Annotated in this window: 45 protein-coding genes, 2 tRNA genes and 1 pseudogene (1 of these 48 running past the window's edge); 22 read left to right on the forward strand and 26 right to left on the reverse strand. The window is 44.3% G+C overall.

What is annotated here, in order from left to right; translation table 11 throughout:
* From F6J99_RS01565 to F6J99_RS01580, 4 genes are all read right to left on the reverse strand, one after another.
* On the reverse strand, window positions 1–741 hold a 741-nt coding region (locus F6J99_RS01565), incomplete at its 3' end, for a POTRA domain-containing protein (RefSeq protein WP_293111420.1).
* Window positions 742–2,229: 1,488 nt separating this feature from the next.
* On the reverse strand, window positions 2,230–3,411 hold the full coding sequence (locus F6J99_RS01570) for a DUF4912 domain-containing protein (RefSeq protein WP_293111421.1): 1,182 nt from the start codon (window positions 3,409–3,411) through the stop codon (window positions 2,230–2,232).
* Between the two features lie 1,056 nt (window positions 3,412–4,467).
* On the reverse strand, window positions 4,468–4,614 hold the full coding sequence (locus F6J99_RS01575; protein WP_293111422.1) for a hypothetical protein: 147 nt from the start codon (window positions 4,612–4,614) through the stop codon (window positions 4,468–4,470).
* A 117-nt stretch (window positions 4,615–4,731) separates the two neighbouring features.
* Window positions 4,732–7,119, reverse strand: a complete 2,388-nt coding sequence (locus F6J99_RS01580) for an IMS domain-containing protein (RefSeq protein ID WP_293111423.1) — start codon at window positions 7,117–7,119, stop codon at window positions 4,732–4,734.
* A gap of 396 nt (window positions 7,120–7,515) precedes the next feature.
* On the opposite strand from F6J99_RS01580, the gene pdhA reads away from it, so the two are divergent.
* Window positions 7,516–8,544, forward strand: coding sequence for a pyruvate dehydrogenase (acetyl-transferring) E1 component subunit alpha (pdhA, locus tag F6J99_RS01585; RefSeq protein ID WP_293111424.1), 1,029 nt, complete (start codon window positions 7,516–7,518; stop codon window positions 8,542–8,544).
* Window positions 8,545–8,579: 35 nt separating this feature from the next.
* Here pdhA and F6J99_RS01590 read toward each other — a convergent pair whose 3' ends face one another.
* Together F6J99_RS01590 and F6J99_RS01595 are read right to left on the reverse strand one after the other, a co-directional pair.
* Complete coding sequence (locus F6J99_RS01590) at window positions 8,580–9,824, reverse strand: ATP phosphoribosyltransferase regulatory subunit (RefSeq protein ID WP_293111425.1); 1,245 nt, start codon at window positions 9,822–9,824, stop codon at window positions 8,580–8,582.
* Window positions 9,824–10,792, reverse strand: a complete 969-nt coding sequence (locus F6J99_RS01595; RefSeq protein ID WP_293111426.1) for a DnaJ domain-containing protein — start codon at window positions 10,790–10,792, stop codon at window positions 9,824–9,826. Before F6J99_RS01595 ends, F6J99_RS01590 begins: the two co-directional genes overlap by 1 nt.
* An 85-nt stretch (window positions 10,793–10,877) precedes the next feature.
* Here F6J99_RS01595 and F6J99_RS01600 point away from each other — a divergent pair, with 85 nt between their 5' ends.
* The gene (locus F6J99_RS01600) at window positions 10,878–11,096 is read left to right on the forward strand and encodes a hypothetical protein (protein ID WP_293111427.1); all 219 of its coding nucleotides are present in this window, start codon (window positions 10,878–10,880) and stop codon (window positions 11,094–11,096) included.
* 147 nt (window positions 11,097–11,243) lie between these two features.
* Here the strand turns inward: F6J99_RS01600 and groL are convergent, their stop codons facing one another.
* Window positions 11,244–12,875 (reverse strand): chaperonin GroEL, encoded by a 1,632-nt coding sequence (gene groL / locus F6J99_RS01605; RefSeq protein ID WP_070393619.1) that lies wholly within the window; start codon window positions 12,873–12,875, stop codon window positions 11,244–11,246.
* 112 nt (window positions 12,876–12,987) lie between these two features.
* Window positions 12,988–13,299: a co-chaperone GroES gene (groES, locus tag F6J99_RS01610; protein ID WP_008180318.1), complete on the reverse strand. Its 312-nt coding sequence runs from the start codon at window positions 13,297–13,299 to the stop codon at window positions 12,988–12,990.
* 370 nt (window positions 13,300–13,669) lie between these two features.
* Between groES and F6J99_RS01615 the strand changes: the two genes are divergently transcribed.
* From F6J99_RS01615 to F6J99_RS01625, 3 genes are all read left to right on the forward strand, one after another.
* Window positions 13,670–14,203: a ferredoxin gene (locus F6J99_RS01615; RefSeq protein WP_293111428.1), complete on the forward strand. Its 534-nt coding sequence runs from the start codon at window positions 13,670–13,672 to the stop codon at window positions 14,201–14,203.
* A gap of 248 nt (window positions 14,204–14,451) precedes the next feature.
* Complete coding sequence (locus F6J99_RS01620) at window positions 14,452–15,099, forward strand: response regulator transcription factor (RefSeq protein WP_070393620.1); 648 nt, start codon at window positions 14,452–14,454, stop codon at window positions 15,097–15,099.
* Between the two features lie 73 nt (window positions 15,100–15,172).
* A complete protein-coding gene (locus tag F6J99_RS01625) occupies window positions 15,173–16,453 on the forward strand; it encodes an aspartate aminotransferase family protein (RefSeq protein ID WP_293111429.1) in 1,281 nt (426 codons plus the stop codon).
* 10 nt (window positions 16,454–16,463) lie between these two features.
* On the opposite strand, the gene xseA is transcribed toward F6J99_RS01625, so the two are convergent.
* On the reverse strand, window positions 16,464–17,699 hold the full coding sequence (xseA, locus tag F6J99_RS01630) for an exodeoxyribonuclease VII large subunit (RefSeq protein WP_293111430.1): 1,236 nt from the start codon (window positions 17,697–17,699) through the stop codon (window positions 16,464–16,466).
* Between the two features lie 499 nt (window positions 17,700–18,198).
* Here xseA and recA point away from each other — a divergent pair, with 499 nt between their 5' ends.
* Complete coding sequence (recA, locus tag F6J99_RS01635) at window positions 18,199–19,284, forward strand: recombinase RecA (protein ID WP_293111431.1); 1,086 nt, start codon at window positions 18,199–18,201, stop codon at window positions 19,282–19,284.
* Window positions 19,271–19,462: a hypothetical protein gene (locus F6J99_RS01640; protein ID WP_293111432.1), complete on the forward strand. Its 192-nt coding sequence runs from the start codon at window positions 19,271–19,273 to the stop codon at window positions 19,460–19,462. The genes recA and F6J99_RS01640 overlap by 14 nt, the downstream gene beginning before the upstream one ends.
* A 102-nt stretch (window positions 19,463–19,564) precedes the next feature.
* Here F6J99_RS01640 and F6J99_RS01645 read toward each other — a convergent pair whose 3' ends face one another.
* Both F6J99_RS01645 and F6J99_RS01650 read right to left on the reverse strand, forming a co-directional pair.
* Entirely contained in the window at window positions 19,565–20,200 is a 636-nt protein-coding gene (locus F6J99_RS01645; RefSeq protein WP_293111433.1) for an FHA domain-containing protein, read from the reverse strand.
* Between the two features lie 219 nt (window positions 20,201–20,419).
* Window positions 20,420–20,719, reverse strand: coding sequence for a DUF3493 domain-containing protein (locus F6J99_RS01650; RefSeq protein ID WP_293111434.1), 300 nt, complete (start codon window positions 20,717–20,719; stop codon window positions 20,420–20,422).
* A gap of 72 nt (window positions 20,720–20,791) precedes the next feature.
* Here F6J99_RS01650 and F6J99_RS01655 point away from each other — a divergent pair.
* From F6J99_RS01655 to F6J99_RS01670, 4 genes are all read left to right on the forward strand, one after another.
* Window positions 20,792–20,863: transfer RNA gene (locus F6J99_RS01655), tRNA-Thr, on the forward strand.
* A gap of 418 nt (window positions 20,864–21,281) precedes the next feature.
* A complete protein-coding gene (locus F6J99_RS01660) occupies window positions 21,282–21,398 on the forward strand; it encodes a photosystem II reaction center protein I (protein WP_075900681.1) in 117 nt (38 codons plus the stop codon).
* Between the two features lie 538 nt (window positions 21,399–21,936).
* The gene (locus tag F6J99_RS01665; RefSeq protein ID WP_293111435.1) at window positions 21,937–24,801 is read left to right on the forward strand and encodes a DUF3769 domain-containing protein; all 2,865 of its coding nucleotides are present in this window, start codon (window positions 21,937–21,939) and stop codon (window positions 24,799–24,801) included.
* 142 nt (window positions 24,802–24,943) lie between these two features.
* Window positions 24,944–27,004, forward strand: a complete 2,061-nt coding sequence (locus F6J99_RS01670; protein WP_293111436.1) for an AAA-like domain-containing protein — start codon at window positions 24,944–24,946, stop codon at window positions 27,002–27,004.
* Here the strand turns inward: F6J99_RS01670 and F6J99_RS01675 are convergent.
* The gene (locus F6J99_RS01675) at window positions 26,985–27,113 is read right to left on the reverse strand and encodes a hypothetical protein (RefSeq protein WP_293111437.1); all 129 of its coding nucleotides are present in this window, start codon (window positions 27,111–27,113) and stop codon (window positions 26,985–26,987) included. The genes F6J99_RS01670 and F6J99_RS01675 overlap by 20 nt on opposite strands.
* A 111-nt stretch (window positions 27,114–27,224) precedes the next feature.
* Between F6J99_RS01675 and F6J99_RS01680 the strand changes: the two genes are divergently transcribed.
* The 3 genes from F6J99_RS01680 to F6J99_RS01690 all read left to right on the forward strand — a co-directional run bounded on the left by F6J99_RS01680 (window position 27,225) and on the right by F6J99_RS01690 (window position 34,598).
* Window positions 27,225–30,839 carry an AAA-like domain-containing protein gene (locus F6J99_RS01680; RefSeq protein WP_293111438.1) on the forward strand — a complete coding sequence of 1,205 codons (3,615 nt, stop codon included), beginning with the start codon at window positions 27,225–27,227 and terminating at the stop codon, window positions 30,837–30,839.
* Window positions 30,840–30,905: 66 nt separating this feature from the next.
* Window positions 30,906–31,403, forward strand: a complete 498-nt coding sequence (locus F6J99_RS01685) for a hypothetical protein (protein ID WP_293111439.1) — start codon at window positions 30,906–30,908, stop codon at window positions 31,401–31,403.
* A gap of 429 nt (window positions 31,404–31,832) precedes the next feature.
* Complete coding sequence (locus F6J99_RS01690; RefSeq protein ID WP_293111440.1) at window positions 31,833–34,598, forward strand: hypothetical protein; 2,766 nt, start codon at window positions 31,833–31,835, stop codon at window positions 34,596–34,598.
* Window positions 34,599–34,920: 322 nt separating this feature from the next.
* Here the strand turns inward: F6J99_RS01690 and F6J99_RS01695 are convergent, their stop codons facing one another.
* On the reverse strand, window positions 34,921–35,055 hold the full coding sequence (locus tag F6J99_RS01695) for a hypothetical protein (RefSeq protein WP_293111441.1): 135 nt from the start codon (window positions 35,053–35,055) through the stop codon (window positions 34,921–34,923).
* Between the two features lie 139 nt (window positions 35,056–35,194).
* Between F6J99_RS01695 and F6J99_RS01700 the strand changes: the two genes are divergently transcribed.
* Window positions 35,195–35,389 carry a hypothetical protein gene (locus F6J99_RS01700; protein ID WP_293089542.1) on the forward strand — a complete coding sequence of 65 codons (195 nt, stop codon included), beginning with the start codon at window positions 35,195–35,197 and terminating at the stop codon, window positions 35,387–35,389.
* On the opposite strand, the gene F6J99_RS01705 is transcribed toward F6J99_RS01700, so the two are convergent.
* Together F6J99_RS01705 and F6J99_RS01710 are read right to left on the reverse strand one after the other, a co-directional pair.
* Complete coding sequence (locus F6J99_RS01705) at window positions 35,321–35,479, reverse strand: hypothetical protein (RefSeq protein WP_293111442.1); 159 nt, start codon at window positions 35,477–35,479, stop codon at window positions 35,321–35,323. The two genes, F6J99_RS01700 and F6J99_RS01705, sit on opposite strands and share 69 nt — an antisense overlap.
* 1,147 nt (window positions 35,480–36,626) lie before the next feature.
* Complete coding sequence (locus F6J99_RS01710) at window positions 36,627–37,973, reverse strand: hypothetical protein (RefSeq protein WP_293111443.1); 1,347 nt, start codon at window positions 37,971–37,973, stop codon at window positions 36,627–36,629.
* 94 nt (window positions 37,974–38,067) lie between these two features.
* Here F6J99_RS01710 and F6J99_RS01715 point away from each other — a divergent pair, with 94 nt between their 5' ends.
* Complete coding sequence (locus tag F6J99_RS01715; protein ID WP_293111444.1) at window positions 38,068–38,241, forward strand: hypothetical protein; 174 nt, start codon at window positions 38,068–38,070, stop codon at window positions 38,239–38,241.
* A 21-nt stretch (window positions 38,242–38,262) separates the two neighbouring features.
* On the opposite strand, the gene F6J99_RS01720 is transcribed toward F6J99_RS01715, so the two are convergent.
* Window positions 38,263–38,913, reverse strand: coding sequence for a response regulator transcription factor (locus F6J99_RS01720; RefSeq protein WP_293111445.1), 651 nt, complete (start codon window positions 38,911–38,913; stop codon window positions 38,263–38,265).
* A 221-nt stretch (window positions 38,914–39,134) separates the two neighbouring features.
* Window positions 39,135–39,323 carry a hypothetical protein gene (locus F6J99_RS01725; protein WP_293111446.1) on the reverse strand — a complete coding sequence of 63 codons (189 nt, stop codon included), beginning with the start codon at window positions 39,321–39,323 and terminating at the stop codon, window positions 39,135–39,137.
* 643 nt (window positions 39,324–39,966) lie between these two features.
* Here F6J99_RS01725 and F6J99_RS01730 point away from each other — a divergent pair.
* On the forward strand, window positions 39,967–40,092 hold the full coding sequence (locus F6J99_RS01730) for a hypothetical protein (protein ID WP_293111447.1): 126 nt from the start codon (window positions 39,967–39,969) through the stop codon (window positions 40,090–40,092).
* A 237-nt stretch (window positions 40,093–40,329) separates the two neighbouring features.
* Here the strand turns inward: F6J99_RS01730 and F6J99_RS01735 are convergent, their stop codons facing one another.
* From F6J99_RS01735 to F6J99_RS01745, 3 genes are all read right to left on the reverse strand, one after another.
* The gene (locus tag F6J99_RS01735) at window positions 40,330–42,468 is read right to left on the reverse strand and encodes a response regulator (RefSeq protein WP_293111448.1); all 2,139 of its coding nucleotides are present in this window, start codon (window positions 42,466–42,468) and stop codon (window positions 40,330–40,332) included.
* 9 nt (window positions 42,469–42,477) lie between these two features.
* Complete coding sequence (locus tag F6J99_RS01740) at window positions 42,478–42,942, reverse strand: response regulator (RefSeq protein WP_365972413.1); 465 nt, start codon at window positions 42,940–42,942, stop codon at window positions 42,478–42,480.
* Window positions 42,943–43,168: 226 nt separating this feature from the next.
* Window positions 43,169–47,740, reverse strand: coding sequence for a PAS domain S-box protein (locus F6J99_RS01745; protein ID WP_293111449.1), 4,572 nt, complete (start codon window positions 47,738–47,740; stop codon window positions 43,169–43,171).
* A gap of 426 nt (window positions 47,741–48,166) precedes the next feature.
* Between F6J99_RS01745 and F6J99_RS01750 the strand changes: the two are divergent.
* Window positions 48,167–48,520: pseudogene (locus tag F6J99_RS01750) on the forward strand (molybdenum cofactor biosynthesis protein MoaE); the annotation flags it as partial.
* Between the two features lie 314 nt (window positions 48,521–48,834).
* Here the strand turns inward: F6J99_RS01750 and F6J99_RS01755 are convergent.
* On the reverse strand, window positions 48,835–49,392 hold the full coding sequence (locus tag F6J99_RS01755; protein WP_293111450.1) for a (2Fe-2S) ferredoxin domain-containing protein: 558 nt from the start codon (window positions 49,390–49,392) through the stop codon (window positions 48,835–48,837).
* 314 nt (window positions 49,393–49,706) lie between these two features.
* On the opposite strand from F6J99_RS01755, the gene F6J99_RS01760 reads away from it, so the two are divergent.
* Entirely contained in the window at window positions 49,707–50,261 is a 555-nt protein-coding gene (locus tag F6J99_RS01760; protein ID WP_293111451.1) for a Dps family protein, read from the forward strand.
* 167 nt (window positions 50,262–50,428) lie between these two features.
* On the opposite strand, the gene F6J99_RS01765 is transcribed toward F6J99_RS01760, so the two are convergent.
* A tRNA-Ser gene (locus tag F6J99_RS01765) sits at window positions 50,429–50,513 on the reverse strand.
* 81 nt (window positions 50,514–50,594) lie between these two features.
* Complete coding sequence (locus tag F6J99_RS01770; protein ID WP_070390652.1) at window positions 50,595–51,512, reverse strand: TIGR04168 family protein; 918 nt, start codon at window positions 51,510–51,512, stop codon at window positions 50,595–50,597.
* A 480-nt stretch (window positions 51,513–51,992) separates the two neighbouring features.
* Here F6J99_RS01770 and F6J99_RS01775 point away from each other — a divergent pair, with 480 nt between their 5' ends.
* Window positions 51,993–53,894, forward strand: a complete 1,902-nt coding sequence (locus tag F6J99_RS01775) for a protein kinase (protein WP_293111452.1) — start codon at window positions 51,993–51,995, stop codon at window positions 53,892–53,894.
* Window positions 53,895–53,999: 105 nt separating this feature from the next.
* On the opposite strand, the gene F6J99_RS45380 is transcribed toward F6J99_RS01775, so the two are convergent.
* On the reverse strand, window positions 54,000–54,326 hold the full coding sequence (locus tag F6J99_RS45380; RefSeq protein WP_365972417.1) for a hypothetical protein: 327 nt from the start codon (window positions 54,324–54,326) through the stop codon (window positions 54,000–54,002).
* 101 nt (window positions 54,327–54,427) lie between these two features.
* Entirely contained in the window at window positions 54,428–54,748 is a 321-nt protein-coding gene (gene trxA, locus F6J99_RS01785; RefSeq protein WP_293111453.1) for a thioredoxin, read from the reverse strand.
* A 208-nt stretch (window positions 54,749–54,956) separates the two neighbouring features.
* On the opposite strand from trxA, the gene F6J99_RS01790 reads away from it, so the two are divergent.
* Entirely contained in the window at window positions 54,957–55,322 is a 366-nt protein-coding gene (locus F6J99_RS01790) for a recombinase family protein (protein WP_070390647.1), read from the forward strand.
* 412 nt (window positions 55,323–55,734) lie between these two features.
* Complete coding sequence (locus tag F6J99_RS01795) at window positions 55,735–57,129, forward strand: CBS domain-containing protein (RefSeq protein WP_293111454.1); 1,395 nt, start codon at window positions 55,735–55,737, stop codon at window positions 57,127–57,129.
* An 83-nt stretch (window positions 57,130–57,212) separates the two neighbouring features.
* Here the strand turns inward: F6J99_RS01795 and F6J99_RS01800 are convergent, their stop codons facing one another.
* Window positions 57,213–57,671, reverse strand: partial view of a nitrate reductase associated protein gene (locus tag F6J99_RS01800; protein ID WP_070396420.1) — the 3' portion only. The gene runs 6 nt beyond the window's last position; 459 of the gene's 465 nt are visible here — the last part of the coding sequence; its start codon lies off the right edge, out of view — the gene reads right to left on this strand; its stop codon occupies window positions 57,213–57,215.

Below are 57,671 nucleotides of genomic sequence, written 5' to 3' on the forward strand. Positions count from 1 at the left end.
AAGCCGTAACAATCGTAATTGGTTTTCCAAATCAGTAGTATTGAATGGTGTTCCAGTACCTAACTGGACACGGCTGCGGATATAGTTGGCATTGAGGCGGCGTGTTCCTTCAACTTCGATCTTTTCTATACCCCCTTCTAGGACACGAATTGTAACAATGCCCTTGTTAATGTCAATGGTTTGCTCGGCCAGAATTGCTCTAGTGTTAATATAGCCTTGCTTGAGGTAAAGCGTAGTAATAGCATCCGCGACTTCTCTTAGTTGCTCAATAGTCAGGGAGCGTCCTTGATAAGGTTGTATGATCTGCTTAAACTGCTCTGGGTAAAAGATGGTGCTGCCAATGACTTCAATTTTATCTACTTGAATTGTTTGAGAGTCAAAAGCAGTTAGTCTAGCAGGTGTATTGGGTTTATTCTCTAGTAGAACTGGTTCTTCTGAATCTGATCCTATGGGGGCTAATAGTTCACCTATCTGATTTTGATAATTTTCATCAACCAATTGTCCTGACTCCTGAGCGATTTTCTTCTCCTGCTGGTTAACCAGAAGGTTACTTGTGCTTAGAGATCTATGATTGCTTGGCAAAGAGGTTAGGGTTACTGCTAGGGCATCAATACAAGTGCTACAGGCAATTATTAAATACAACGGTGTAAATTTATTTGATATTAATTTATTTAAGAAATACTTTCTAAGCACAATTTGAATTAACATCTGATGCCAAAGCAATCCGATCTTCGAGCGCATCGGGTTTTTTATTCTCCTTAGGTGGGGATATCTAGGGATTTTGGGTGACAACGAATGGTTCAAACGTAAACGCCACTAAAAAGCCTAACCCTGATTAGTTCAAAAATTCCAAAAAACTATCACCATCGTCTCTCGCAGTTATAGCTTATATCAAATTGGTTTAACAAAACTCCCTATCCATCCCCACCGTCTTTCACGGTGGGGATGGATAGGGAGACGACAACTAGAGCGCGATTCGTGCTAAAATAAAAGTGGTCGATGACCCTCCTGACTGACTAAAAGGCTACCTTCAAGGTGTAAAAGTAAGCTTGAGAGTTCAGGGTTTGAATTTACCGTAAGTAGAGGGTCGCCTTAATCAAACAGTTTTAACCCTTTTATGCATAGCCGACCAACCATAAAGGCGACCCTCTACTAAGGTTTCGTCTCCGGGAAGAGACTTGCCCCAGCTGGTCAGCTATCGCTGTAATTCCAAGGTAAGTCTGTCGCCAAAATATGCGTCGATAGAAGGCGGATGTCTTCCTGTGGACGCTGAGTAAGACCAAGACGAGCAGGCGCGCGCCTCCTAGGCCGGGTTCCCCGGCCTAGGGTCGCGCCTCTGGTTGAGGCATCGGGGACGCGCGCGGGAAACCTCGTTCGCGTAGCGTCGGGCAAAGCCCGAAAGACGAATAAAACCGTCCCTGATTGAACTGAGAATGGGAAGCCCCAACCTCAGCGTTCGCGTAGCGTGGCCTACGGCCAAAGCAGGTTGGGGTACTTCACTTACCCATAATCAAAATCTCTACCCTGTCTGACCCTGTGGTGGGTTTTCCGCTGTCAGTATAACCTTTGTGTATTTAACAGGTGCGCGCCCGTTCGCACTCAGCGTCGGACTTTGCCTAAAGGGTCGCACCTATAGCGAATTCAATTATTAATGGGTCAAGCACACCTATTAACTCTTGGCAAAAAAATCCCTTGGCTAGTGTCGGGGGAACTCTTTAGAAGTATGAAGTGTGAATTTTCACCTTATTATAGGCAATTATAGGCAAATGCTAGTTCTTGAACTATATAGCAATAGTTAGTATAAACCTATACAAACTATTAGATAAATTGTAGCTTTTGATACAATTTATCTGGATAACTACAAAATCGCATGATTATAGCATATTTATTTATAATCGTCTGCCTTAATTTACTGCTCTTCTGCACTTGTTATGGTAACAAAGCAGTTCAATCATCCTGATCGCCTTATTGGTAATTGCTTGAGCGCCTAATTTTTGCCCTCGAAAAGCCGCTCAGAAACAAGAAGCAATGAACATCACAAACATGGCAGGACTTGGATGATGGCAGGACTTGGTAGTGCAACGAGAGCCCAATAGTCTTTGCCATACCAATGGGATCCTACCATAGAAGCTGACGCAACGCGCATGCAAAAGCTGATTTGACTTACCCCACCCAACTTATAAAATATCATTGAAAATTATGGGTGGGGACTGCACTCAATCATTGTGTTCAATTGAACACCATATCAGTATGACATGATGGCGTCTCGCGGATGAACTTCATATGAATTGAGCAAGTTTGCTTGCCATTCGCTGACACTGCCATGATTGGGTAGTCAATCAGAGCATCCTGCAAAGACATCTGGAAGCGGAAGGTACCATCTGGGTTAATCTTGACCGGAAGTCCATCAATAGTAACGGAAGCATCAGGATCAGTGGTACCATGGATAATTAGATCCGCATCTGCCACTAACAACAATTCAGGAGTTGGAGCGGGGGGAGCAGAATCCCTCAAACCAGCTCCCGACATGTTTGGAGAAACCCACTTACCAATACCCGAAGGGAAAGCATTGGAAGTTATTGCTGACCTTGGAACTTGCTGCATAGAACTATAAACAGAACCAGCTACTGCCTGAGATTCCCCAGATTGAGTTATGCCAAAGATTTCGCCATAGATAGGGGGATTAGGCATTTCCGAGCTACTCCCATTACCTGTTTGGCTAGGTGGCAGAAGTTTTAGGACAGTCTTACCCTGTAAATTATCATTCCAGTTGACCGTGATGAATTGGTCTTCCATCCATTTAGAGGGATAGGCTGGGGGGGCATGGATAGGTGCTGAACGGGCCAGAACTAGCCATTGACCATCTTCACAGCGATAACCAATCTCAACTACATAGTCGCGATCGCTAACTGGCATGGGTAGATACCATTCTCGCGCTAGCTCATCACAGGGATATTCTTGGATACTATGGGGACTTTGATCATCCAGTTTGATTGCAGTAACATCATAGAGCCTTAGAGCGAGTTGTTGACCTCCCTGAGAGCGCAGTTCTTTTTTATGTTCATTCGGAATATCCCAATAAGCATAAGACCAATGTGGATCACGAGGCATTAGGACAATCCGGCTTTCACCATAACCTTCTGGTAGCTCTGCTAATCCCTCATCAACAGAAACTAGACTATCACTAGTCGGCTCTTCTTGAGCTAATTCAAACTGGCTTGATTCGTCCTTTGCTTGTGCCTCAATTATCGGCGATGGAGTGGTAGACCTTTTGTGACGTTCTATTGCTTGAATTTCCGCCAATAAGCGTGCTTTACGCATTCTGCTGTATCGAGATATACTATATTCACTGGCAACTCTACGTAATTGCCGTAAAGTCATTTCTTCTAGGGGAGTTCCTTCTTTTGCCATGATTTATTTTCTATACGTTGTTAGGTTGGCTGATAGATTACTGATGTCAATCTTGAGGTGTGACCCGTGGCCGCGAGGGATTGCTCGCGGCCTAGGAGGCGCGCACAAAGAGCGAATTTAATTCTTAAGGTGGGACCGGTGGTGAATTTAATTCTTAATGGTAAGAGCGCACCTAAGGGTCAAGCACACCTAATTAAAACAAGTTTTGGTTGCTATGAAACTTACCTAAAGTCAGACCTGACTAAAGTTTTTATCCTTCTTGATTCCCAGATTTTCAAGGCGCGACCCTAGGCCGCGAGGGATTGCTCGCGGCCTAGGAGGCGCGCGCCTTGAGGGAAATTACCCGTCTACTGCTTATTCGAAACTTCAGTTATTTTTTCTACCTACAATATGGTAAAGTCAGCCATCGATAATTTGGTTAAATACTAACAAAGCCACATTTTTATGGAATCCTCTGAGCAACTATATATAACAAGAAATTTTTTGGTCAGGTCAAGGGTGAAATCAGCCGATTTTCGGTAAATTCACGCATTTGTCAGAAAACTGGGACTCAAAATGTCATGAAACTGTGACATCACTCCTCACTAGTTAGGACTTCAGTCATCAATATTATCAACTTAGGCACCATAAATGATCTGTAGCCAAGAAGGATAAAACTCTGATCTACTTATCATTGAAATTCTTTATTAATCATTTATCTCTCAGCCTTGATGATAAGCAACACTATATGACTACTTTCCTCAACGGTGAGCGAAGCGTGGGAAGCCAAAGCTAATCGCATCATCAATCATCGACAGGAATAATCATTAGTTTTCCCTGTTCTTTTCGACAGGAATTGACTGGTCAGATATGTTTTTAGCTTCCGGCAAAATAAGCCCCACAACGAACATGCGCAGCATGAGTGTTTAAAGTTACCGTAAGGATAGTGGAGCCTTTATGGTTAGTCGGTTATGCGTAAAAGGGTTAAAACTTTTTGATTAAGGCTCCACTATCCTAAGGTTTCGTCTCCAGGGATGAATTTTGCACAGAGTCTTCCACCAAAGACCAATCGATGTGTTATACTCGCGCATACTGACTTTCAAAGCCGTTCGCGTAGCGTGGCCAAAGGCCATAAATGCTGGAAAGTTGGTCAAATATTATTAAACAAAAAACCAAAAAAACAGAGCGGCAGCGATGCAGCGCGGTCTTGGGGGTTTCCCCCACTCGCTATTGCATCAAGAGAGGGCAGTCCGTTCTTAAAGCCCAGCGCCTCCTAAGCAATAGCTGGATTGGCGCTTGTTGCCCACACTTAACTCAAAGAGTCAGTGTGGGAGCTGTCACTTATCTTACCATCCAACCTTTAATTAGCCACTGACCCCCTTGGCGTACTAACTCATACTTGACTCTTAAGTTGTCATTACTCGAAGCTGCCGGACTCAGCATACCATCTTGATATACCTTTGCTTGCTCCTTGACCGCAGCATCTATCACAGCTTGATTAGGATTCGATGTGTTAGTCTCAACTGAGTTAATTTTGACGCTGTGCTTGTAGATCCGGTAAGAGTTATTGGTTTTAGCCGCTTTAGCACTTTTGAGCCAGACAGACAGAGCTGGCTCAGCTAAGATTTTATTAAGTTGCCCTACCTCATGTTTTGGTCCAAAGGCAACTTTCTTAGTGTTTAGCCAGGTTTCGATGACTTGCTGAGCCGTTTCTTGATTTAGAGGACCACTTGGAGCAATGAGCCCACTGCCGCTCGGAGGAATCGGGACTGGAGGTTGGTCAAGCTGCACAAAAAGTTGTTCTCCCTCTAAGGGTGGTTTTGAAAAACTTTTAAGAGCTTTATTGAGCAAAATCAGCAGGATGCCCAGTCCTAGCAAACCTAAAAGACTCAGGAAAATCAGACGTCTTAGTTTAGCCCCTGGTTTGAATCGCTCTGGTGAATGTTCAAGACGATCAGGGGATGAATGATTCAGACTGCTCCGCTGACTTGAGGAGTCTTTGACCAAAGAAGCGCTTCTAGACCACCCACCTGAGGTGGTTGAATTTTGACTATCCAGGGTTTTGCCTGACTTGCCCCCACCCAGAAAGCTACCTAAGGACTGACGCCTACGACGCCGTCCATGACTCCGCAAGCCTGTTGTGTTTGACTCTAAGTCCTGAGAGGTTTGTGGTTCTGAGCCATTTGATGAGTGGGATATCCCTTGACCTGTAGGAAAAGTTGATACCCCATTAGTGGTTAAGCGATCGCTATTGACCCCGTTTTGACTAACACCGTTTGCCAACGCCCCACTTGGCCACCTTGATCCCACCGTTACTGGTTCTGCCGTTGTCTGTGAGCCTTGGCCATTGCTTAGTCTATCTTGCCCCAGGATGCTTTTAGAAGAGCCTACCGTTGCATAGGTGGTTGTTTGGGAAGGTACAACCGTCCACTGATTGCTAGTTTGCTCAGATGAATCTGGTAAATTTTCTAGATAGGCTTGTACTTGCTCATCAGCAAAGTATTGCTTCAAAGAAACCTTCTGATTGGCCAGATCCCGGAAGTGGGGAAATACCGATTCTTGTAGCCAACGCTCTCCGTACAGGCATAATCCTGGCAATAAGTCTGGGGAATTTTGAGAATGTTCCCGAATGAAAGCTAGGGCTTCGTATTCCTGGCTCAGTTCCAAGGCACGACTGGCTTCTTCCGTTTGGCCCAGAAGCAGAGCACACACCCCTTGTTCTAAGTGAACATCCTGCCGCTTCCCCAAACGCATCAGCATTTTCTTGGCACGAGCAATCAAAGCCGGTTCTCTGTGGGCAAATCCCCTTGCTAGTAATGCGTAAACAGCTAGGTATGTAGCAACAGCTGAAGGACGTCGTGCTTCAGCTTCAAATAAGGTTTGCTGTTGGTTGGAGGTAAGATAGCCTCGTAACTGTTGGATAAAGCGAAGAAAGTCATCAATCCCTAAACCAGATTGGTCATTACCAGTGCCATCAATCCCTCGGCGCTCCTGTAACATTTCTTGGAGCAACCGCAAGCCTTTGCGACGCTCAATGGCTTTTTCTTCTGGCAGGGCTAATAATTCTAAAATCCGATAAGGGCGAAGTTTATAGAGGTCTGCCTGGATTTCCCCTCGAACACTCGGAAATAAGCCTTCTTGTAGGAGTAATTGTTGTCCAGTTTCTAGGGACATAGCTGCGTTTTCATACTCCCCTTGCTGCCATTCCTCTCGACCTAGCTCTAAGCAGGCTATAGCTAAGGTCAAAACTACGTCGGGTCGAACAAGTTGGGGATCCCCCAATTTCCCCTGACTTAATCCAACGCTGTTACCTTTTTCCAGTAACGGTTGCGCCAGTTTTATAATCAGTTCGTATTCCCCAAGTTCTTGAAGAATCAGTAAGCTTCCGAGTAATTGGTCGTTATCAATTTCAATCGTGGGAGTGTGAGCTTCGACGGTTTCACCTGTTACTGTTTGATTAGTACCAGGAGCACCCGCCACTGATGGGTGTTGCTCTTGGAGTTGATAAGCTTTGGCAATCAAGCCAGCATCATACTCCTCTCTTGTTTCGGGGTCACTCAAAACCCCGTAGGCTTTTTCAAGGAGAGTTTTACGAGAGGCTATTGCTGCTTCCGAATATTCTCGGCGCGGTAGTTGTAAGGTACGATCACGATAGGCTTGGCTGAGCTGTTGGGCTGTAGCCTGAATCGGCAATCCTAGTATGCGGTAGTAATCGAGCGGAATGCGCACGGTTCACTTCCCCAGCTTTTCGAGCAACTGAATGAGTTGATGATAGCCCATATCGTACTCCCTAAACTGGCTATAGCTATTTATCTGTAACTTTAAAAGACACAGTATCGCAGCTAACCGGTTTTGTCGAGTCCCTAAACACTATTAATTCTAGCAACTAGGGTGGAGCATCTTCTTTTATTAACTTTAATTAAAGTAAACAGTAAAGCAGTAGTGTGATTTTAATTCAATTCAACTTGAGCTAACTATTCCCTCTAGGCTTGACCTAGAAGATAAATTCTGGAATATAAATCCTGTAGGCTTGAGTAAAACTTTATAATAGCTTTGCTTAAATTGGCTAAACAAGTAGTTTGGCTAAATGCCAGTATAGTGTTGGGACAAGTATAGGACAAATTAATGGCTCAGGAAAGAACTTTACCTAAAGTAGAGGATTACAGACCCATTACCAGCGCAGAAGGATTACTCCTTTACGAGGATATGATGCTCGGGCGCTTGTTTGAGGACAAATGTGCTGAAATGTACTATCGGGGCAAAATGTTTGGTTTTGTCCACCTCTACAACGGTCAAGAGGCAGTGTCAACAGGAGTCATCAAGGCGTTGCGTAATGGTGAAGACTTTGTTAGTAGCACCTATCGTGACCATGTCCATGCCTTAAGTGCAGGAGTGCCAGCACGGGAAGTGATGGCAGAGTTATTTGGCAAAGCCACAGGCTGCAGCAAGGGACGCGGTGGTTCAATGCATATGTTCTCACAAGAACATAATCTCCTGGGAGGCTATGCCTTTGTAGCTGAGGGGATTCCCGTTGCCACGGGTAGTGCTTTCCAAAGTAAATACCGTCGCGAAGCCTTGGGGGATGAGAGTGCTGATCAAGTCACCGCTTGCTTTTTCGGTGATGGAGCTTGCAATAATGGTCAGTTCTTTGAATGTTTGAATATGGCAGCCCTTTGGAAACTGCCCGTTATCTATGTCGTGGAAAACAACAAGTGGGCAATTGGGATGGCTCATGAACGGGCAACATCCCAGCCAGAAATTTATAAAAAAGCCAGTGTATTCGGCATGGCTGGAGTAGAAGTTGATGGCATGGATGTAATGGCTGTCAGAACTGTTGCCCAAGAAGCGATCGCTCGGGCTCGTGCAGGAGAAGGCCCAACCCTGATTGAAGCCCTGACCTACCGCTTCCGAGGTCACTCTCTGGCTGATCCTGATGAACTCCGCTCCAAAGAAGAGAAGGAATTCTGGTTAACTCGCGATCCCATTAAAAAGATGGCAAGTTACCTGACAGATAATAATCTAGCTACTCCCGAAGAACTCAAAGCCATTGATAGCAAAATCCAGGAAGTGATTAATGATGCAGTTGAGTTTGCCCAATCGAGTCCTGAACCTGACCCTAGTGAACTATATCGCTATGTTTTTGCTGAAGATTAATTAACTGAAGTAGGAAGTGTGAAGTATTTGATAGTTCACACTTTCTTAGTTAGGGTCTCAATCCTAGGAGTACCATCAGCTGGGACCCAGGCAATGTAGGTGATACCGTGACCCAGGGCGTATTCTCTAATTTGTGCTGGTGAGCGTCCCCCTAACTCTATTTCTACCCTGACCAAATCCTCAGAATCTCTAAGTTTTTGGGCATAGGTAAAAGCAATTGCCTCAGCTTCGGGCAATTCTGGTACCACTAACCAATCACTAGCTGGTGTTCTGCTGGGTAGTTGATTGCTGGACAGTAAGACATAATGAAGGTCTTCTAGGTTGAGGCAAAAACCAATTCCAGGGTAGTTTTCTCCTTGAGGATGATATAAACTCAGCAATTGATCGTACCGCCCTCCCTGACCTAAAACTCGGCTAGAGCCCTCGCTACTACTGACTACTTCAAAGACAATACCAGTGTAATAGTCAAAGGTTTGTACTAATGTCAGGTCGAGAACGATCGGTAAGGGGCTAGCGGAACTACTATTTAAAAGTTCCACCAGGGATTTGAGATTGGTCACAATCTCGTGTTCTGATGAGTCTAAATCCAAGCTAGCAACCTTTTGCAAAACATCAGCAGGGTCTCCCCTCAGGTCAAAGAGAAACAATGCCCGCTCTCGCAATTCTGGAGAGAGGGGTAAGGTTTCTAGGCTAACCCGGTCAAGATAGGCAATAGCTTGACGAACCTTTTCTTGCATAGGTTTGGGGAAGGGAGACAAAAGCGATCGCGTTAGCCGAGCTTCCCCCAAAATCAGGTGCCATTGTTGTAACCCTAAATGATTAAGACAATCAGCTAGCAACAGCAGAATTTCCCCATCTGCCAACAGGCCGCCAACTCCCAATAATTCTACCCCCGACTGGTAAAACTCTAGTTGACGTCCATGGTGACCTATAGTTGGTCTGCGAAATACATTGGCATTGTAATAGAGTCGCTGGGGTAAGGATAGGCAGGCTTCACTATTACTGCCAGCAATACGACTAACCATTGCTCTGGCTATGGATGCCGTTAATTCTGGACGCAGCCCCAGCGTTCCTTCCTCAGCATCGTGCAACTGAATAACCGTGGAACGTTCGACAGCTCCTCCTGCCATCAGAGTATCCAACCATTCTAGGGTTGATGTGATAATCCGGTGGTAACTCCAGCGGTGAAATACTTGCTGTAAGTGGTTAGCAATCCAGCGTTTTTGGGTAACTTCTAGGGGGAGTAAATCCCTTGCCCCTGGGGGTGGTTGATGAATCATTACTTTTTCTTTCCACCAAATAAACCACCAAATAAGCCACCACCAGATTTATTGGAAGGTTTCCCTTTAGCTGCTTCAGGCGAAACTTTTGGTTGGCTACCGCCACTTTTGGGGGTTAATTCATTGAGAATCTGTTTCGCCTTCAATGCTTTTTCGTTCTGAGGGTTCAATTGCAACGCCTTATTAATGTGTACTTTAGCCATTGTCCCCTTATTTTGCTTCAAATAAGCAATTCCCAATAAACTATGGCAGTCGCTATTGTTTTGGTCCAACTTCAGAGCTTCTCGCAACTCCAGAACTGCCGCAGCAAAATTGTTTTTCACCAAATATCCTTCAGCACGGCGGATATAGCTATCCACTCGTGATACTCCCTTAGGCCCAACCGACCCTCCCTGTGATGTGCCAGCGGTACTAGTCTGACTATTTGGCTGGGTCACACCAGTTGCTTGAGTTTTCACAGGGGTTGACACAGAAGTTTTTACCGTTTCGCCCTTACCACTTTTACACATCAAATAAACTAGGTTAAGTTCACTGATTTCGGCAATTTTTGCCAAGGCTTGGTCAAGGGCTTGGTATTGCTCTGATGCTAGGTGGTAAACTGAGGTTTTGTAAAGATTATCTAAATTTGCCCCTGCTTGTAATAATTGCTTAGCCGTTGCGCTAGCCAGGGAAATTTTATCTCCTTGAGCCCCTAACCGCTTACTCAAGTGGCTTAGACTAGCAGCATAGTCACGATGACCTCGGGATAGTTGTTCATAAGCAGGATTAACCAGCCGTGTTAACAGCAGATTTGCTTGATTTTTTTCCACTTCGGTATTGGCTTTGCAACTGTCGGGATGCAAACGTCTAGCAATTTGAAGGTACCGTTGACGGACTGCCTTAACATCCGCATCAACTGGAATTCCTAAAACTGCGTGGTAGTCAGTGAAATCAAGCTTGAAGAGTCCGTATTCAATTTTCAAAGACATAGGCAACTGTCCCATCTCAACTGCTGCAAGGCTCGTTTCTAGTATCTCTTAGATTAGCTTCCTCCGCGAGAAGCCCCACACCTCAATGCTACGCCATGAGTGTGGGATGAATCCCGGACAGGAACAAAGCCCGATAGCGATGGCTGGTGTTGGTAAGAAGTCCACACTCAACCTCATACCAAGTTGCGCTCAAAGGTACAACTTTCTCTTCCGCCAATCTCCCTATCTCCCTATCTCCCCATCTCCCTATCTCCCTATCTCCCTATCTCCCTATCTCCCTATCCAACCAATCTACTCTCTTTGAATGCAACTCGGTATCAAAAGGTGATTGTGGGAGTATGTCACAGAATCTGGGTTTGTTTGGGCAATAAAAAGCAGCTGCTTCCTTGAAGAAGCAGCTGTAAGTATGCTTTTTAGTCAAACAATGGTGCTTTAATTCATTCCGTAGGCTTTAGTAATCAAAATCGCCACCCATACCAGCACCAGCAGGAGCATTGTCCTTAGGCTCAGGCTTATCTACCACAATACACTCAGTGGTCAACACCATACCTGCGATGGAAGCGGCATTTTGGAGAGCAGAACGAGTTACCTTAGCTGGGTCAACGATACCAGCTTCAAACATATCTACAAACTCACCATTGGAAGCATTGTAGCCAACGTTAAATTCTTTTTCTTTAACTCGCTCAGCGATCACCGCACCATTCTGACCAGCGTTCTGGGCAATTCGCTTCAGAGGTGAAGACAAGGCACGAGAAACAATCATAGCACCGGTAAGTTCTTCAGCCTTAAGGTTCTCGTTTGCCCAAGTTTCTAGGTCAGGAGTCAGGTGAGCTAGAGTTGTGCCACCACCAGGGACAATACCTTCTTCCACAGCTGCCTTGGTAGCGTTGATGGCATCTTCCAAACGCAGCTTGCGGTCTTTCATTTCCGTTTCTGTCGCAGCACCCACTTTAATAACTGCGACACCACCAGCCAGCTTAGCTAATCGCTCTTGCAGTTTTTCTTTGTCGTAGGAAGAATCGCTTTCGTCCATCTGACGGCGGATTTGGTCACAACGACCCTTCACTGCATTTTCGTTACCTTCAGCAACGATAGTAGTGTTGTCCTTAGTTATGGTCACACGACGGGATTTACCCAGCATTTCCAGCTTGGCGTTGTCAAGCTTTAGACCTGCATCTTCAGTAATTACTTGTGCACCAGTTAGAGTAGCAATGTCCTCCAGCATAGCCTTACGGCGATCGCCAAAGCCAGGAGCCTTGACAGCTGCCACATTCAAAACACCCCGTAGGCGGTTGACCACCAAGGTTGCGAGGGCTTCTTTCTCAATGTCCTCAGCAATAATCAGCAACGGCTTGCCAGAACGAGCCACTTGCTCAAGTACTGGAACCAGGTCTTGTACCAGGGTAATTTTCTTGTCAGTGAGCAGCAGGTGAGGTTCTTCTAGAACTGCTTCCATCCGCTCAGTGTCAGTAGCAAAGTAGGGAGAGATATAGCCTTTGTCAAAGCGCATCCCTTCGGTAATTTCTAGTTCAGTGGTCATAGACTTCCCTTCTTCAAGGGAAATCACACCCTCTTTGCCCACTTTGTCCATTGCGTCAGCAATCATCTGACCAACGGTCTCATCGTTACCCGCAGAGATAGAACCAACTTGGGCAACTGCTTTAGAGTCTTCTACTGGACGAGCATGTTCAGCAATCTTGTCTACCAGAAAAGCAGTAGCTTTATCAATACCCCGCTTCAGGGCGATCGGGTTAGCACCTGCAGCAACGTTGCGCAAGCCTTCTTTGACCACAGCATGAGCTAGTACCGTAGCGGTTGTAGTGCCATCACCAGCAGCATCATTGGTTTTGGAAGCTGCTTGCCGAATCAGAGAAACACCAGTGTTTTCAATGTGGTCTTCCAGTTCAATTTCTTTAGCAATGGTGACACCGTCATTAACAATTTGAGGAGCACCAAACTTCTTCTCTAACACTACGTTGCGACCTTTTGGTCCAAGGGTGACAGCTACAGCTTCAGTCAGAGTGTCCATTCCCTTTTCTAGGGCGCGACGAGCATTTTCGTTGTAAATAATGCGCTTAGCCATAGGTTTTGAATTCAGTTCCTAAGGGTTATTAAGGTTGAAGGTAAAAGGTTGAAGGTAAAAGGTTGAAGATTTAAGGGTTCAACTTGTTTGCTGTTTACTCACCTTCAAGGTGTTAGCTGACGACTGCCAAGATGTCTTTCTCTGACAACAAAACGTACTCTTCGTTGCCTAACTTAATATCGGTACCAGCGTACTTTGAGTAAAGTACCTTGTCCCCTACTTTGACTTCGAGAGCAGCGTGAGAACCATCATCGTTGCGCTTGCCAGGTCCGGTGGCTACAATTTCCCCAACTTGAGGCTTTTCCTTAGCGTTATCCGGTAGTAGGATACCGCCAGCAGTTTTTTCTTCAGCGGCGCTTACCTTAACAAAAACTCGATCCCCTAAGGGCTTAACGGTGGAAACACTCAGAGTTACAGCTGCCATATCAGTTTTTCCTCTCTACTTCATCTGAGCCGATTTAGCACTCTCAGCTCCTGAGTGCTAATTTACTCAAAATCAGCAGGAGATGGCAATAAATACCTCTGTACGGGTTCCCGAACTCATAGCAGGTTAACAGATGGCGAATGCACAGATGATATAGCTTTGAGTTATTCTCTGTGTATGCGTATGACTATGCTGTAGCTTGTACCTGTTTCATTGAAGGCTTGACCTTAGTCCCAGCAATTGCTGAAAAGAACAGAACTGCAACCAATGGACTGCTGATTACTGATAACTAAAATAAGCAAATAGATATAACAGGTATATTCTTACTCTCTCCCTTTACACTCATCCTCACACAAAAGCCGTAAAACTCATGCCAGCAGACAAAACTGAGTCTGAAGCTACCCAAGCATCTGATTCTGATAATTCTGAAATTTCTCACACTTCGACTTTCGACGGATCACAGCAAATTACCCTAGCAACTCATGTAAAGAGCTTAGGAGTTAATCAAATTCAGCGCCACATTTTCCTGTGTGCTGATCAAACTAAACCCAAATGCTGCTCAAAAGAAATTAGCCTTGAATCCTGGGAATATCTCAAAAAACGCCTTAAAGAGCTAAAACTAGACCAGCCAAAGGATGTTCAAACAAGTTACATTTTTCGCACCAAGGCTAATTGTCTGCGAGTCTGTACCTCTGGTCCTGTCATGGTAGTTTACCCAGACGGTGTTTGGTATCACAGTGCTACCCCTGAGGTGATTGAACGTATTATTCAAGAGCATATTATTGGCAACCAAGTTTTAGAGGACTATGCTTTTTTAGTTCATCCTTTGCCAGAAACTCTTCAAGCATCTGCTTCAGACTACCAGGCAATGGAAGCAGATCCTCCGCAACCCCAACCAGGTTAAGATCCTAATCGTCATGAACCCCACCTTTGCGACGCAACGGGTTCTAAAATATACTGACTTGGCCAGCTTAGGCTTCCGGGGGCAAAGTTCAAGTTCAGTCTTTTCCTTACCAACCCTAATTATGGTGAGGTAGGATTATTGGTTGGAGAGTTAAAGCAGCTTGGTAACTTCCAGGCATTAGAAAAGGCAAGAGGAACTACCACTATTTACGAAAATTAAGCAAGCAAAGTATAACAAACGTTACAGTTATGAAGGACAATGCTGTAAGAGAGCAAAAAAAACTGCTGCTGATTGATGATGACCCCAACCTGATATTACTAGTCAAGGACTACCTCGAGTTTCGGGGATACCAAGTGATTACTGCTGAACATGGAAAAGAAGCTCTGGACATTTTAGAGCAGGATATTCCTGATATGATTATCTGTGACGTGATGATGCCAGAGATGGACGGCTATACCCTGGTAGAAAAGGTCAGAGATGATTCTCGCACCAGCTGGATTCCCATATTATTTCTCTCAGCCAAAGGTCAAAGCCAAGATCGAGTAAAGGGACTCAATAAGGGTGCGGATGTTTATATGGTGAAGCCTTTTGAGCCAGAAGAACTGGTAGCACAGGTGGAATCCTCCCTAAAGCAAGCTTCTCGTCTAATCCTTCATTCAGGTTCTGGTCCAGACAGCACACCCAAAATTAAGGTTCCTTACGATGTTGAGTTGACTCCTACTGAGCTAAAGGTTGTCCAGTTTGTGGCAAGAGGTATGGCAAATCGGGAAATAGCTGAGAAACTGAATGTTTCTCAGCGCACCATAGAAAGTCATGTATCGAACATGCTAGGGAAAACTGGTCTCCATAACCGTACTGAATTAGCTCGTTGGGCAATTGAAAATAGTATGGCATAACGCTCCATACGCTGATTGGTAAATCCTAGAAAGCCAACCTTGACCGTTCACTAATCACACAAGGACTAAGCTCGTGAGCCCAGAAACTATTGTTAACAATCCCTCGCCACCGGCAGAGTCAGCTCCGGCTAGGGGTGCACCTTATGACCTAACTGAATTCGATGCTAGGGTCATGAAAACCTATGGACGGTTTCCTATTGCCTTAGAGCGGGGTGCCGGTTGCCATGTCTGGGATACTTCCGGGCGAGACTATCTTGACTTTGTGGCAGGGATTGCTACCTGTACCTTAGGTCATGCTCACCCAGTTGTGGTAGAAACGGTAATTAAGCAAATCCAAAAGCTAAACCATGTTTCCAATCTCTACTACATTCCAGAGCAAGGGGCATTAGCGAAGTGGCTCATTGACCATTCTTGTGCAGAACGAGTATTTTTCTGTAACTCGGGAGCGGAGGCTAATGAAGCTGCTATCAAACTGGCACGGAAATATGGCCACACTGTGCTCGATATTGAACAACCAGTGATTTTGACCGCTAACGCCAGTTTCCATGGGCGCACCTTAGCAACAATCACGGCTACTGGTCAGCCTAAGTACCAAAAAAACTTTGACCCCTTGGTACCTGGGTTCGAGTATGTACCCTACAACGATATTCAGGCATTGGAAAATGCGATCGCAGATATTGATGAGGGAAATCGGCGGGTAGCAGCAGTGATGCTCGAACCATTGCAGGGAGAAGGGGGTGTTCGCCCAGGAGACCTAGACTACTTCCAGCAAGTTAGAAAGATCTGTGATGAAACTGGCATCCTACTGATTCTAGATGAAGTTCAGGTGGGAATGGGTCGCACTGGTAAATACTGGGGCTATCAGAATCTGGGAATAGAGCCAGATATCTTCACCAGTGCTAAGGGATTGGCTGGTGGCATTCCCATTGGAGCGATGATGTCTAAGAAATTCTGTGATATCTTCCAACCGGGAGAGCACGCTAGCACCTTTGGTGGTAATCCCTTTGTCTGTGCAGTTGCCCTATCTGTAGGAAAAACCTTGGAACAGGAGAATATTTTGCAAAATGTTCAGGTGCGGGGTGAACAGCTGCGCACCAGACTCTCAGCGATCGCTGATAAATATCCCGAAGTGATTGAAGAAGTGCGAGGCTGGGGTCTAATTAATGGGCTTGAACTGAAATCAAATATTGATCTAACTTCAATTGATGTAGTTAAAGCTGTGATGGAACGGGGTTTGTTGTTGGTACCAGCAGGACCAAAGGTAGTTCGCTTTGTTCCACCCCTAATTGTCTCAGCCGAGGAAGTTGACCAAGCGGCTCTTATTGTAGAGCAAGCGTTACAAGCTTTAGCTTAACGGTTAACGGTCAACTATCAACAATCTCGATAATCTTGACGTTAACTTGACCCTCACCTAACTGAATTTGTAGTTCTTCTCCAGGAGCCAAATTCTCTGTAGACGAAGCAATGGTTCCGTCTGCGGTGCGCACTAGTGCATAGCCTCGTTGTAGGACTTTTTGAGGGTCAAGGCTATTGAGCTTTTCCTTGAGAAGTTGACAGTGCTGGATCCCTTGGCTCAGACGCTTTGATGTCACTTGCAATAATCGCTGATGCTGAAATGCGATTGCATTTTGTTCCTGGTGTAGTTGTTGGTCTAGAGCTAGGTGTCGCAATCGTGTTCGTAGATGGTGCAGTTTATGGCAAGATGCCTCTGTGATTTGAGTCACCGCTTGATAAAGGGTAGTCCGCCGCTGTTGATGTTCAGCATAAAGGGTGATCAGTTCTGGTACAGCTTTTTCCGCTGCTGCTGTCGGGGTGTGAGCACTGTGATCAGCTACTAAGTCAGCTAAAGATTCATCCCGTTGATGACCAATACCGGTGATCACCGGTATTGAGCATTGAGCAATTGCTCGGACCACCCGTTCATCATTGAAACAAGCTAAATCCTCTGATGCTCCACCCCCCCGAGCTAATATCAGTAGTTTGGCTCTGCCATCCCGCTCGACTCGATCAATAGCGTTAACTATTGATGCGATCGCAAGTTCCCCCTGAACCTGAGCTGGTGAAAACAAGACTCGTAAACCAGGATACCGTTGCTGTAGTGTACGTTTAATATCTCCCCAAGCAGCCGCTTGGGGAGAGGTAACCACAGCAATAGTTTCAGGATGAATCGGCAGGGGGCGCTTTCGTTGTGGGTCAAATAATCCTTCGGCTTCAAATCGTTGGCGTAATTGGCGTGAGCGCAAGGCTTGCAACCCCTCACCCGCCGGTAAGGCTTGCCAGACATTCAGCTGATACTGTCCCCGCTGAGGATAAACTCGGAGGCTGCCCAAAATAATCAACTGTTCTCCTACTGCTGGTAGCTGCACCAGCTTGCTTAACTGGCTCCTCCAGGCTACACACTGTATACTAGCCTTGGCATCTGGGTCTTGGAGGGTAAAAAACATCCCTTTTGGATGGTGGTTGCTACTAGAAACTTCTCCAATCACCCAAACTCTATGGAGTTGGTTATCTTCCTCTAACAACTCTTGGATATAGTCGGTTAACCCAGCAACCGACACAATTGCTTCTGAGAATAGGGAATTGATTCTAGATGAGTCCATTGTATCGGTAATAGTTAATAAATTAATATTTTTTTACATCATGCTCTTGAATGTTTCCTAGTTACTGATCAAGGTTTTTGCTGATTATATATAATCAATTTTAGTTAAATCATGAACAAAAGTATTTCCTAGTGGGTAGCCCATGCCAAGATTCATACCCATAAGCAACAGGTGCGCGCCCGTTCGCGTCCCGCGTCTCCTAAGGAAAAGGGCAAGGGGACCTAGGAGAAAATCCCACTAGTTCCTTTAAGATAATTTCTTTACAAGCAAGTACTTTTGTACTATACTTTAACGAAGTAACTGATCCTCCTCAGAATTCCTACCCAGCTTAACCAAGCAGTTTTGCAGAGAGCTCAAGGAGCTTAAACAGTTAAAATGGATCGTTAATTATAGTCTATAACTCCTTGAGCAACATCTCTTCTCAATCCCCCATGTTTCTTGAGGGGGAGAATTAAAACTACAAAACCCGTCCCGATACAGTAAATTTTTTGAGGCATCCATGGCTACCCCAATCACAAACAGTCCCGAAAAAGAAAAAGCTCTGAACCTGGTACTAAAACAAATTGAGCGTAGTTTTGGTAAGGGTGCCATCATGCGCTTGGGTGATGCCACCCGCATGAAAGTAGAAACAATTCGGAGTGGGGCAATTACCCTAGATTTAGCCTTGGGGGGTGGTCTGCCGAAAGGTCGCATTATTGAAATTTATGGTCCAGAAAGCTCTGGTAAGACAACCCTAGCGTTGCATGCTGTCTCAGAAGTCCAAAAAGCTGGGGGAGTTGCAGCGTTTGTTGATGCAGAACATGCTCTTGATCCTACCTACTCTGCAGCTTTGGGGGTTGATATCGAAAACCTTTTAGTATCTCAACCTGACACAGGGGAATCAGCCCTAGAAATTGTGGATCAACTGGTTCGTTCTGCGGCAGTGGATATTGTTGTGATTGACTCCGTAGCTGCTTTGGTACCCCGTGCAGAAATTGAGGGGGAAATGGGTGACAACCAAGTTGGGTTACAGGCGCGGTTGATGAGTAAAGCGCTGCGAAAAATTGCTGGTAACATTGGTAAGTCTGGGTGTACTGTTATTTTCCTCAATCAGCTACGACAAAAAATCGGCATCACCTATGGTAGCCCAGAGGTGACTACGGGTGGTAATGCACTTAAGTTCTATGCTTCAGTTCGCCTGGATATTCGTCGCATTCAAACCCTGAAAAAATCTAACGAGGGGGAATATGGGATTCGTGCTAAAGTTAAAGTTGCCAAAAATAAAGTTGCTCCTCCTTTCCGCATTGCAGAGTTTGACATTATTTTTGGCCAAGGGATTTCCCGCTTAGGGTGTCTGGTGGATTTAGCAGAACAAACCAAAGTCATTCTGCGCAAGGGAGCCTGGTATAGCCACAATGGGGACAATATTGCTCAAGGTCGGGATAATACGGTTAAGTATTTGGTTGAAAATCCCGAGTTTGCTGAGAATATTGAGCAGCAAGTACGTCAGGCTCTCGACATGGGAGCAGTAGTTTCCGCTAACTCAGTGGCTCCTATGGATAGCAAGGACGGGGATAGCATCGAAGCAGGAGATGAGGAGGCTTAATTTATTAGTTATCAGCAATCAGCAATCAGCAATCAGCAATCAGCAATCAGCAATCAGCAATCAGCAATCAGCAATCAGCAATCAGTTATCAGCTATCAGCTATCAGCTTTTGAATAAGCGATGCAGCCCGCGCTGCCGTGGTTCCTCCCACTTGCTATTGGATAAAGACAACAGGTAAGGATTGGAATAATGCTGAGTGAAGTCACAGGCTGGAAGCCTGTGCCACAAAGCTGACCGCTGACCGCTGACCACTGACCGCTGATAGCTTAATGCTTACAACTCACTTTTCTTCAGTGTACTTTCTAATTAAAAAGCGGTCTAGAATTTCTAACTGCTGAGCCGGAGTGAGTTCATCAGAAGAGGTTGCTCCTTCAAGCTCTTGCATTTCTTGTGCAGAGTCTTCTGAGGCAAATACGTCTGTTTCTTCCCCGTGTACAAATGGGTTAGTATCTTTGCTGATCTGATCTTGAGATAAGGATGAGGCAATTGTTGCTTGAACACTGCTTAAGTTGTTTTCTGCTGCTAAAGCTTCGATGTGGGCTAGGATATCTGAGCTAATGTTGTCTACAGTCTTAGTCTGTTTGCAAAATAAAAAACTAAAACTAATGCTAGCGAGTTGAACATACTCCCCATCCTTGAGCAGATGAGGTCCTTTGACTCGTTTTCCATTGATAAAGGAACCATTAGTGCTCTCCAGGTCAATTAGATAAAATCCCTGCTTCTGAATGTGCTGAATCACAGCATGATGTCTAGACAAACGCTTCTCGGGGAGCTGTATTCCTGACTGGCGTCCCCGACCGATTGTCCAAATTCCTTGAGGCTGGAGCAGGGTTTGACTTGTACCATTCACTAGGTTAGTCAGCAAATAGGCTTGTTGACCCTGAATGACACCAGCTACATATCGTGTTTCAAACAAGCCAATAGGATGGTTAGTTTTTTCCAGCTAAAGATTTTTTGTCTAGTAGAGTGTATTGATACTTTTCAATAGAATCTAGATGAGCCTAAACATTTACTTCACACCTAATCCAAGCCGTTAGAGAGGCTATGCTCACCATGGCTTCCATAATTTTCTTATCCTACTATTATACCCTGAGATTCCTCTGTAGCTCAAAGGAGTGTCATGGTTTTCCTGCTATTATAATTTCCGTTCTGCCTTATTTTCTAGGCGAAATAGCCAAACCATCAGGATAACTACACCGATTTGCAGAGCCAAGTTAGGCATGGCAGTAGCTACAGCTTGACCAGCAGCTAACTGGGCTAGAAAAACCATTGCACCGATAAAACCAGAGGCACCAAAGGCAATATAGATAAATTTTCTTAAGCCTCGGTAGGGATGTTGGGCTTCTGCTTTTAGCCTGGCATACTTCTCTGGATTGATTTTTGGCCGAGAGACTTTGGGATTGGGGTCAGGATTTTTTGAGTTCGAGTTTGTCATTAATGGTTTACCCTAACTTAGCTGACTGATTTGCTATTGCTATAGTAATATTTGCTATATTAGTAGACTGGTGCCGATGTAGCTCAGTGGTAGAGCATTCGATTCGTAATCGGACGGTCGGCGGTTCAAATCCGCTCATCGGCTTTGGGTAAGCATTCAGTTATCAGTTATCAGCTATCAGTTATCAGCTATCAGCTATCAGCTATCAGCTATCAGCTATCAGCCATTCGCGTAGGGTGGCCTGTGGCCAAGCTACACCGAACAGCTTTTGAATAAAATCAGCTGACCGCTGACCGCTGACCACTGACCACTGACCACTGACCACTGACCACTGACCACTGACTGCTGACTGCTTACCCAGCTTTTATCCCACTTTTCAGGATATTAAACGTTAAATGGGAGCCACCTTTAGGTATGATCTTAAAAAAGTATGAAGTTAGTCGTGTCAAAAGCTCCGATGGTGAAAGTTCTAGGGTTGGTAACCTAGAACTTTCACCATCGGAGCAATGTCTCACGTAGTGCTTCATCTTCCGTATTTCATATCTTCAAGGGAGAACTCAACATGGTAACCCTCAAAATCGTTGTTTATGTAGTCGTTAGCTTCTTTATTGGCTTATTTGTCTTTGGATTCTTGTCAAACGATCCATCTCGTAACCCTAAGCGGAAGGATTTCGAGTAAATAGCGATCGGCCAACTAGAGATAGCCAAAGCTCTTTAACACGGGACTATACAGACAAAACCACGCTCTTAGAGGAGGGTGGTTTTGTCTTTGTGGTTAATTATTGTAATATGGGCTGTGCAACATTTAACCTGTACAAACCTACTAACAAGCAGATAGGACGATGGTATAGCATTAGTTTTAACTAATGGTTGTTGCCGACAAAGCAATGCCAAAAGCATTGCGCTAATTTTATTAATGGAGGCTCTGCTGCCTACTCTCAAACCGCACTGTAACTTCACTCAGTCCATTATTTTACGTCGCTTAACTTACGACCAGCTGCCAAGGCTTTTAGTTCTTCGTTGGGCGGTAGTGTTCCCTTGTTAAACAAGTTACTAACTTATTTGATTCTAAAACAGTAGATAATGTTTGACAAGGTTTAGATAGCTATAAGTAATAGTTGCACCTCTTTGTCGATAACCGATTTGGAACTACAATCTTGGGGATTGAGTCAAGGATTGTTGGTCTGAATACTAAAACACCAGCCAATTAGTGAAACATGCCCCAGCCAGTTCAGCCGCCGGTCGTACCCGCAATTATTCAAACTGTTAAACTTTCCCAGACCACTAGCGACCTAGATAAATTATCTCAAAGAATAACTGTTTCGGCACCGTACCAAACACAGCAAAACCAGGCACTGCTCAAACCGTACCCGACAGGAGAGCTCAAGGTTGAGGCTTTACCAATATTAGGCACAGACAAAAGCGCTGCTAGCTTAGGTCTACCTATTTCCCGAGCAGTTGGCCAGACCTTGCTAAGGATAACAAACAGCCAAGACAATTGGCAACTAGGGCAAGGAAAACAGTGGCAACAATCTCTTCTAACACCAGCAATAAAGCAACCACTCCATCCTGATTTAACCTCCTTACTCAAGAGTCCAACTCCAGAAGCACGATCAAATCTGGAACCGGAATTTTATACTAGGGTTTCTCCTAGGTTTTCCTCTTCGGTTACTTCTGAGACAGGGGTTGCTGATTCTGGGTATGATTCTGCCCCCCTAGCCCCCCAGCGAGCAATCCCTCGCTGGGGGGAACAAAACCTTCCAAGTCCCCCCGAGCGAGGGATTGCTCGCTCGGGGGATTTAGGGGGCTTTCCCAAAACTACGCGATCGCCCATTCATACTTCAATTCAGCAACGCCAACCTAATAGCCAACCTCAGATTAAACCTGAGCTAACACCTGAGCCTGGGAATCAAGAAAGATTCTTTGCTGTTAACTCTTACCCCAAAGGATGTTCTACTCTCGAAACCTTACCCAGGCCAGATGACCCCTTGAGCATCAGTCCAAATTGCCCTTTGCCAATTGCTAGGAGCAAGCGTATTATAGCTCAAGAGCGGGGGGGAGAGACTAGAGAGTTTGAGTTAATCATCCCTGAACAATCTAACTCACCTTCCCTAGAAGAAACTGCACCAGCATCAGACCAAGACTTGTCTCAAGCCCAATCTCGTTCACAGTTAGATTCAGAAGTTACTGCTCCCACAAGTACCTTCGATACTAATGAGCCAGACATACTTGAACTGACTTCAGACCGTCAGGAGTATGACGATACTAGACAAGTGATTACAGCAGTGGGTAATGTTACCTTGCGGTTTCAAGATGCCTTACTAGAAGCTGACCGTTTGCAAGTCAACTTGCCTAATAAGATTGTAGTTGCGGATGGGAATGTGGCTCTGACTCGTGGGAATCAGGTGTTAGAGGGAGAGCGCTTTGAGTATTATTTTGTTCAAGATACTGGTGTGGTTTTGAAGGCTAGGGGAGAATTTGTCAGAGCAAACTCAGATTCTGGGGCAACCCCCCCAACTCAACCGGTCAGTCGCAGAATTATTAATAGCCAGCCCTTAGCTGGAATTAGCAATCCCGGAGCCTTTGCCATTGAGTTTGGTGCTAGGATTATTCCCAATTCTGAAACTGGGGCAACCACAACCGCTATCGAATCGCCGGACATCGAAGGGACTATCAATCGATTCCGCTATGAAGCAGACCGGGTGGAGTTTGATGGGTTAGAAGGAGTTGCTACTAATGTCAGAATTACCAACGACCCCTTTTCTCCACCAGAGTTGGAGTGGCGCACAAAGAATGCTCGATTTCGGCGGATTTCCCCAGAAGTAGATGAAGTAATTGCCAAGAATCCTCGACTGGTGTTTGATCAAGGGTTTTCCTTGCCCACATTTCGTGAACGGTTTGTGATTGACCGCCGTGAGCGGCAACCGAATTTATTGGATTTTGGGTATGATGATGACGACCGGGGTGGTGTGTTTATTCAGCGTGGCTTCAAGGTGGTTGATAGTCCCTCCGTCAGGTTTAGTCTAACACCACAGTTTTATATTCAAAAAGCCATTCTTGGAGACAATGATGAAGATGAGAATAATGATGCAGAAGGTGGTGGCGTAATTGATCCCGCTAACTTTGGTTTGCTTGTTGACCTTGATGGTTCCTTAGGGCCACGTACTACACTAATAGGTTCCGCAGAACTCACTAGTCTGGATCCTGATGATCTAGAAAACGAAACTAGGGGAAGTTTGCGCCTCCGACAAACTATTGGCACCACTTACCCTCATCGCTTAACTTTGGAATCCAGCTACCGCGATCGCCTTTTCAATGGCTCTTTGGGTTTCCAAACCGTTCAGAGTAGTATTGGTGGTGTACTTGAATCACCGACAATTCCCATCGGGCAAACCGGCTTGACCATTAGATATCAAGCTGGCGTTCAGCGTATTAACGCTAACACCGATCGAGCAGACTTGCTACCTCTGCCACCTCGGGATAACAATCGGATTAGTTTAACCCGTTATCAAGGCAGTGCAACTCTAAACTGGACACAACCCCTTTGGCAAGGTGACATATTGCCAGCAACTGCTGAAGAAGGTATGCGCTATACACCAGCACCAATTTTACCAAATGTTCAACTAAATTCATCCATTACCGGTGTGGCTAGTGCCTATAGTAACGGTGATTCTCAAGAATTTCTTCGTGGCAGCATTGGCTTAACTGGGCAATTTGGTCATTTTTCTAAACCTTTTCTCGACTATACCGGTTTTAATATCGGCTATAGTCAAGTCGCATTAGGCAACACATCACCATTTTTATTTGACCGAGTTGCAGATAATCGCATCCTTAATGCTGGTATTACCCAACAACTCTATGGTCCGTTTCGAGTCGGTTTCCAAACTTATCTAAATTTAGATACAAATGAGGAAATTAGTACTGACTTCTTTTTAGAGTATTCTCGTCGAAGCTACAATATTTTATTGCGCTATAATCCCGTTCAACAACGGGGTTTAGTTGGTTTACGAATTAATGATTTTAATTGGACAGGTGCTACAGAACCTTTTGATACGTTTAGCAACAGCTGGGAGGATGATTAGGAATTAGGGAGTTGGGTGTAGGGTGTAGGGTGTAGGGTGAAGCAAATTGAATGGCTCTGATAATTATCAGAAACGCTAGAATTATTTGTGTGGCCAAATAAACCCTACCAAATTAAGCTCCTGGATAGGTTGGGCATCTCCAATGAAGACTAATAAGCATCGGTCAGTCTGTGGTAAATTCAAGCAGCGGTTAAGTAATGCGGTTAAACGCTGGTTTAATTCCCCTAAAATTCGTCATAGCAGCACCACACAAGCAATAACTGTTACTGTGGGAGAGCCTGCTCCTCCCTACAAACCTCCCTCAAGTCAGCGACCTAACCACAACTACGGCGTAAGTCATCTTACCTGGCCCCCTGGTTATCAGCTACAGAAGGATAAGTACACCATCGAAAAAAAACTAGGACAAGGTGGACTAGGTATTACGTATTTAGCCCGAACTAAAACAGGCGATCGCATCGTTATCAAAACTATCGTTAATCATGTACTCCGCCAAGATAATTTATTAGAATATTGGAAAATTTTTGCCAACGAAGCGGTAAAGTTAGCCCAATGTAGCCGTGGGAATCCTCATCTAGTCCGTTTATCTGAAGAAATTATCCGAGAAGGTGAACTGCCCTGCCTAATCATGGAATACATCGAGGGGGAAACCTTGTCGGCTCTGGTGAAACGGCAGGGTGTGCTCTCAGAAGAGCAAGCGCTGCTCTACATCAAGCAAATTGGTAGCGCCCTCTGGGACATTCATCAGCAAGGGTTGCTCCATCGGGATGTTAAACCTGATAACATCATGGTGGGTCACGATGGTTCTGGTGCGGTGTTGATTGATTTGGGCATTGCTACTAAGTTTGTGCCTGGGGTTACACAAACTCATCTCTATGCCGTGACTCCAGGTTATGCTCCTCTGGAACAATATGAGTGGCGTTCGCAACTCGGTCCTTATACCGATGTTTATGCTTTGGCCGCTACCTTGTATGTGCTCTTAACTGGAAAGAAACCAGTATCAGCTGATGAGCGGATTCAGGGAGCTGAATTACCAGCACCAAAGGATTTTAATCCTAAGATTAGCGGACGCATAAATCGAGCCATTCTCAATGCCATGAATTTGGTGGCTAGCGATCGCCCTCAGTCTATACCAGAATTTTTAGCATTACTCGGTATTGAATTACCAAACTATAATACTAACTCTAATAATAGCACAAATAGCACTAATAATCAACCACAGACAACCGCTAAAGTTGAAGACTTTTATATAGAACGTCCCCAAGATGCTGAGTGTTATGAAAAGATTTTACAACCAGGGCAGCTAATTCGGATTAAAGCACCGAAGCTGATGGGTAAAACCTTACTCAGTCATCGGATTCTTGATTATGCTAAATCTAGGGGTTATGGCACGGTTTATTTAAATCTGAATCAGTTACCTTGCCATGACTTGGATATATTTTTACAGTCGTTTTGTGTACGAGTTGGTGACAACTTGGGGTTATCAGACCAGTTGGATAAGTATTGGAGTAAACGGTTATATAGTAAGGTAAATTGTCAACGATATTTTGAGCAGTATCTCTTAGCCTCTTTATCCACTCCTATAGTTTTGTGCTTGGATGAAGTAGACCGAGTGTTTGCTTATCAACAAGTAGCTGGCGAATTTCTAGGGTTGCTGCGCACTTGGCATGAAGATTCCAAAAATAATGAGCCTTGGAATAAATTGCGCTTGATTGTCGTTTATTCTACGGAAGTTTATATTGAATTGGATATCAATCAGTCTCCTTTTAATGTGGGATATCCTGTAGATTTAACTGATTTTTACTTAGATAAAATTCAGAGTTTAGCTGGGCGTTATGGTTTAAAGTTATCCATTGAATCAGGGCAAAAATTAATGGGAATGGTAGGGGGACATCCTTATTTGTTGAACCTGGCTTTCTCTACTATTAGCAAAAATCCCAACATGACCATGGAGCATCTTTTAGAAACCGCCCCGACAGAATCAGGGATTTATCGTCATCATTTGCGAGAACTTTTAAATAATCTAATTCTCCATCCCAATTTACTAAACCCTTTCAATAAATTACTGACAACTACTCAAGCTTTGCGTCTGGATGCTAAGGCAAGCTATCTATTAGAAAGTCTGGGATTAGTCAGAGTAATCGGTAATGATTGTGTTCCTCGATATAATTTGTATCGTAAGTATTTTAGTAATAGGCTTTTATAGTTAGGGAGTAGGGAGCAGGGAGCAGGGAGCAGTGAAATAGGAAGAGAAAAAAAATATTGTTAAACCCTATAAATATATCATCAAAGCCAATGCTGCATCCCTTTAGCATCACACCAAAAACTACTGGAATATCTTAACTACTGTTCCCTATTCCCTATTCCCTATTCCCTATTCCCTGTTCCCTACTCCCTACTCCCTACTCCCTACTCCCTTTCCTACCATGACCAACCAATCAACAATCTACCAAGTTGGGGGAAGTTTACCTCAAGATGCCACAACTTATGCTAAGCGCAAAGCTGATGAGGAAATTTTTGAGGCTTTGATGGCTGGGGAATTTTGTTATGTTCTCAACTCACGACAGATGGGTAAATCCAGTTTGCGGATACAAACTATGAAGCGTCTTCAGGAAGCAGGAGTAGCTTGTGGTTGTATCGATTTTACCATGATTGGTAAAGAGAATATACCGGTAGAGATGTGGTATTCAAGCTTGATAGTGATGCTGGTGTCTCAGTTTAACCTATCAGGTAACTTTGATGAAGAGGCTTGGTTTAGAGACACAGAGCACATCGCTCCTTTGTTAGGGTTTGGGAAGTTTATTGAATCGGTATTGTTGGAAGCTATTCCGGAAAGTATTGTTATCTTTCTAGATGAAATTGATAGTATTATTAAATTAGGGTTTAAAGATGATTTCTTTGCATTTATTCGCAGTTGTTATAACAAACGAGCCGAAAAGCAAGTCTACAATCGGCTGAGTTTTTGTTTGCTGGGAGTAGCAACTCCAGCGGATTTGATTCAGGATAAACAGCGCACTCCGTTTAATATTGGTAGGGATATTGAACTGACTGGCTTTACCGTTGAAGAAGCGAAAACACCACTGCTCCCTGGTTTGGTAGGGAAAGTGGATAATCCAAAACAGGTGTTAGGTGAGATATTGACCTGGACAGGGGGACAACCGTTTCTGACTCAGAAGTTGTGTAAGTTAATGGTGGACGATGCTCTGGCTTCCCCCTTACAGCCGTTTTCAGATGAATTGACCTCATTACCAACAGCTGCAAGCCCCCTAAATCCCCCAATTCTGGGGGACTTTAACTCAAGTTCCCCCCAAAATTGGGGGGCTAGGGGGGCGGAGGACTTTAACTCAAGTTCCCCCCAAAATTGGGGGGCTAGGGGGGCGGGAGACTTGAACTCAACTTCCGTTGCACAGGTCACCCGTACCCAAATTATTAACAATTGGGTATCTCAGGATAAGCCAGAGCATTTAAAGACTATACGCGATCGCATTCTCAGGAATGAGCAACGGGCGAGTAGGCTGTTGGGATTGTATCAGCACGTATTAGATCAGGGTAGTCTTGCCGCTGATGGCAGTGAAGAACAGACGGAATTAAGGCTATCGGGGTTGGTTGTGGAGCGGGATGGCTGTTTGAGGGTTAACAACCAGATTTATGGCAGTGTTTTCGATGGCGATTGGGTTAAGCAGGAATTGGCTAGACTGCGTCCCTATTCTGAAGCCTTTACCGCTTGGGTTGAGTCTGGGTGTCACGATGAATCCCGTTTGTTGCGGGGGGTAGCGTTAGAGAATGCTCAAGCTTGGGCTAAGGGTAAAAGTTTGAGCGATTTGGATTATCAGTTTTTGGCGGCTGGTCAGGAATTAGACCGACAGGTATTAGTAGAAGAAAGGCGGATCTTAACTGAAGCAAAAGAAAAAGCGAAGTGGATCATAAGTATAGGTGGTACTGTACTGGGTTTGTCCTTAATTGTGGCTGTAGTGACTGGGATCAAAGCTAGAGATAATTTTAAACAATCACAGGAAGCTCAAACAGGTACCCGACTAGAACAACAAGGGGTTAGTATTTTACGACGCTTAGGAGGGGATAATGTTTACTATGGCGAGCGAGAGCTTTTATACTCAGCCATGGAGACTGGGCAACAACTATATAATATCGTGAAAGATGGTCGCCCCCTGGATAACTATCCTGCTATTAGTCCTCTGTATGCTCTACAGCAGAGTCTTAGTAAATTCAAAGAAAAGAGAAGATTTCGAGGACATGAATCCTTGGTATCAAGTGTAAGTTTTAGCCCCGATGGTAAGATGCTTGCTACTGCATCATTTGACCAAACTGTCAGACTCTGGGATTTACAGGGAAATCAATTAGCTCTGTTGAAAGGACATGAATCCTCGGTAAGAAGTGTAAGTTTTAGCCGAGATGGTAAGAGGCTTGCTACTGGATCCGACCTTACTGTGATACTTTGGGATTTAGAAGGAAATCAATTAGCTCTGTTGAGAGGACATCCATCCTCGCTATTAAGTGTAAGTTTTAGCCGAGATGGTAAAAGGCTGGCTACGGCATTATCGGACAAAACTGTCAGACTCTGGGATTTACAGGGAAAGCAATTAGCTCTGTTGAGAGGACATCAAAAGTTGGTAAGAAGTGTAAGTTTTAGCCTTGATGGTAAAACCCTGGCTACGGCATCAGACGACGCAACTGTCAGACTCTGGGATTTACAGGGAAAGCAATTAGCTCTGTTGAGAGGACATCAATTCCGGGTAAATAGTGTAAGTTTTAGCCGAGATGGTAAGATGCTGGCTACCGCATCATACGACAAAACGGTCAGACTCTGGGATTTACAGGGAAAGCAATTAGCTCTGTTGAGAGGACATCAATCCTCTGTATCAAGTGTAAGTTTTAGCCGAGATGGTAAGATGCTCGCTTCTGCATCAAAGGACAAAACTGTTAGACTCTGGGATTTACAGGGCAATCAATTAGCTCTTTTGAGAGGACATCAATCCGAGGTAAATAGTGTAAGCTTTAGCCGAGATGGTAAAACCCTGGCTACGGCATCAGACGACAAAACGGTCAGACTCTGGGATTTACAGGGAAAGCAATTAGCTCTATTTCAAGGACATAAATCCTCGCTATCAAGTGTAAGCTTTAGCCCCGATGGTAAGATGCTTGCTAGTGCATCATCGGACAAAACGGTCAGACTCTGGGATTTACAGGGCAATCCATTAGCTCTGTTGAAAGGACATCAATCCGAGGTAAATAGTGTAAGCTTTAGCCCCGATGGTAAGATGCTTGCTAGTGCATCATCGGACAAAACGGTCAGACTCTGGGATTTACAGGGAAAGCCATTAGCTCTGTTGAAAGGACATCAAGAGTTGGTATTTAGTATAAGTTTTAGCCGAGATGGTCAGATGCTTGCTACTGCATTATCCGACAATACGGTCAGACTCTGGGATTTAGAAGGAAATCAATTAGCACTGTTGAAAGGACATCTTGACTGGGTAGAAAGTGTAAGGTTTAGCCCCGATGGTCAGAGGCTGGCTACGGCATCATGGGACAATACGGTCAGACTTTGGGATTTAGAAGGAAATCAATTAGCACTGTTGAAAGGACATCTTGACTGGGTAGAAAGTGTAAGGTTTAGCCCCGATGGTCAGAGGCTGGCTACGGCATCAAGGGACAAAACTGTCAGACTCTGGGATTTAGAAGGAAATCAATTAGCACTGTTGAAAGGACATCTTGACTCGGTAAATAGTGTAAGTTTTAGTACCGATGGTAAAACCCTGGCTACGGCATCAGACGACAAAACTGTCAGACTCTGGGATTTACAGGGCAATCCATTAGCTCTGTTGAAAGGACATCAAGACTCGGTAAATAGTGTAAGTTTTAGCCCCGATGGTAAAACCCTGGCTACGGCATCAGCCGACAAAACTGTCAGACTCTGGGCTGTTGAAGATTTAGGTGAGATGCTGGCTAGGGGATGTAAGTTGCTTGAAGATTACTTTGTGGATCATCCTGAATCCTTAGATAGCTTAAAGAAATGCCAAGATTAAGATGGCAAAATAGCTGCAGCTTCTGGTTTTGTTAAACAAGGTGAGGAGTTAGCGAAAGAGGGGGATGTGGAGGGTGCTATTGCTAAGTTCCAAAAAGCCCAAGCATGGAATCGGGAGCTAGAATTAGAGCCAGAGACAAAAGCCAAACAGCTAGCAGCACCCGCTAAAGTTAAACAAGGTAAGCAGTTAGCTAAAGAGGGTAAATTAACCAAAGCCCTATCTCTCTATAAAGAAGCACAAGAACTAGATCCAAACCTAGACATTTCTGCTTATGATTGGAATAAAATCTGTTGGTTTGGTAGCCTCCACGGATATGCTGCTGACGTGATGGATGCCTGTGAAAAAGCAGTAGCAAAAGAACCTGAAGAGGGATATATTTTGGATAGTCGTGGTTTGGCTAGGGCCCTGACTGGGGATACCGCAGGAGCCATATCAGATTTTCAGGCATTTGTAGACTGGACCAACAATGATAAGTCGAAACCACAACGTCAAAAATGGATAGATGAGCTCCGGGCTGGTAAGAATCCTTTTACCGAAGAGGTGTTGAAGGGTTTACGTGGGTAGTAAGGGTAGGGAAGGCAATAGGCATGCTAGCAATAGGCATGCTAGCAATAGGCAATAGGCAAGAGTGAAAAAATTATGATAGCTGACAGCTGATAGCTGATAGCTTAGCGTTAGCTTTACCAAGAAAAGAAACATAAAATGACTAATAATCCTGATATCAGTTCTTCCTTATAGTTATGAATAAGCAATTGCTTAATAATGGAATGATTTGAAGAGTTTTGTGGAACAGGCATCTTGCTTATGATATTTTCACCCCAGGCAGGATGCCCACCCCACTCCTATTCATTCTTTGGATCAGCAACCCCAAATTAATTACACATTCTCCAAAATTCAAAGCCTTATTACAATGTAAGGGTTACATAGATTGGGAGTAGATAATTAATTATGTGTAGGTGCTTAGCACTGGGTTTGTTCTCAGTTATAGCAATAATGATTGCTGTGGTGACTGGTATCAAGGCTACAGAAAAAATCAAAGAAGCTCAAACAGCTACCCGACTAGAACAACAAGGGGTTAATATTTTACAAGGGTTGCCAGGGGATAATGTTTACCATGGGGATGGAGAGCTTTTATACTCAGCTATGGAGACTGGGCAACAGCTATTTAATATAGTCAAAGATGGTCGCCCTTTGGATAACTATCCTGCCATCAGTCCTGTCTATGCTCTACAGCAGAGTCTTAGTAAATTCAAAGAAAATAGAAAATTTCGAAAATTTCTAGAACATCAAGACTCGGTATGGAGTGTAAGTTTGAGCCCCGATGGTATGATTCTTGCTACGGCATCGGACGGTACTGTCAGACTCTTGGATTTACAAGGAAAGCAATTAGCACTCTTTGAAGGACATCAACAGCTGGTAACTAGTGTAAGTTTTAGCTCCGATGGTCAGATGCTGGCTACGGCATCAAATGGTACGATCGTCGTGGTTGATGGCAAAACAGAGCGCAAAACAACAGAGGACAATACGGTCAGAGTCTGGGATTTACAGGGCAATCCCTTAGTTGTGTTGAGAGGACATCTTGGCTGGGTATCGAGTGTAAGTTTGAGCCCCGATGGTATGATTCTTGCTACAGCATTAGATGACAATACGATCAGAGTCTGGGATTTACAGGGCAATCCTTTAGCTGTGTTGAGAGGACATCAATACTCGGTATCGAGTGTAACTTTTAGCCCCGATGGTCAGATGCTTGCTTCTGCAGCATACGACAATACGGTTAGAGTCTGGGATTTACAAGGCAATCCCTTAGCTGTGTTGAAAGGACATCAAGGGTGGGTAACTAGTGTAAGTTTTAGCCGAGATAGTAAAACCCTGGCTACGGCATCATCGGACAAAACCGTCAGACTCTGGGATTTACAGGGAAAGCAATTAGCTGTGTTGAGAGGACATCAAGACTCGGTAACTAGTTTAAGTTTTAGCCGAGATGGTAAAACCCTGGCTACGGCATCAAGGGACAAAACCGTCAGACTCTGGGATTTACAGGGAAAGCAATTAGCTCTGTTTCAAGGACATCAATTCCCAGTAACTAGTTTAAGGTTTAGCCGAGATGGTAAAACCCTAGCTACGGCATCAGGGCACACTGTCAGAGTCTGGGATTTACAGGACAATCCATTAGCAATGTTTCAAGGACATCAAGGCTCGGTATCAAGTTTAAGTTTTAGCCGAGATGGTAAAACCCTGGCTACGGCATCAGACGAAAATACGGTCAGACTCTGGGATTTACAGGGAAAGCAATTAGCTCTGTTTCAAGGACATCAAAACTCGGTATCAAGTTTAAGTTTCAGCCCCGATGGTAAAACCCTGGCTACGGCATCATCATCGGACAATACTGTCAGACTTTCGGATTTACAGGGAAAGCAATTAGCACTGTTTCAAGGACATCAATTCCAAGTAACTAGTTTAAGTTTTAGCCGAGATGGTAACAGGCTTGCTTCTGGATCATGGGATGGAACTGTCAGAGTCTGGGATTTACAGGCAAAACAATTAGCACGGTTGATAACAAATCAAGGCCCGGTAGAAAGTGTAAGTTTTAGCCCAGATGGTAAAACCCTGGCTACGGCATCATGGAATACGGTCAGACTCTGGGATTTACAGGGCAATGCCTTAGCTGTGTTGAGAGGACATCAAGAGCGGGTGAAGAGTGTAAGTTTTAACCGAGATGGTAAAATGCTGGCTACGGCATCAGAGGACAATACCGTCAGAGTCTGGGATTTACAGGGAAATCCCTTAGCTGTGTTGAGAGGACATCTTGGCTCGGTAAATACTTTAAGTTTTAGTCCCGATGGTAAAACCCTGGCTACGGCATCATCTGACAAAACGGTCAGACTCTGGGATTTACAGGGAAATCCCTTAGCTGTGTTGAGAGGACATCAAGACTCGGTAAATAGTTTAAGTTTTAGTCCCGATGGTAAAATGCTGGCTACGGCATCAGAGGACAAAATGGCCAGACTCTGGCCAGTGGAAGATTTAGGTGAAATGCTGGCTCGGGGCTGTAAGTTGCTTGAAGATTACTTTGTGGATAATTTTGAAGCTTTAGAAAGCTTAAGCTCATGTCAAGATTCAGTTGACAAAATAGCAGTAGCTCCCGGTCTTGTTAAACAAGGTGAAAAGTTAGCGAAAGAGGGGGATATTGACGGTGCTATTGCTAAGTTTAAAAAAGCCCAAGCATGGAATCGGGAGCTAGAATTACAGCCAGAGACAAAAGCCAAACAGCTAGTAGCACTTGCTAAAGTTGAACAAGGTAAGAATTTAGCAAAACAAGGAAAGATTGCCCAAGCCAGATCTACCTATCAAGAAGCCCAACAACTAGACCCAAACCTAGAAATTGATGCTAAATCTTGGATTTACATCTGTTACTTTGGTAGTCTCAATGGATATGCTACTGACGTGATGGATGCCTGTGAAAAAGCAGTAGCAAAAGAACCTGACGATGGAAATATTCTGGATAGTCGTGGTTTGGCTAGGGCTCTGACTGGGGATACCGCAGGAGCAATATCAGACTTTCAGGCATTTGTAGACTCGACCAGCAATGATGAGTGGAAAGCACAACGGCAAAAATGGATAGATAACCTCCGGGCTGGTAAAAATCCTTTTACGAAAGAGGTGTTGGAGAGTTTATGGGTTTTGAGGAGCTTTGATGTTGAATTTGGAGTTGTCAAAGGTCGCGTATTAAGCATTGGGAGCTCTGACTTTGATGAATAGCGAAATGGTTTAACTAAGGTTAGGACATTTATAAAAGCAGCAAAAGCTATTATAACCAGCTATTGCTAGCATGCCTATTGCTAGCATGCCTTGCGCGTAGCGCTATACTGGCATGTGAGAAAATAGTACTTCTTAAGAACAAACAGGTACCAGTTTTTAATACACAAGTACTAGTAAATTAGCAACAAGTACTAGTTACTGAGAAACAAGTACTGGTAAGTGATAAACGAGTACTAGTTAGCGGTTAATGGGTACTCGTGTCTTAGAGGTCATGACAGCACTAACCATTGAGATTAGGACATTCCTAAACTCCGAAACTTAGTCATAGCTTACTTTTGACTTCTGAAGCAAGTTCCTTCTGACTTGGCCGTAGCGCTATAGCTGAATGCTTACCCCGACTCCCGATTCCCGATTCCCGATTCCCGATTCCCGACCAGTTTCTTACAAAATTTTTCAAAATATGTTATAATAAAAGATTATTTGTGCTATAATATCAATGTGGGCGCTGAGACGCCCAGAGTCAAGAGCTAGCCCGCTGAGAGTCCAAAATCGACGGGCTAGCTCTGGCTCCCCAATCACAAGGAGATACTTTCATGATGACGTATTCTGAACGCCTTCATCCATGGGTGGTCATGCGGCTGTTACCGAAAATGCAGCGAGTAGTTGTTGCTCGCTTTCGCAATCGATCGGATGCGGAAGGACATTTGTGGGCCCTGAAACGATTAATGCCTGATGCGGAATTTATAATTATTTTTGATGTCGGTAATAATCCGATAAATAGTAGGGAATAGGGAACAGGGAACAGCGATGCAGCGCGGTCTTGGGGAGGCAGCGCGGTCTTGGGGGTTCCCCCCATGAGCGACTGCCGTGGTTTCCCCCATGAGCGACTGCATCAAGACGGGAACAGGGGATCAAGAGAGAGATTACCTAGCAAAAGGAAGCTATGTTTTTTGAACACTGATTGTAGCGTTTATCGCAGTTATGAGGTACACATTATTTTTTCCTTCTTCCCTGCTCCTTGCTCCCTGCTCCCTGCTCCCTGCTCCCTGCTCCCTGCTCCCTGCTCCCTGCTCCCTTCATCAAAGTGTTAATTTAGCATAACAAGTACGGAAGAGCCAACATCATGCTAGTCTTAAAATCTTGTGCCCTAATCTTATTAACAACTTGTTTAATCAGTTTTATTTGGGCAGGCTTGGCTTTATTTACTCGCCCTAACGGCATGCCAAATGCTGTACGGATCCTTGTTGTATTCTGGATACCATTAATATTTCTACAGGTCAGTATGATCGTTCTTACGGAAGAAAGTAATTTAATCCTAGGGTTAATGGGACTGAGCATCTATATCAGCTCACTAGTTTTATTTTGGTGGGCAGTGAAAACAACTAAGGATAAGCCTTTGTCTGTTTGCTATTCCGATGATTTACCAAACCATATCATTACCACTGGCCCCTATAAATTCATTCGTAATCCTTTTTACACATCCTACCTACTTTGTTTGCTACCTGGTGTTTTTGTTACTAATTAACTCTGGCTAATAATCACAGTAGTAGTAATGTTTGTTCTCTACTATCAAGTTGCTCGCGAAGAAGAAGCTAAATTTTTAGCTAGTAGTTTTGCGGCTGACTATAAAGTGTATAAGGAAAACACAGGAATGTTTTTACCTAAGTTATAGCGCTACGCGCAAGGCAAAAGGCAAAAGGCAAGAGGCAAAAGTTCATGTGCATTAGCTTTTGCTGCTTCTATCAATGTCCTAACTTTAATGCGTAGTGCTATATTGCTGTTCCCTTAGCGTGGGCGGCAGTAAACATGCAGCAGGCAACGGGCAAGATGCCCGTTCCACAATGATTGCTGATTGCTGATTGCTGATCTAGCGGTTTTCAATGTGGTGAGGTACAGAGTTTCTGGTTTTCGGAAACAGGGAACAGGATCCCGATTCCCGATTCCCGATTCCCGATTCCCGATTCCCGATTCCCGATTCCCGATTCCCTACTCCCTACTCCCTACTCCCTATTCCCTATTCCCTTCTATTCAAAATGGCCACAACCGTTGCAGCAACCGCCAAATTTTAACCACTAGCTCTTCTATCCAAAGCATGGTGATGTCTAACCACTCTAACACTCGTTCTAAAGGATGCTTAATATATCCTTCTGGAGTTGCTTTAGTGTCAATGCAGTCTTGATCTGGCTCTACATCACTATCGTTTCTATAGTTAGCGATCGCACTATTTTCTTCTCCCTTAGATCCGTTAACCTTGTTGCTACCAGAATTAACAACTGCTAGAGTTTGATGTTTAGATTTTTTGGGACTATTTTTTCCTAAATTCGACTGAATTTGCGATAGGTCTGGTGATTTTTCAGTCTTGGAATTTGTATTCTGGGTGATGGATGGTTTGGGTTGAACGTTTGAGGATTTATTTCTCGATATAATCAGCTTACCTGGAGCCTTTAGTAAGTTCAGGTATCGCTTAAAGAGGGTCCAAATAGACTTTTCTGACTTCACAGGAATCTTGCTGTTGAATCCTTCTGGTAACTGATGTCTATATTGAAGATTAGCAACCGGTAATTCTGCCTGATTTACGGAGTTGGAGGTTGAGGAAGATAAATTTTGCGAGTGGTCAGATCCATCTGGGTTGCCCCATAAATCGTTATAGGATAACCAAGGGTCAGATTCATCTGATTTAGACCGAGATGGTGTTGAGCTGGATGGTTTTAATGACGGGGAAAGTGGAGCGGAATTATCTTCTGATAGCTGATGGACTTCTGGGTATAAATCATTGCTGTTTGCTCCTGCTAAACCCTCTCCAGAACCAGAAGAAATTTCGGATTGCTCTGAGGAACCACTCAAAGTAAAGTTAGATGGTTTTCTACCAAAGAAATAGTCAATCGCAGCATAGATTAAGCTTAAGAGTTTAAGTCGGTTAGTGTCAGACCCTGCCGTTACCTCCTCTGAGCTATTAGGCTTAATAAATGGTTTTTGTAGGGCTTGCATCAGTTTAACTACCACTTCAGATCCTGGTCCTAATTGGTGTGATTCCAGTTCTAGCAATTTGTTATCCAGGAAAGTTAATAGGTCTTGAATTGGGCTAGAAGGTGATAGCTGGAATGGTTTGGGTTTAAGTTGTCGGTGATGAGAGGTGGCTGATTGACCCTTGGAAACAGCTCGTTCGCGTAGCGTGCGCGTAGCGCTAATGATCCTCGATTCCCCGAAAAGATTAATTGCGATCGCTACAGGACTAGTTTGCACCCACGCCATCAATCGCCAGAATAGCCTGATGGGTGGAAAAATAGGGGGGTGATCTAAGGTAGCAAGGGAAGGGGATGCTTTTTTGCCCTCTAACGAGTGGGCTAAACGCCATTTACGCAGTAAGTCAGCCACCTCCCAGCTGATTCTGGATGTTAGTTTTTGCTGCTGCTGGGGTAATGTCCCCGTCGTATTGGGACTTAGTCACTTTTACATTTACGTGCTGGTTTTGTTCGTATCCTACGGTTGGAAAGGCTTGCTCCCTGCTCCCTGCTCCCTGCTCCCTGCTCCCTGCTCCCTGCTCCCTGCTCCCTGCTCCCTGCTCCCTGCTCCCTGCTCCCTAAAACCAATTATTGTACCTCATGGGTATAATAATTGCTATATATACCAACACAATTATTGAAATAGTTTAATTAGTCAAAAATCAATCAATTAGTCCTTCTTCTCTGGCTCGATTCAGGGTTGTAATCCGAATATTCTTACCTTCTTGCTTGCAGTCTTGGGGATAAACACCGAGAACATCTTGGATTTTCGTCCAATAGGTACGCACCGCCCGTTCACATTTATACATGCGCTCAGAGATTTGTTTATCTGTCAATTCTTCCTCAGAGGCTAGTTTCAGGACGTCTAACCATTCTGGTTTCAGTTCCAATCCAGTTTTAATATCTCTTGTATGGGTTGCTCCTTTTAGTGCTAAGTCAACCCTGATTAACATTTCCGATTCCGAAAGTTCCTTTTCTGCAATTACAAAGCCACCTTCATGGTTATCAATATCATGTTTGATTCGTACAAGTGCCTTGACATAACTGCTTTGCACCAGGAAATTATGTTGGGGATAGTTTTTTAGTAACTTCTGAAGTAAGTAAATACCAGTATCAGTTTGGGAAGTCATTCCTGGATTTTCTGGTATACACAAATCCATCACCAAAAGGTCAAAGTTAGAATTAGCGATTTCATTTTGAGCTTGTTGTGCGGTTTTTGCTTTGACTATTTCTGCGTCTGGATACTGTTGGCTTAGCTCGTTGACTGTTCCATTCAAAATTAGTTGGTGGTCATCTACTACTAAAATCTTCATGTTACTGGTATTGGGCTCAGGGGGTGACAAGCTAATTGAAAATCTTACAGGGGTTAGGTTTTAGGGGTTAGGTGTTAGGTAAAATTGCCCTGGCGGGATGGATTGATTAAAACTATCATTGACGAAGTATGCGTGAAAATTGCTTCAATTGCTGGGAAATACAAATGACTCCGATGCGCTCATTTTTCCCAACACCTAAAACCTAACACCGTTCCACCTATCTAGGTTTGAGCTTTGTTGTCACCCCGTGAGGGTATTGGGGAAATCTTGATTGTTAACGGATCATAGCTAGCATTGACCATATCACCTTCTCCTATAGTTTGTTTTAAAACTTTCTCAAAGCTATCGTTTAAGTTCCTGTGTTCAGCGCTAAATATAGCGCTACGCGCAATGGCATTGGCAATAGGCAAGAGGCAAAAGTTTACTACACAAGGTTTTCAGCTTGTATCAATGTCAAACACTTTAATGGGTAGTGCTATACCAGAAAACTGTATAACAATCCAACCACCGACAATCTCCGCCGGAAACGATTGCCAGATTTTTTTCTAGCAATAAATACAGTATCCAAGTTTTTCTAATAGGATAGCTTGTATTGATTGACTGATAAGCCTTCTAGAGATTGCCTTCCCGGAGAGTGAGAAAAGGGGAGCATGTCACTTATGCAGCAACATTAGTACTAAATTTATAGCCCCCTCATGGGTTTTAGCTTGCTCTGATGGTATATAGTTCATTTGTTCTGCAACTTTGACCTACTCCCGAGAAAAGAGAGGGAGCATGTGCTCCTAAAAGAGCGAAATGCTGCCGAACCACCAAACACCCCCCTTTCAAAAGGAGGGTATGTATGTCCGGCATGTCCCGCTACAATGGAAAATTTTACACCTGAAAAACTTGACAAGGCGAATGCCTCTATTGGTAAGCAAGAAGTCTCTGCCAATGGAAACGACCTATTCCTAGAATAGGTTACCCCTTCTACGGTGATATTGTAGATACTACANGGTGACTGGGGTGAAGAGGTGTGCTCTTCCGAAGATAGGGAGATAGGGAGATAGGGAGATGGGGAGATGGGGAGATGGGGAGATTGGGGGAAGAGAAAGTTGTACCTTTGACCGCAACTTAGTATTAAAGGGAAAAGCTATGCAAATGGAAAATGGAAAATGGAAAATGGAAAATGGGAATTAAACTTAATAATTAAAATTAACAACTAAAATCAATAATTAACAATTCTAATTAACAATTAGAGCAGTCGAAGTAAAGGTTAAGAAATGTTTATTATCCCTGCTCCCTGCTCCCTGCTCCCTGCTCCCTGCTCCCTGCTCCCTGCTCCCTGCTCCCTGCTCCCTGCTCCCTATTCCCTATTCCCTGCTCCCTAAAACCGATAACTTTGTACTCACCAAATTGAGAACTGCGATCTAAAAATTAATGACCTTTAAGCACACGATCAATAGCCTGCAATAATTCCTTAGCGGTGTAAGGCTTAGACAAAAAGGTTTTAACTCCAGCTTCAGCCGCCGCATCGACTTTATCACTGATAGGCAACCCACTGATGCCAATAATTTTGATCTCGGAGTTAATTTCTTGCAATCGAAGGATAGTTGCTGGTCCATCCATAACTGGCATCATCATATCCATCAGCACCAAGCTAATATCATCCTGATGTTGCCTATAGAGTGCGATCGCTTCCCTACCATCCCTGCTACTCATCACCCTATAGCCATAGTTTTCTAAGGAAGTCTTGGTAATCTCACCAATAGCGGCTTCGTCATCCACCACTAAAATCAACTCACCGTTTCCTGTCGGTAGTTTTAGTTCTTCCTCGACAGGAATTGGAGAGTGTTCTACTGCTGGCAAATATACTTTGAAGTGAGTACCTACGGCCACTTCACTATACACATTCACAAAACCGCCGTGACTTTTAACAATACCTCTGACCGTAGACAAACCCAGTCCTGTACCTTGACCGATTTCTTTAGTAGTGAAAAATGGCTCGAAAATTCTTGGCTGTATTTTCAAGGGAATACCAATGCCAGTATCAGCAACGGTCACCACAATGTAGGGACCGACATAAGCATCAATATGCATCCTGGCATAGTTTTGATCTAAAAAAATATTTTGGGCAGACAATGTCAAGGTTCCACCATCAACCATAGCATCACGAGCATTGATGCAGAGGTTCATCAACACTTGGTGCAGTTGTGTGGCATCTCCAGATACAGACCAAAGATTGGGGTCTATATCCGTAGACAGTTCAATAGATCTCGGAAATGTTTCTAGGATAATGTGTCGAATTTCCCGAATCAAATGCCTGACTTGTAAAACCGTTCGTTGACCTGTAACACCCCGAGCAAACGATAAAACTTGCTTGACTAAACCAGCCCCGCGCCTAGCATTATTCTCTACAGTTTTTAGGAGTTGCACATGCCGCTGATCTGAGATTTTAAGCTGCAACAGTTGAGCGGACATTAGAATAGGAGCTAATAAGTTGTTCAGGTCATGGGCGATGCCCCCAGCTAAGGTACCAATGCTCTCCATGCGCTGAGCGTGGAGAAACTGAGTTTCCAGTTGTTTCTTCTCAGTTATATTAGTATTGACAATCAAGATTGATTTGGCCTGTCCCTGAGGATTTTGCACCAAAGTCCAGCGACTTTCAACAATAATTTCTTTGCCATCTTTGGTGACTTGATTCAACTCACCATACCACTCCCCTGTTTTGGCAACACTTTGGTCTGCCTCGGCTAGGTCAGCTGGTGCTTGTTCGTACAGCAGTAGATGCTCTTTTTTCCCAATCACTTCTGCTGCCTGCCAACCATAGAGACACTCGGCCCCTTTATTCCAAAATGAGATAGTATTGTCTAGATTCCGAACCAGAATGGCATCGGTTGCCACATCCAACAAAGCCGCTTGTTCCCGAATTTTTTGTTGTGCTTGCTGGCGCTCAAGGGCATAGCGGATGGAACGCTCTAGTAAAGGTGCTCTGAGCTGACTCTTATCCAGGTAATCTGCTGCCCCAGCTTTCATGGCTTCCATGTCAACCTCATGGTCTCCCTGGGCAGTGAGGAGGATAATCGGTGCTGTACACCCCCTGGCAATGGCTTCACCCAGGAGTTCAAGTCCATTATGCTCACCAAGACGGTAGTCCAGTAGATAAACATCATGGTGGTTCTGACCAATCATTTCTAAGCCCTTAGCATAGGTCTCCACCCAAGTCAAGCTAAATCTAGTCCTCTGGTTTTCCGACAGTAAATCACGAGTTAGAATATAGTCATCTTCGTCATCATCAACGAGTAATACATTAACCAAAAGGTTGTACATTGGTCTGGCACCGAAGGAATCGAAGGAAATTAGTCGAGAGTGGTTTCTAACTTCTGAAAAGGAAATTAGTCGAGAGTGGTTTCTAACTTCTGATTGGGGTAAGCAATTTGCCAGGTTTGTGATCAACGAGCATTGATGAGGGTCGGTTTTGGAAATAGTCGAGAGTGGATCAGTATTTAGTGATACAGTAGAAACATCAGAAGAAACATCAGAACGTTTAGGTTTCGGTTGTGAGCATTTACTCATGGTAGTTTTTTAGGGCAGTCTATTCCCTTCCGGGGGCAATTCGGCGATGTCCAACCAGTACTTTTTTAACGTTTGCATCACCTCAATTAGGGAACTATAGGTGACAGGCTTAACGATGAAAGAATTTGCTCCTAAGTTATAACTATGATAAATATCTTCTTCAGCCTTTGAGGTAGTCAGCACCACAACTGGTATAACTCGTAGATTAGGGTCAGCCCTAATTTCTCTGAGGGCCTCACGACCATCTTTTTTCGGCATATTCAAATCCAGTAGGATTAAACTTGGACGAGGGGACATGCTGGCCTGGGTGTGTTTACCACGGTGATACAGATAATCCATCAATTCCTCGCCATCACTGACAAAGTATAGCTCATTGGTCAACTGACTCTCTAAGAGAGCCTCCCTTGCCAAAAGGCAATCATCCGGATCATCATCTGCCATTAGAATTACCACGGGATTTCGGCTTTCATTCACTAAGCATTATCTCCTCGACCAAAAATTATAAAGGAATTATAAAGTAAATATGAAGGTATTATGAAGTATAAAGGGATAAATTTGAGGTATTTTATTGATTAGTCACTCAACTACTAGTATGTTTTGATTATTTAACGTTTAACCTTGGCCAAAAGGCCACGCGTTCGCGTTCAACCTTTAACTTTTAACCTTTAACCTTTAACCTTTAACCTTTAACCTTTAATCTTCAACTTTGTTTAATCGGCACCGTAACAATAAACCTAGCCCCCTGTCCTGGTGTGCTTTCTGCCATGATGCTACCATTATGACGTTCCACAATTTTACGGCAGATAGCTAGACCGATGCCGGTTCCTTCATATTCGCTGCGACCATGGAGCCGTTGAAAGGTTTGGAAAATGCGATCGCGATACTCGGGGTTAAACCCAATACCATTGTCTTCAACTATAATCTGACAACGCTGATTAACGGTTGCGCCTCCATAACTTAAGGGAACACTTTCTTGAAGCAGTTGACTATAAATTTTAACGACGTTACCTCTTGGTGCTGGTCGGAATTTAAGTCCGTTACTGATCAGGTTTTGCAAAAGTTGACGCATTTGCACTGGATCAGCTTCAATAGTATGTAGTTCACCGACTTCCACTACGCCACCAGATTGCTGGATACGTAGTTCTAAATCAGAGAGTACCTCTTGCACCACTTGAGCCAGATCAGTGGCAACCCAAGGTCTTGCCTTAGTGGTCACCCGGGAAAGGCTAAGCAAGTCATTGATTAACACCTGCATCCGTCCTGCGGCATTCTGCATCCGTTTGAGGTAGTCCTGCCCCTGCTCCGTTAACTGTTCATGATACTTGGTCTGAAGGCGATCGCCAAATGCCTGAATCTTGCGCAGGGGTTCTTGCAGGTCATGGGATGCTACATAGGCAAACTGTTGCAGTTCCGCATTAGAACGGGCAAGTTCCTGACGCTGACGGGTTTCTGTTCCTAAAAGCTGGGCTTGGGCTAAGGCAATAGCAATTTGGTTCGCCAGTTGTTGCAACAATTCACTTTCAAAGTTAGTCCATTGTCGTGGATTGGCACACTGATGGGCAATCAACAAACCCCAAAGTTTGTCTTGTTGCTGAATTGGCACCACTAAGTTAGCTTTTACCCCAAACTGTTGCAGCATTTCTACATGGCAAGCTCGGATATCAGAGTTTTCTAAGTCACAGATGTTGCTAACCCTTCCCTGACGATACTGGTCCAGGTACTCTTCATGAAAGCAAGGATCTTCGATGCTTTGTCCGAGCATGATTGGCCAACCAGGTACTACGGCTTCTTGAACCACTTTCCCCCAGCCATCAAAACTTAGTTGGAAGAGTACAACTCGGTCAGCCTTGAGAAATTGTTGCACTTCTGTAACAGCCGTTTGCAAAATCTGCTCCAGTTGTAGAGACTGGCGGATTTTCAGGGTAATTTCTGAAAACAATTGCGATCGCTGATTTTGGCGCTGGAGTTCTTGCTCTGCAAGCTTACGCTCAGTAATGTCATCCACCACATAGGAAAATCGGGGGCGAGGAGTAGTTGTGTCGGGAATTGGGCATACAGTGGCGCATAACCACCGGGTATCGGTTTCAGTGGTGTGATCATACTCGAAGGAAATGGGCTGATTGCTTCGTTCGCTTTCTCGGTAATGGCTAATCCAGCGACGGATATGAGTTTTGGGTGCCCCCAGCTCACTGGCTAACCGATTCTGCATGGCCTCGGGTGTAGTCCCGAAAAAATCCGCCGTACTCTTATTATCAGAAATATGCAGGATGTCATCATCTAAAAGTTCCACAACCCCCATCAATAGTGTGGAACTGTTGAAGAAACTACGCAGGGTCGATTCACTCTCGAGCAGTGCGGCTTCTACCTGTTGGCGCTCTATTTCTGCTTGATGAGCTGCAATCAATCGACCAAGACTTTGAGCCATTAATTCTACAATTTCCCGTTCCTGAGGCTGGAAATCCGTTTCTCTTACCTGGGTTGAGGAAAAATTCAGGGAGCCGTAGACTTCACCATAGACAAATATAGGAGTCCCGATATAGGACTCAAGTTTTAGAGTTTGGTAGACTGGATGAGCGTGCATCAGTTCCATGTCACCTACATGAGTATAGGCAATGGTCTTTTTTTCGCGAACGACAACAGCACAATAGGTATCTTTTAATTCAAACTCTGAGCCAGCCACTAAGCCTTCTAGATCAGACCTGACCGACAGGATAGTGTAGGAATTAAGGTGTACTTGACTAATAATGCCAGTGGGCATCCCTAAAATTTCACATCCCGTCTCCAGATAGTCAGCATAAAGCAGCTCAAAGTTTTGGTAATTGGTGGTATTCAGCCGATGTAGGTGTTTGAGGTTGTTACTGAAGGTTTCCAGTGCCTGAGACTTTTGCAAAAGTTGCTCGTCTGCGTGCTTGTGTTCAGTGATGTCCCGCCCTACTGCCTGGAGCTCAATCAATTGACCCTGCTCATTAAAGATGGCACGATCGCTCCACTGCTGCCAGCGAATCTCTCCTGTGGGCATAATCACCCGGTGTTCAACCGTTTCTACCGGATTCTCAGGGCTTAGAGAAGTAATACACTGTTCTAGCCTTTTGATATCCTCATTGGGAATCAATGGCAAAAACCGTTGTCCAATCAACTCTTCCTCTGACTTGCTGAAATAGCGACAGTAGGCAGCATTGACAAAGGTAAGAGTTCCATCAGGACGGAAACGACAGATGAGTTCCGTTTGATCTTCGACAATAGCGCGATAGCGAGCCTCGCTTTGATACAATTCCTGCTGATTTTGCTCCCGCTCGGTTATATCATGGTTAAGACCAATGGTGGCCACCATATTGTCTTGCTGATCATACAGAGGTACTACCACCGTTTCACACACCCCACACCTGCCATCTTTGCCAATAAAGTGAATCTTCCCAGACCAACGTCGGGACCTGGTCATCTCCTGGATAATCTGATCGGTTAGAACCGTCGCCTCTTCCGGTCGGTGCAAAATCCCTACACTAGTACCCAATACCTCAGCTTTCGTGTAGCCGAATATTCGCGCTGAAGCGGGATTCCAATCAATTATCTTACCGGCTAAGTCGGTGATTATGATCCCATCGAAGATACTTTCAAAAATCAGAGCCTGTCTACGCAGGGCCTCTTCCGCCTGTTTGCGCTCAGTGATATCGATGCAAGAACCAATGTAACCGGTAAAGTCCCCATTGGGGGTAAATCTGGGAGTGCCTATATCTAATATCCAACGATACTGCCCATCCCTACGTCGCAAGCGGTACTCCATGCGAAAATTTTCTCTGGCGTCGAAGGCGGATACATAGGTATTGAAGCTGCGCTCTAGGTCATCAGGATGCACCCCTTCAGCCCAGCCCTTGCCGAATTCAAGTTCGAGGGTCTTACCGGTGAAGTTCAACCAAAGCTGATTGAAAAAGTTATAAAGTTTATCAGTGCCTGACATCCAGATCATCACTGGGGCATGATCAGCCATCATCCGGAAGCGAGCTTCACTTTCTTCGAGGCTGGCTTGCTTTTGTTTGGCCTCGGTAATGTCCCTTGCGATCGCATAAATTAAAGCATCGTTAACTACAGGATAAGCAGCCCAAGCTAGCCATTTATAAGACCCATCTTGACAGCGATAGCGATTCTCGAAATAGACAGTAGGGATGCCAGTCCCCAATTGTTCCATTTCCGCCCTAGTTGGTCCTCGGTCATCGGGATGGACAAAATTGAAAAACGTGGTGCTGGTTAGTTCCGCTTCGGTGTAACCCAAGGTGCTAGTGAAGGAAGGGCTCAAGCGCTTAAAGTAGCCATCGAAACCCGCTATACACAGCAAATCTATCGAGAGGTCAAAGAAGCGATCGCGTTCTTCCTGGATCCGTTTCCATTCAGTAATGTCACGAGTAAAACATCGGGTATGGACAAATTTGCCATTTTTCCAGAGGACATTAGAGTTAATCAGCACATGGGGAATCGAGCCATCTTTGCACAAGAGTCTGGCTTCGTAGTTTTTTAAGGTTTCTGATTCTGTTAGTCTGGCCAGGATATCGTCAATCACCTCTTGCTCCAGGTAAAATTCAGCAATGTGGTGACCGATATACTCGTCGGGGTTGTAACCCACCAGATCTAACTCTGCCTGATTAGCCCACAGGATGATGCCATTGCTATCCACGCAATGGAGACCAACGCAGCCATTTTCTAAAAAATCCAGGAGTTCTTGGTCAACCTGGGGTAATTCATGTTCAAGACCTTGGTTTTCTAGAAACGGCTGCTGTAAATCTGCTAACTGTTGTTTTAGCTCCAGTTGGCTTATCAGTTGACGACTTAAGGCTTGTAATCCCGCTAACTGTTGTGGCTGAAGTTGCTTTGGAACTTGATCCATTACCGCAAGTGTTCCCAGAGGGTATCCGTCAGAGGTAATTAGGGGAACTGCAGCATAAAACCGAATATGAGGCTCAGCAGTAACTAAGGGATCAGTGGCAAACCGTTGATCAGCTAGGGTATCCTGAACTACCAATACTGAGGCTGACTCTATCCGATGGCTGGATAAAAAGGTATTTTGACTTATTGACGTTTCATTTAATCCCAGAGTAGACTTACACCATTGACTGTTACTACTGTCAATCATGGTAGTCAGAGCTATGGGCGTTTGGCAAATTTGTGCGGCTAATGCTGTGACATCATCAAACGCTTGTTGCAGATCAGGGTCAATAATTCTTTTATAATAGTTTTGGGCTGCCCGGGTTATTGGTTCATCAGCCTCTGCTTCTGCTGCCATCAAATAATCTCCAAACGGGTTATGATCAGCCCTAGTTATGATCAGCCCTAGGTTAGCTGTTGCTCAAGACGACAAGACTGATCACTGATCAGCTAAGACGAGCTTGACTTGAATTAGCTTGACGTTAAGGATAGGTAGCATCAATTGACTGACGGCAAAAGCTTGTGGGCTACTGAGAAATAGCCCGGCAAAAGGCCATCATTGCCCTTGTCAGGAAAAAAACTTCTGATTTAATAATAATATTTGAATAGTATTTAGATATATTATCTGAATTTAGAGCACCTGCTCCTAATTTTTAAAGTATTTTAAACAAATCGGAACATGGCGCTAAGGTTGGGTATTGATTAATTCCAAGCAACAAATATAAATAAACTATAGTATAGCTGATTTGTTACTAATCTTAACACTTGTTAGAAGTCTTAGGCAATGACTCCCCTGCCCAAAATCACTGAAAAGCAAACGGTAGATAGTTTTTCAATCACCATCGCTCCCTTATCCCTATCAGAAATCTACACCCTTGCTGATCATCCGGCTAATGGAGCTGTGGTGATGATGAGTGGCACAGTCCGTAATCAGACTGATGGTAAACCAGTGGTAGCATTAGAGTATCAGGCTTATGAGCCCATGGCATTAAAGGTATTTTCCTCAATTGCTGCCCAAATTCGTGCCTCATGGTCTGATGTGAATCGAGTGGTGATCCATCATCGCATCGGTCGGTTGACTATTGGGGAAATTAGCGTGTTAGTTGCCGTTGGCTGTCCTCATCGTTCAGAAGCCTTTANTTGTCTGGATTGATAATAATGGTGATGGACTCCAAAACCTTGGTGAATTGGGTCTCAATGGTGTGACGGTCAACGTTTATAACCCAGGTGTTGATGGTCAACCTGGTGGCGGAGACGATAATCTACTACTTGGTATTAATCAGAGGGGAGAAGAGAGGGAAAGCAAAGTTTATGTCCGTGTCGAGTATAAAGGGAAGATTTCGTCACCTAGGTGGACTTCGCTTGTGTAACCCCAGGCTTTAGCGTGAGGGCATGCTGAGGAGAATCAAACCATCCTGCCGATCTCCCCATGATTAATACTAGAGCAATGTTTTAGACAAAGTGTCGTTCGATCAGGGTGGGAATTTGCTGGGGAGCCACTTCGCTGTAGCGAGCTTTGTCTGGCATCATCACTAGGTTAGGGCCATGTTTGCACTGTTTGAGGCAGCCAGTTTCTTTAATCTTGACTTGGTCTTCTAAACCATGGTCCTTTAAACTCGATGCGATCGCATTACACACCGCTTGACCTCCCCGTTTCCGGCAACTGGATTTCTGACAAACTAAAATACTCGCTTTCCGGCTGGGAGTTTTGGGAACCAAAACAGTTGTTGGCTGCTGGTGGGGGGGAGCAGCAAGGCTCACCTCATAGGCTTTAAGTATAAGTTTTCGAGTTTTGCGCTTTAGTTTGCTGGTGCCACTCACCTCAATCCACGCCCCAGGGATAATCGCTGGATCCAAGCTCTTTCTCAGAGGTTTAGATAACTTAATCCAATATTCAATATTTGAAACAGTAATTCTTAAGTACTTGATTTTATAGCCATCCTTAATGACAAAGTCTAATAACTGTCCTACTACACTAAACTCTGAGACTGGCTCTTTCAACTTAGACATAGTTATTTACCTCTAGGAAAACGGTTTTTCTTTAATCAACCTTAACAATGGCTATTTTTGTGGACTGAATCTTGGCAATCTGCTGGGTTTAAGCCGATTGTACCAAGAAAAATTTCGTTCACGGAGTCGTGACTAATCGAAAATCTATCTCAACTAATTTATCACAAATAATCGTCAATAGAGCTTCTGGAAAAGTTAAAAATTGTGTTATTAGCGACATTTGGGAGTCTAGATTAAATAAGATGATATGTGTTAGCCTACTTAAAAGCCTGGCAATAAGGCACACTTAATGAGAACAATCGGAGAACACTATTATGTCTACAACTCAGGGTCTACTACGCTCCTTTGGTGAAATTGCTGACAATCCAATTTTGCTGGAAAAAAACGTTACCACCCCAGTTTGTGAAGGATTAAACATAGCTTTAGCCAGCTTCCAAGGGTTGTACCTGCAATATCAAAAACACCACTTTGTTGTGGAAGGAGCAGAGTTTTACTCCTTGCATAAGTTCTTTGAAGAAAGCTACGACGATGCTCAAGAGCATGTCCATGACTTAGGAGAGCGTTTGAATGGACTAGGAGGAATTCCAGCCGCTAGTTTTGCCAAATTAGCTGAATTGTGCTGCTTCACTCCTGAATCTGATGGAGTTTACAACTCTCGCCAGATGGTAGAGCATGACTTAGCAGCTGAGCAGTCAATCATTCAGTTAGTACGCAGTCAAGCTGCTCAAGCAGAAAGCCTGGGCGATCGTGCCACCCGCTATCTCTATGAGAAAATCTTGCTCAAGACTGAAGAGCGAGCTTATCATTTGAGTCATTTCCTGGCTCCAGACAGCCTAGTCCTGGGATTTATTGGCAATGCAGCCAACTAAACCTACTTAAACTGAGATCTTGCACCATTGTCATGAATCGTAGGGTGGGCAGTGCCTACCAACTGAACCTACTTAAACCTACCTTCCCTACTCGCGCTTTGCATCAACAGAAAAAAGTTGAGGGTTGACCGTCAACCCTCAACTTTTTTCTGTAAACAAATTCAAAACGGAGAGGGGGAGATTCGAACTCCCGGAGCCTTTCGGCTCGCTCGATTTCAAGTCGAGTGCAATCGACCACTCTGCCACCTCTCCGGGCAAATCTATATTAACAATCCTTGGCCAGGATGGCGACCATCTATACAAAGTTATAAAACAAAGTTATAAAACTTTTTTTTATACCAGCAAAGCCTCAGAAGCCTCATAAAGCAATTCTTTAGATACCACCGAGTAATCCTTACCCACCCAGACCAGGGAGACTTTATCCACTATACCGCCTTTGAGAGACACTATCGAAAAATTCCGCAATCGGTCTGTATCGGTTTCGATAATTCGAGGCACACTGGCTGCATTTAAGTATACAGTCCCTTCCGGACTAGTAACAATCCTGGTTCGTAGTCGGTCTTTGGTGTGCTTGAGGATGTGGTGCATATGACCAAAGGTGACTAAGGGAATGTTTTTACCCAAGGAATAGGTTTTTGCGATCGCATCTTCCAAATCCGGGTCCCCATGATCACCACCAGTAGGATACCAGTCTTTACCACAGGGAGCTTCTGCTTGCTCACCTAGTCCCGTCGGACCATTATGACCGATCAAGATTACCGTTTCGTAAGCCGCACTACGCACTGCTGCTAAAATGCGTTCAACGGATTCAGAAAAGCTATTAATGCCATACTGTTCCCTGTAAAACTTCTTATTGCGCCAACTCTGCCCGCCCCAACTGTAAGGGCGAGCGCCAACTACAGAGAGATTTAAATCTGGGAAGTCAAGGTAACCATAACCCACATGGGTTGACCCCAGTAGATCCAACTGTTGCTGTACCCTATCTTCTACTTCATGGTCATAAGGACACTTTTTTCTCCCCCATTCCGAGGCAGTATACCAAGCATCATGGTTTCCCATAATCACTGCCTTGGGTAGGTCAATAGCAGCAATCATCTGGACTATATCCACCGCCTCATTGCCGAAATCCCCGACAAATAAGACCAGATCCACACCCAACTGCTCAAGAGCTATAGCATCTTCCGCTTCCCACAGTTGATGAATGTCTCCAACAACAGCAATTTGGATTGATTGTTTTTGATGAATGGTCATGCTTATGTTACTATCGCCCCTTCTCCAGCATAAAGGCAAAAGGGCAAACAGCAATATAACATCGAAAAAAGAATACTACATATCACCCCATTATCCCATTAATCCATTATCCCATCAGCCCTTTGCACAGAGGTTGTTTCTGAGCATCCGGATCGAGCAGCTGATAGCTGAAGAATACATTAAGTGTGACTTTTCTTGAGGAGTCTCTAACGGATCTGAGGCATTCGTGATGGCTGATCTGAAACTCTTGGCAAATTCTACCGTCTCTACTCTGTGTCCCCCCCTAGGGCTGTTTAATCTGCTCAATAGTATCTAGTCTGACGGGCAGATACGGGAGATAGCTCAGATCACGGAGATCAGAAATACTTTATTCTTCCATTCTTCCATTCTTCGGCACCTTCGGCCTATTGCTCTCCTTGCTCTGAAGCAGCATCAACACTTTCACAGGAAACATCAACGTAAGCGGTTAGTAAGAAGCGTATGTCTAGATTAGCGTTTAGCCCAGGAGCAGGACCAGAACAGTTAATCAATGGACGTTATCAAGTTATTGACATCCTTAACCGTGTGAGCTGGGGTCAAACTTGTATTGCGTTAGACACTTACCGACCCGGAAATCCCGAATGTATTGTTAGACAATTCCGTCCGGTTACTGATGACCCTGACTCCTGGCAAGCTGCAAAAGATATATTTCATCGTGAAACTAAAATTTTGGAGATTATCTGTCAGCATGACCAAGTTGCCAAAATTTTAGATTGCCTAGAAATTGACCATAGCTTCTACATAGTTCAAGATTTCATCCCTGGACGACCCCTGAGTGAGGAACTCAATCAACCCTGGAGTGAAAGCAGAGTAATCAATCTGCTACAAGAGGTTTTAGAGATTTTGGCATTTGTCCATGGTCAAGGGGTGATTCATGGTGATATCAAGCCAGACAATCTGATCAGACGATCAGACGATAGCAAATTAGTTTTAACTGACTTTAGCGGTATTAAGCAGGTACGGACACCATTAGTTGGTGTTCAATTTAGTGCCATAGCGGCTTTGGGGGCATTCGGGTATATACCAACAGAGCAAATTCTCGGTAAACCTCGTCCCTGTAGTGACCTATATGCTGTAGGGATGATTGCCATTGAGGCACTCACAGGACTCAAACCCTTACACCTAGAAGAAGACCCATTAACCGGAGAAGCCCTTTGGCAGGACTACGCCACAGTCACTAAAGATTTCGCTGGCATTATTCAGCAGATGGTGCGCTATTACTTCAAAGACCGTTACCAGTCTGCTGATCAGGTTTTGGAGTCACTCCATTCCTTAACTAGTTCTAAACCATCTATAAACTTACCAATGTCTTCAGCACCACCAACATCCCCAAACCCCTACAAACAAAAAACTGACGATAATCTGGGTGAGCCAATTGAACCAGAGACTCTTGAAACAGAGGAAACAGAGGAAACAGAGGAAACAGAGGAAACAGAGGAAACAGAGGAAACAGAAGACATTTATTATCCCTCTGTGCCTACTATTCCTACCAGAAGGTCTAGTGGACTTAATCTCACCGCCATGGGAGTTTCCGCATCTGTAGCCTTGTTAGTAGTAGCTGGAGGCTTCTTGTTCTCATCGGGTGGCAACCAGGCAGAAACTAAGCTAGCACAGGCTGAGGAAAAGTACCAGCAAGGGGATTTAGACGCAGCGCTGAAGCTGGTAAAATCGATACCGGAAGATAGTGAAAACTATCAAGATGCTCAAAATGCGATCGCTCAGTGGAAAAGAGATTGGCAAGATGCCAAAGCCCTATTCCCCCAGATCAAAACCGCCTTTGAGCAACAGAAATGGGTAGAGGTAGTTGAGCAGGCTAGTCAGATTCCTAATATTGTCTTCTGGCAACGGCAAATACAACCTATGGTCAGCCAAGCTCAAGCCAGTCTTGAGAAGGAAGCTTACCAGTTACTAGAGCAGGCTTACAAGCAGGCTATCGAGAAAGACTTTACTGGTGCACTCAACACATTTAAACAAATCCCAAAGGGAACAAAAGCCTACGCTACAATTCAACAAAAAATTCCGGAGTACACTCAAAAGCGAAACATAAAAGCAAACTTCCTTCTTCAGCAGGCTTACAATCGAGCTGCTCAGAAAGACTTTACCAGTGCATTGGTATATTTGAAAAAAATTCCTAAAGATACCGATGCCTATCCTAAGGCTCAGGAAAAAATTGTTGACTATACCGCTAAGCAAGAAATTCGGGCTAAGTATCTCTCAAAGATGGCTTATAACCAAGCTGTTTTAAAGAACTACACTAAGGCTTTGGATTATTTGAAACAAATTCCTAAAGGTACCTCCGTCTATGCCAGTGCTCAAGCCACAATTCAGCAGTATGCTCGATAAGCTATTGTGCCGTTAAACTGTCTATTATTGAAATCAAACAAAAAAGATATATCCCAGTGCCCTTTTGCCGTAAGCTATCAGCTATTAGCTGATAGCTTACTTGTTTTACCCTACAGTAGTTAATTGATATTTACTACTAGCCACTAACCTGGGATTGCGATTCATTGCTACTTCTATAAAAGCAGGACTTTCTTTGTGCACTACTTCGGGAAATTTGCCCGAATTAGCCATAACTTGTCTACCTGGTGCGTAAGCTTCGATCACATTACCGCTCACAGAACACATTACCATTAAATAGTCACAAACTGGGCATTCAGTTTTGGTGACCTGATCTCCAGCACAAGCATAATGTGATGCTTGAGAACCGATTAAGTAGTGACGTTGAGCCATATTCCCACAGTTGGGACATCGGACTGATTGAGTTGTCTCCATTGCCGATTCTCCTCATTTACATGTCATGGCTTGAAGGAAATAAGTCAGACTTAAACTCAGAATTCAGAAAGTTTTTTAAATTTTTATGTTTTTAATTAAACCTAAAGTTGCTGTTCAAGTGCGGCAGTAAATTTTTCATAGTCAGCAACTCCTACAATAGTTTCTACCACTTCACCGCCCTTAAAAATCAGCACCGCAGGAATGCTGCGGATACTGTATTTTTTTGCAGTAGCTTTGTCGGCATCAATATCGATTTTTACTACCTGAGCGCGATCTTTGTACTCTTCAGAAAGTTTATCCATTAAAGGACCAATTTTACGACATGGACCACACCAAGGGGCTGTAAAATCAACGACAACTGGAACTTCAGAGGTTAAAAGTGCATCAAATTCACTGTCTTTGATGTAAGCAACTGTACTCATGATATATTCTTGAAATTTTTTAAAACTACCACAAATTTATAGTCAACGGTAAAGGGTAAAAGTCAATAACAGTCAAGATGGTTACCCCTTTTATCTTCCTTTAATAAAGAAGGGCGGTTAATCGGTTTGAATAGCTGTAATAACCAGGATGGCTAAGGCTATAGTTTGGTTTACCATGGTTATATGAAGTTGCTTGATGCATTAAATTATGGCTGCTGAGGAATTAGAAAGGGATAGCCTGATCGAAAGGCTCAACCAAGGTAGACAAGCGAAGGCAACTATGGGTGGCTATGCAGGTTATGGTTCACCGGCCTTCGGTCAACGCGCCCTAAATGGTGAGTTAGTGGATGATCCCCAAGAACAGCATGTAATTGAGTTAATTCGCCGTCACCATAAATCGGGCAAGTCATTACAACAAATCGCTAACTGGCTCAATCACCATGGCTATACAACCAAGCGTGGTCAGCAGTGGAAACGGATCTCGGTTAAGCGGGTTTTAGACCGGCTATACGGTAGAACCCCTAGGGTGTCTAGTTTGCCTCAAAACCCCAGTCAAGGGAACTTAAATCAGTAAGTAAATCAGTAAGCTCCAAGCTGGTAAAGTAGTTAGAACACCTTAAACAGAACGTTAGATAAGCCAGGGAACCTGATCGGACAATCCCATCAGACAATCCCATCGGACAATTGCCAAGCTAGGTCAGCAATGCCTAATTATTTGCCCCTAAGCCCAAATGGTGAAAGTCCCAGTATCCCTGGCAACCTATAAAAGCCAAAAGCTATGTCATATAAGGGTTAAAGATGATTTTGCTGTAACATCTATTTATTATATACCTTTATACAAGTTATGTGCATATTATTTATGCGTTTGCGGGATTTGTCTGTAACATCCCTCTAAAAAAACCCAGGCTCAGTAAATACACCAGCGCCATAGTGTGTAGCGGTTGGCGGCGGTCGTAGGTCACGGAAGTTCACGTATCAAATTAATTATGCAACTCAACGATCGACTTATCTGCGCCCCAACCCTAGAAGAGGCAATAGATCATCAGCCTTTGATCGTTGCTCCTGACACCCTCCTAATCGACGTAATTGCTTTGATGAGTCAGGAGGGAGGCAAAAGTTGTTCATTGCCCAATTTATACTCACCATCAGACCAGCTCAGCATTCGTGAGCCACGGTCTAGCTGCGTTTTGGTAATGGATTCAGACAAGTTGCTGGGAATCTTTACTGAGCGCGATATTGTCCGGCTCACGGCTAATGGCATTAACTTTCAAGAGGTAACAGTAGCTGAGGTCATGGCACAGCCGGTGATTACGTTTCCTCAAACTTCGTGTCGGGATATCTTTGCCGCCTTATTCATATTTCGTCGGTATCGGATTCGCCACTTACCAATTGTCGATGATCACGGTCAGCTCGTGGGTGTTGTCTCACCAGAGCGAATTCGCCAGGTATTGCGACCAGCCAATCTGCTCAAGTTACGGCGAGTATCAGAAGTGATGACCCCTCAGGTGGTTCATGCCCTTCCCACTGGCTCAGTATTGAGTTTAGCCCAACTCATGAATAACCACCGAGTTAGTTGTGTGGTGATTACCTCCGACCATGGAGAGGATATCTGTATGCCAGTGGGGATTGTCACAGAGCGGGATATTGTCCAATTTCAGTCTCTCAAGCTGAATTTGTCTAAAGTCCAGGCTCAGGATGTGATGAGTACACCTTTATTTCTGCTGAGTCCGGAGGATTCTCTATGGACAGCTCATCAGGAAATGCAAAAGCGTCGTGTGCGGCGATTGGTGGTGTCTTGGAATTGGGGTCAAGGAATCGGTATTGTGACCCAAACAACCCTGCTGCGAGTGTTTGACCCAATGGAAATGTATGGCATTGTGGAGACATTGCAGCAAACCGTTGAGCAATTAGACCCAGCCAAAGAATCCGTTAACAAATCCCACAAAGCCATTACCCCTGGTGAGGAATCTGGGGAGGTGCCAGAAAATGCGATCGCTTTATCAGGAGATAGTGTTAATCATAAATCAGAGCCACCCAATACAGACCAAAACAGAGACCAAAACAGAGAACTAACCGTGATTTTGTCACAACCGATAGAGGGTCAAGGATTAAATACTTCCCAACAGTGTGAGGCTTTCAATTACCCCAATAGTAACTTGGGTACCAGTCAAAATTATCAATTGTGTATCCTGCTCAACACTACTCAAGCTATTCTAGAGAACCTACTTAAGCAATCTAACCTATCCTCAGAATTACGTCAAAGCCAGCTTAATTCAGCCTTAGATAATCTTGATCAAATGCGAGAGCTAATACAGAAACCCCTTAACCTATCTTGTCGAGATCAGGTGGTGGTAGATCAGGTAGGTACTTCTAGCAGTTAAGCTAATCCAGATTTAAGGGACATATTTGACTTGGTCTGAGTTTGTTGAACGGTGTTCGCCGTAGGCGTCCCTTGTTGGGTAGGTTAACGGTTAACAAAAACTAATTGGAATTCCTTGAGTGCTGGTAAAAAGTTTTTGTTTTCATGACTAGGGCGCGTCAGTTTAATCAGGGCAAAACGTTGGATAGGAGTTAGTTCTGCCCACTGTTGAGTAGTTACTACAACTCCCAATTCCATAGCTTTTTCCGCCACGGTAGATGGAATTACCTGAGAATTCATCCAGGGAGCTTGGGGATCAACAGGTAAATTAGAAGCGGGTTTTCCTGTATAGTTTATAACTAGGTGTTGAACATAGTCTCCATACTTTTGGATTGACTCAGTCGTAGTGCAGGGTATCTCTACCAGTTGCTGACGCTCGTGTTGATTAAACTGATGCCAGTGGCTCAGTTTAAGTTTGATGCCGCAAGTGTCTAATTTCATCCGCACTTGCATAGGAATACACCGTAAGGAATCCACAAAATCCGCTTCAAATTGAAAAAAATT

This window comes from Moorena sp. SIO4G3, assembly GCF_010692305.1.
Classification (GTDB): Bacteria; Cyanobacteriota; Cyanobacteriia; order Cyanobacteriales; family Coleofasciculaceae; genus Moorena; species Moorena producens_A.

Coding starts and splice junctions, on each gene's coding strand:
- F6J99_RS01570 (WP_293111421.1), bottom strand. CDS start 3,411: ATGGCAAAAGAAGGAACTCCCCTAGAAGAAATGACTTTACGGCAATTA.
- pdhA (WP_293111424.1), top strand. CDS start 7,516: ATGGCTCAGGAAAGAACTTTACCTAAAGTAGAGGATTACAGACCCATT.
- F6J99_RS01590 (WP_293111425.1), bottom strand. CDS start 9,824: ATGATTCATCAACCACCCCCAGGGGCAAGGGATTTACTCCCCCTAGAA.
- F6J99_RS01595 (WP_293111426.1), bottom strand. CDS start 10,792: ATGTCTTTGAAAATTGAATACGGACTCTTCAAGCTTGATTTCACTGAC.
- F6J99_RS01600 (WP_293111427.1), top strand. CDS start 10,878: ATGCTACGCCATGAGTGTGGGATGAATCCCGGACAGGAACAAAGCCCG.
- groL (WP_070393619.1), bottom strand. CDS start 12,875: ATGGCTAAGCGCATTATTTACAACGAAAATGCTCGTCGCGCCCTAGAA.
- groES (WP_008180318.1), bottom strand. CDS start 13,299: ATGGCAGCTGTAACTCTGAGTGTTTCCACCGTTAAGCCCTTAGGGGAT.
- F6J99_RS01615 (WP_293111428.1), top strand. CDS start 13,670: ATGCCAGCAGACAAAACTGAGTCTGAAGCTACCCAAGCATCTGATTCT.
- F6J99_RS01620 (WP_070393620.1), top strand. CDS start 14,452: ATGAAGGACAATGCTGTAAGAGAGCAAAAAAAACTGCTGCTGATTGAT.
- xseA (WP_293111430.1), bottom strand. CDS start 17,699: ATGGACTCATCTAGAATCAATTCCCTATTCTCAGAAGCAATTGTGTCG.
- recA (WP_293111431.1), top strand. CDS start 18,199: ATGGCTACCCCAATCACAAACAGTCCCGAAAAAGAAAAAGCTCTGAAC.
- F6J99_RS01640 (WP_293111432.1), top strand. CDS start 19,271: ATGAGGAGGCTTAATTTATTAGTTATCAGCAATCAGCAATCAGCAATC.
- F6J99_RS01650 (WP_293111434.1), bottom strand. CDS start 20,719: ATGACAAACTCGAACTCAAAAAATCCTGACCCCAATCCCAAAGTCTCT.
- F6J99_RS01660 (WP_075900681.1), top strand. CDS start 21,282: ATGGTAACCCTCAAAATCGTTGTTTATGTAGTCGTTAGCTTCTTTATT.
- F6J99_RS01665 (WP_293111435.1), top strand. CDS start 21,937: ATGCCCCAGCCAGTTCAGCCGCCGGTCGTACCCGCAATTATTCAAACT.
- F6J99_RS01670 (WP_293111436.1), top strand. CDS start 24,944: ATGAAGACTAATAAGCATCGGTCAGTCTGTGGTAAATTCAAGCAGCGG.
- F6J99_RS01675 (WP_293111437.1), bottom strand. CDS start 27,113: ATGCTAAAGGGATGCAGCATTGGCTTTGATGATATATTTATAGGGTTT.
- F6J99_RS01680 (WP_293111438.1), top strand. CDS start 27,225: ATGACCAACCAATCAACAATCTACCAAGTTGGGGGAAGTTTACCTCAA.
- F6J99_RS01690 (WP_293111440.1), top strand. CDS start 31,833: ATGATTGCTGTGGTGACTGGTATCAAGGCTACAGAAAAAATCAAAGAA.
- F6J99_RS01700 (WP_293089542.1), top strand. CDS start 35,195: ATGACGTATTCTGAACGCCTTCATCCATGGGTGGTCATGCGGCTGTTA.
- F6J99_RS01705 (WP_293111442.1), bottom strand. CDS start 35,479: ATGGGGGAAACCACGGCAGTCGCTCATGGGGGGAACCCCCAAGACCGC.
- F6J99_RS01720 (WP_293111445.1), bottom strand. CDS start 38,913: ATGAAGATTTTAGTAGTAGATGACCACCAACTAATTTTGAATGGAACA.
- F6J99_RS01730 (WP_293111447.1), top strand. CDS start 39,967: ATGGGGAGATGGGGAGATGGGGAGATTGGGGGAAGAGAAAGTTGTACC.
- F6J99_RS01735 (WP_293111448.1), bottom strand. CDS start 42,468: ATGAGTAAATGCTCACAACCGAAACCTAAACGTTCTGATGTTTCTTCT.
- F6J99_RS01745 (WP_293111449.1), bottom strand. CDS start 47,740: ATGGCAGCAGAAGCAGAGGCTGATGAACCAATAACCCGGGCAGCCCAA.
- F6J99_RS01755 (WP_293111450.1), bottom strand. CDS start 49,392: ATGTCTAAGTTGAAAGAGCCAGTCTCAGAGTTTAGTGTAGTAGGACAG.
- F6J99_RS01760 (WP_293111451.1), top strand. CDS start 49,707: ATGTCTACAACTCAGGGTCTACTACGCTCCTTTGGTGAAATTGCTGAC.
- F6J99_RS01770 (WP_070390652.1), bottom strand. CDS start 51,512: ATGACCATTCATCAAAAACAATCAATCCAAATTGCTGTTGTTGGAGAC.
- F6J99_RS01775 (WP_293111452.1), top strand. CDS start 51,993: ATGTCTAGATTAGCGTTTAGCCCAGGAGCAGGACCAGAACAGTTAATC.
- F6J99_RS45380 (WP_365972417.1), bottom strand. CDS start 54,326: ATGGAGACAACTCAATCAGTCCGATGTCCCAACTGTGGGAATATGGCT.
- trxA (WP_293111453.1), bottom strand. CDS start 54,748: ATGAGTACAGTTGCTTACATCAAAGACAGTGAATTTGATGCACTTTTA.
- F6J99_RS01790 (WP_070390647.1), top strand. CDS start 54,957: ATGGCTGCTGAGGAATTAGAAAGGGATAGCCTGATCGAAAGGCTCAAC.
- F6J99_RS01795 (WP_293111454.1), top strand. CDS start 55,735: ATGCAACTCAACGATCGACTTATCTGCGCCCCAACCCTAGAAGAGGCA.